This is a genomic window from Ruegeria sp. Alg231-54, from assembly GCF_900143525.1.
Taxonomy (GTDB): Bacteria; Pseudomonadota; Alphaproteobacteria; order Rhodobacterales; family Rhodobacteraceae; genus Ruegeria.
The window spans coordinates 57473-115143 of sequence record NZ_FREZ01000008.1 but is presented as its reverse complement, the minus strand read 5'-3'; the positions used below and the strand labels follow the sequence as shown (position 1 = coordinate 115143).

The 57671-nt window shown below is 58.1% G+C and carries 56 protein-coding genes and 1 riboswitch (2 of these 57 running past the window's edge); of the genes, 29 read left to right on the top strand and 27 right to left on the bottom strand.

Going from position 1 to position 57671, the window contains the following annotated elements:
* The 11 genes from cmk to miaB form a co-directional block, all read right to left on the bottom strand.
* A protein-coding gene (gene cmk / locus DHN12_RS15110) for a (d)CMP kinase (RefSeq protein ID WP_108860961.1) crosses the window boundary here: on the bottom strand, positions 1-148 show its 5' portion. 479 nt of this gene lie to the left of the window's left edge; the window shows 148 of its 627 coding nt (coding positions 1-148); its start codon is at positions 146-148; the stop codon falls past the left edge of the window.
* A gap of 5 nt (positions 149-153) precedes the next feature.
* The gene (gene aroA / locus DHN12_RS15105; protein ID WP_108860960.1) at positions 154-1506 is read right to left on the bottom strand and encodes a 3-phosphoshikimate 1-carboxyvinyltransferase; all 1353 of its coding nucleotides are present in this window, start codon (positions 1504-1506) and stop codon (positions 154-156) included.
* Between the two features lie 68 nt (positions 1507-1574).
* Complete coding sequence (locus tag DHN12_RS15100) at positions 1575-2276, bottom strand: tRNA (guanosine(46)-N(7))-methyltransferase TrmB (protein WP_108860959.1); 702 nt, start codon at positions 2274-2276, stop codon at positions 1575-1577.
* A gap of 35 nt (positions 2277-2311) precedes the next feature.
* Positions 2312-3118, bottom strand: a complete 807-nt coding sequence (locus DHN12_RS15095; RefSeq protein ID WP_234416652.1) for a sulfotransferase domain-containing protein — start codon at positions 3116-3118, stop codon at positions 2312-2314.
* A 25-nt stretch (positions 3119-3143) separates the two neighbouring features.
* The gene (metK, locus tag DHN12_RS15090; RefSeq protein WP_108860957.1) at positions 3144-4325 is read right to left on the bottom strand and encodes a methionine adenosyltransferase; all 1182 of its coding nucleotides are present in this window, start codon (positions 4323-4325) and stop codon (positions 3144-3146) included.
* Positions 4326-4330: 5 nt separating this feature from the next.
* Positions 4331-4379, bottom strand: a riboswitch (SAM-SAH riboswitch).
* Between the two features lie 45 nt (positions 4380-4424).
* Entirely contained in the window at positions 4425-5918 is a 1494-nt protein-coding gene (gene lnt / locus DHN12_RS15085; protein ID WP_108860956.1) for an apolipoprotein N-acyltransferase, read from the bottom strand.
* Positions 5915-6802 carry a hemolysin family protein gene (locus tag DHN12_RS15080; protein ID WP_108860955.1) on the bottom strand — a complete coding sequence of 296 codons (888 nt, stop codon included), beginning with the start codon at positions 6800-6802 and terminating at the stop codon, positions 5915-5917. Before DHN12_RS15080 ends, lnt begins: the two co-directional genes overlap by 4 nt.
* 36 nt (positions 6803-6838) lie before the next feature.
* Positions 6839-7333, bottom strand: coding sequence for an rRNA maturation RNase YbeY (gene ybeY, locus DHN12_RS15075; RefSeq protein WP_108860954.1), 495 nt, complete (start codon positions 7331-7333; stop codon positions 6839-6841).
* 39 nt (positions 7334-7372) lie between these two features.
* Positions 7373-8395 (bottom strand): PhoH family protein, encoded by a 1023-nt coding sequence (locus DHN12_RS15070; protein WP_108860953.1) that lies wholly within the window; start codon positions 8393-8395, stop codon positions 7373-7375.
* A 154-nt stretch (positions 8396-8549) separates the two neighbouring features.
* Positions 8550-9281 carry an outer membrane protein gene (locus tag DHN12_RS15065; RefSeq protein WP_234416651.1) on the bottom strand — a complete coding sequence of 244 codons (732 nt, stop codon included), beginning with the start codon at positions 9279-9281 and terminating at the stop codon, positions 8550-8552.
* A gap of 217 nt (positions 9282-9498) precedes the next feature.
* Entirely contained in the window at positions 9499-10818 is a 1320-nt protein-coding gene (gene miaB, locus DHN12_RS15060) for a tRNA (N6-isopentenyl adenosine(37)-C2)-methylthiotransferase MiaB (RefSeq protein WP_058273157.1), read from the bottom strand.
* Positions 10819-10878: 60 nt separating this feature from the next.
* Between miaB and DHN12_RS15055 the strand changes: the two genes are divergently transcribed.
* Positions 10879-11802 carry a hypothetical protein gene (locus DHN12_RS15055; protein WP_373455761.1) on the top strand — a complete coding sequence of 308 codons (924 nt, stop codon included), beginning with the start codon at positions 10879-10881 and terminating at the stop codon, positions 11800-11802.
* A 29-nt stretch (positions 11803-11831) separates the two neighbouring features.
* On the opposite strand, the gene DHN12_RS15050 is transcribed toward DHN12_RS15055, so the two are convergent.
* On the bottom strand, positions 11832-12629 hold the full coding sequence (locus tag DHN12_RS15050; protein ID WP_108860950.1) for a phytanoyl-CoA dioxygenase family protein: 798 nt from the start codon (positions 12627-12629) through the stop codon (positions 11832-11834).
* 86 nt (positions 12630-12715) lie between these two features.
* Between DHN12_RS15050 and DHN12_RS15045 the strand changes: the two genes are divergently transcribed.
* Complete coding sequence (locus DHN12_RS15045) at positions 12716-13606, top strand: LysR family transcriptional regulator (protein ID WP_108860949.1); 891 nt, start codon at positions 12716-12718, stop codon at positions 13604-13606.
* A 1-nt stretch (position 13607) separates the two neighbouring features.
* Here the strand turns inward: DHN12_RS15045 and irrA are convergent, their stop codons facing one another.
* Entirely contained in the window at positions 13608-14024 is a 417-nt protein-coding gene (irrA, locus tag DHN12_RS15040) for an iron response transcriptional regulator IrrA (protein ID WP_108861040.1), read from the bottom strand.
* Positions 14025-14212: 188 nt separating this feature from the next.
* Here irrA and fabA point away from each other — a divergent pair, with 188 nt between their 5' ends.
* The 4 genes from fabA to DHN12_RS15020 are packed head-to-tail and all read left to right on the top strand — an operon-like array spanning position 14213 to position 17028.
* Positions 14213-14722: a bifunctional 3-hydroxydecanoyl-ACP dehydratase/trans-2-decenoyl-ACP isomerase gene (gene fabA, locus DHN12_RS15035; RefSeq protein WP_108860948.1), complete on the top strand. Its 510-nt coding sequence runs from the start codon at positions 14213-14215 to the stop codon at positions 14720-14722.
* Positions 14723-14753: 31 nt separating this feature from the next.
* Complete coding sequence (gene fabB / locus DHN12_RS15030; protein WP_108860947.1) at positions 14754-15983, top strand: beta-ketoacyl-ACP synthase I; 1230 nt, start codon at positions 14754-14756, stop codon at positions 15981-15983.
* A gap of 5 nt (positions 15984-15988) precedes the next feature.
* On the top strand, positions 15989-16780 hold the full coding sequence (locus DHN12_RS15025) for an enoyl-ACP reductase (protein ID WP_108860946.1): 792 nt from the start codon (positions 15989-15991) through the stop codon (positions 16778-16780).
* A 59-nt stretch (positions 16781-16839) separates the two neighbouring features.
* Complete coding sequence (locus tag DHN12_RS15020; protein WP_058273151.1) at positions 16840-17028, top strand: hypothetical protein; 189 nt, start codon at positions 16840-16842, stop codon at positions 17026-17028.
* 18 nt (positions 17029-17046) lie between these two features.
* Here the strand turns inward: DHN12_RS15020 and DHN12_RS15015 are convergent, their stop codons facing one another.
* On the bottom strand, positions 17047-17475 hold the full coding sequence (locus DHN12_RS15015) for a peptidylprolyl isomerase (RefSeq protein WP_108860945.1): 429 nt from the start codon (positions 17473-17475) through the stop codon (positions 17047-17049).
* 128 nt (positions 17476-17603) lie between these two features.
* On the opposite strand from DHN12_RS15015, the gene DHN12_RS15010 reads away from it, so the two are divergent.
* The 9 genes from DHN12_RS15010 to DHN12_RS14970 all read left to right on the top strand — a co-directional run bounded on the left by DHN12_RS15010 (position 17604) and on the right by DHN12_RS14970 (position 25777).
* A complete protein-coding gene (locus DHN12_RS15010; RefSeq protein WP_108860944.1) occupies positions 17604-18290 on the top strand; it encodes a haloacid dehalogenase type II in 687 nt (228 codons plus the stop codon).
* Positions 18290-19117, top strand: a complete 828-nt coding sequence (locus tag DHN12_RS15005; protein ID WP_108860943.1) for an alpha/beta fold hydrolase — start codon at positions 18290-18292, stop codon at positions 19115-19117. Before DHN12_RS15010 ends, DHN12_RS15005 begins: the two co-directional genes overlap by 1 nt.
* A complete protein-coding gene (locus DHN12_RS15000; protein WP_108860942.1) occupies positions 19114-20088 on the top strand; it encodes a threonine/serine dehydratase in 975 nt (324 codons plus the stop codon). The genes DHN12_RS15005 and DHN12_RS15000 overlap by 4 nt, the downstream gene beginning before the upstream one ends.
* A gap of 59 nt (positions 20089-20147) precedes the next feature.
* Positions 20148-20936, top strand: a complete 789-nt coding sequence (gene pcaD / locus DHN12_RS14995; protein WP_108860941.1) for a 3-oxoadipate enol-lactonase — start codon at positions 20148-20150, stop codon at positions 20934-20936.
* A 12-nt stretch (positions 20937-20948) separates the two neighbouring features.
* Entirely contained in the window at positions 20949-21677 is a 729-nt protein-coding gene (locus tag DHN12_RS14990) for an alpha/beta fold hydrolase (protein ID WP_108860940.1), read from the top strand.
* Positions 21678-21744: 67 nt separating this feature from the next.
* Complete coding sequence (locus DHN12_RS14985; RefSeq protein ID WP_058273145.1) at positions 21745-22944, top strand: TCR/Tet family MFS transporter; 1200 nt, start codon at positions 21745-21747, stop codon at positions 22942-22944.
* A gap of 81 nt (positions 22945-23025) precedes the next feature.
* Entirely contained in the window at positions 23026-24120 is a 1095-nt protein-coding gene (locus DHN12_RS14980; protein ID WP_108860939.1) for a Zn-dependent alcohol dehydrogenase, read from the top strand.
* A 24-nt stretch (positions 24121-24144) separates the two neighbouring features.
* Positions 24145-25377 (top strand): mandelate racemase/muconate lactonizing enzyme family protein, encoded by a 1233-nt coding sequence (locus tag DHN12_RS14975; protein ID WP_108860938.1) that lies wholly within the window; start codon positions 24145-24147, stop codon positions 25375-25377.
* Between the two features lie 109 nt (positions 25378-25486).
* Positions 25487-25777 carry a helix-turn-helix transcriptional regulator gene (locus DHN12_RS14970; RefSeq protein ID WP_058273231.1) on the top strand — a complete coding sequence of 97 codons (291 nt, stop codon included), beginning with the start codon at positions 25487-25489 and terminating at the stop codon, positions 25775-25777.
* 3 nt (positions 25778-25780) lie between these two features.
* On the opposite strand, the gene DHN12_RS14965 is transcribed toward DHN12_RS14970, so the two are convergent.
* The gene (locus tag DHN12_RS14965; RefSeq protein ID WP_199913516.1) at positions 25781-28777 is read right to left on the bottom strand and encodes a cyclic nucleotide-binding domain-containing protein; all 2997 of its coding nucleotides are present in this window, start codon (positions 28775-28777) and stop codon (positions 25781-25783) included.
* A gap of 243 nt (positions 28778-29020) precedes the next feature.
* On the opposite strand from DHN12_RS14965, the gene DHN12_RS14960 reads away from it, so the two are divergent.
* On the top strand, positions 29021-29380 hold the full coding sequence (locus DHN12_RS14960; RefSeq protein ID WP_373455762.1) for a DUF3307 domain-containing protein: 360 nt from the start codon (positions 29021-29023) through the stop codon (positions 29378-29380).
* A 12-nt stretch (positions 29381-29392) separates the two neighbouring features.
* Here DHN12_RS14960 and DHN12_RS14955 read toward each other — a convergent pair whose 3' ends face one another.
* The 7 genes from DHN12_RS14955 to DHN12_RS14925 form a co-directional block, all read right to left on the bottom strand.
* On the bottom strand, positions 29393-30124 hold the full coding sequence (locus DHN12_RS14955) for a hypothetical protein (protein ID WP_108860935.1): 732 nt from the start codon (positions 30122-30124) through the stop codon (positions 29393-29395).
* Between the two features lie 56 nt (positions 30125-30180).
* Positions 30181-31485 carry an FAD-binding oxidoreductase gene (locus tag DHN12_RS14950; RefSeq protein ID WP_108860934.1) on the bottom strand — a complete coding sequence of 435 codons (1305 nt, stop codon included), beginning with the start codon at positions 31483-31485 and terminating at the stop codon, positions 30181-30183.
* Complete coding sequence (locus DHN12_RS14945) at positions 31482-32156, bottom strand: TetR/AcrR family transcriptional regulator (RefSeq protein ID WP_108860933.1); 675 nt, start codon at positions 32154-32156, stop codon at positions 31482-31484. The genes DHN12_RS14950 and DHN12_RS14945 overlap by 4 nt, the downstream gene beginning before the upstream one ends.
* On the bottom strand, positions 32157-33707 hold the full coding sequence (locus DHN12_RS14940) for a trimethylamine methyltransferase family protein (RefSeq protein ID WP_108860932.1): 1551 nt from the start codon (positions 33705-33707) through the stop codon (positions 32157-32159).
* Positions 33708-33709: 2 nt separating this feature from the next.
* Entirely contained in the window at positions 33710-36112 is a 2403-nt protein-coding gene (locus DHN12_RS14935; RefSeq protein WP_108860931.1) for an FAD-dependent oxidoreductase, read from the bottom strand.
* A gap of 112 nt (positions 36113-36224) precedes the next feature.
* Positions 36225-36854, bottom strand: a complete 630-nt coding sequence (locus DHN12_RS14930; RefSeq protein WP_108860930.1) for a glutathione S-transferase family protein — start codon at positions 36852-36854, stop codon at positions 36225-36227.
* A gap of 17 nt (positions 36855-36871) precedes the next feature.
* Complete coding sequence (locus DHN12_RS14925; RefSeq protein ID WP_108860929.1) at positions 36872-37369, bottom strand: class I SAM-dependent methyltransferase; 498 nt, start codon at positions 37367-37369, stop codon at positions 36872-36874.
* A 233-nt stretch (positions 37370-37602) separates the two neighbouring features.
* Here DHN12_RS14925 and DHN12_RS14920 point away from each other — a divergent pair, with 233 nt between their 5' ends.
* Genes DHN12_RS14920 through DHN12_RS14900 form a run of 5 tightly spaced genes read left to right on the top strand, consistent with a single transcriptional unit; the run spans position 37603 to position 44824 of the window.
* Positions 37603-39375: an ABC transporter ATP-binding protein gene (locus DHN12_RS14920; RefSeq protein ID WP_108860928.1), complete on the top strand. Its 1773-nt coding sequence runs from the start codon at positions 37603-37605 to the stop codon at positions 39373-39375.
* Entirely contained in the window at positions 39368-41278 is a 1911-nt protein-coding gene (locus DHN12_RS14915; protein ID WP_108860927.1) for an ABC transporter substrate-binding protein, read from the top strand. Before DHN12_RS14920 ends, DHN12_RS14915 begins: the two co-directional genes overlap by 8 nt.
* 14 nt (positions 41279-41292) lie before the next feature.
* Complete coding sequence (locus DHN12_RS14910; protein WP_108860926.1) at positions 41293-42321, top strand: ABC transporter permease; 1029 nt, start codon at positions 41293-41295, stop codon at positions 42319-42321.
* A complete protein-coding gene (locus DHN12_RS14905) occupies positions 42318-43472 on the top strand; it encodes an ABC transporter permease (RefSeq protein WP_058279438.1) in 1155 nt (384 codons plus the stop codon). Before DHN12_RS14910 ends, DHN12_RS14905 begins: the two co-directional genes overlap by 4 nt.
* Positions 43469-44824: a CoA transferase gene (locus DHN12_RS14900; RefSeq protein WP_108860925.1), complete on the top strand. Its 1356-nt coding sequence runs from the start codon at positions 43469-43471 to the stop codon at positions 44822-44824. Before DHN12_RS14905 ends, DHN12_RS14900 begins: the two co-directional genes overlap by 4 nt.
* A gap of 88 nt (positions 44825-44912) precedes the next feature.
* On the opposite strand, the gene DHN12_RS14895 is transcribed toward DHN12_RS14900, so the two are convergent.
* Positions 44913-47288, bottom strand: coding sequence for a mechanosensitive ion channel domain-containing protein (locus DHN12_RS14895; protein WP_108860924.1), 2376 nt, complete (start codon positions 47286-47288; stop codon positions 44913-44915).
* Positions 47289-47645: 357 nt separating this feature from the next.
* Between DHN12_RS14895 and DHN12_RS14890 the strand changes: the two genes are divergently transcribed.
* From DHN12_RS14890 to DHN12_RS14860, 7 genes are read left to right on the top strand one after another with little or no spacing between them, the layout of a single operon-like run.
* Positions 47646-48860 (top strand): glycosyltransferase family protein, encoded by a 1215-nt coding sequence (locus tag DHN12_RS14890; protein ID WP_108861039.1) that lies wholly within the window; start codon positions 47646-47648, stop codon positions 48858-48860.
* A complete protein-coding gene (locus DHN12_RS14885; protein ID WP_108860923.1) occupies positions 48857-50104 on the top strand; it encodes a glycosyltransferase family 4 protein in 1248 nt (415 codons plus the stop codon). Before DHN12_RS14890 ends, DHN12_RS14885 begins: the two co-directional genes overlap by 4 nt.
* Positions 50104-51180 (top strand): glycosyltransferase family 4 protein, encoded by a 1077-nt coding sequence (locus tag DHN12_RS14880; RefSeq protein ID WP_108860922.1) that lies wholly within the window; start codon positions 50104-50106, stop codon positions 51178-51180. The genes DHN12_RS14885 and DHN12_RS14880 overlap by 1 nt, the downstream gene beginning before the upstream one ends.
* Positions 51177-51761: a histidine phosphatase family protein gene (locus DHN12_RS14875; RefSeq protein ID WP_108860921.1), complete on the top strand. Its 585-nt coding sequence runs from the start codon at positions 51177-51179 to the stop codon at positions 51759-51761. The genes DHN12_RS14880 and DHN12_RS14875 overlap by 4 nt, the downstream gene beginning before the upstream one ends.
* Positions 51758-52900 (top strand): glycosyltransferase family protein, encoded by a 1143-nt coding sequence (locus tag DHN12_RS14870; protein ID WP_108860920.1) that lies wholly within the window; start codon positions 51758-51760, stop codon positions 52898-52900. Before DHN12_RS14875 ends, DHN12_RS14870 begins: the two co-directional genes overlap by 4 nt.
* Entirely contained in the window at positions 52897-53652 is a 756-nt protein-coding gene (locus DHN12_RS14865; RefSeq protein WP_108860919.1) for a polysaccharide deacetylase family protein, read from the top strand. Before DHN12_RS14870 ends, DHN12_RS14865 begins: the two co-directional genes overlap by 4 nt.
* Positions 53653-53666: 14 nt before the next feature.
* Positions 53667-54143 (top strand): class I SAM-dependent methyltransferase, encoded by a 477-nt coding sequence (locus DHN12_RS14860; RefSeq protein WP_108860918.1) that lies wholly within the window; start codon positions 53667-53669, stop codon positions 54141-54143.
* Here DHN12_RS14860 and DHN12_RS14855 read toward each other — a convergent pair whose 3' ends face one another.
* On the bottom strand, positions 54144-55283 hold the full coding sequence (locus DHN12_RS14855; RefSeq protein ID WP_108860917.1) for an alpha-D-ribose 1-methylphosphonate 5-triphosphate diphosphatase: 1140 nt from the start codon (positions 55281-55283) through the stop codon (positions 54144-54146).
* A 52-nt stretch (positions 55284-55335) separates the two neighbouring features.
* On the opposite strand from DHN12_RS14855, the gene DHN12_RS14850 reads away from it, so the two are divergent.
* The gene (locus tag DHN12_RS14850) at positions 55336-56019 is read left to right on the top strand and encodes a DUF1045 domain-containing protein (protein ID WP_108860916.1); all 684 of its coding nucleotides are present in this window, start codon (positions 55336-55338) and stop codon (positions 56017-56019) included.
* Here DHN12_RS14850 and DHN12_RS14845 read toward each other — a convergent pair.
* The 3 genes in view from DHN12_RS14845 to phnK are tightly spaced (at most 23 nt apart) and all read right to left on the bottom strand, a layout consistent with a single transcriptional unit that may run on beyond the window.
* On the bottom strand, positions 56001-56549 hold the full coding sequence (locus tag DHN12_RS14845; protein ID WP_108860915.1) for an AAA family ATPase: 549 nt from the start codon (positions 56547-56549) through the stop codon (positions 56001-56003). The two genes, DHN12_RS14850 and DHN12_RS14845, sit on opposite strands and share 19 nt — an antisense overlap.
* On the bottom strand, positions 56546-57229 hold the full coding sequence (gene phnL, locus DHN12_RS14840; protein WP_108860914.1) for a phosphonate C-P lyase system protein PhnL: 684 nt from the start codon (positions 57227-57229) through the stop codon (positions 56546-56548). The genes DHN12_RS14845 and phnL overlap by 4 nt, the downstream gene beginning before the upstream one ends.
* Before the next feature lie 23 nt (positions 57230-57252).
* Positions 57253-57671: the 3' portion of a phosphonate C-P lyase system protein PhnK gene (gene phnK, locus DHN12_RS14835; RefSeq protein WP_108860913.1), read on the bottom strand. Its footprint extends 352 nt past the window's final position; the window shows 419 of its 771 coding nt (coding positions 353-771); the start codon falls outside the window, past its right edge; it ends in the stop codon at positions 57253-57255.

Sequence of the window (57671 nt, the reverse complement as noted above, 5' to 3'; positions counted from 1 at the left end):
CCTGCAAAGTCCGCCTGCCGACCGCGCGGTACAAAAGCCCGGTGTCCAGATGCGCGAAGCCAAACCGGGCCGCGACCGCTTTTGAGATCGTGCCCTTGCCCGCCGCCGCAGGCCCGTCAATGGCGATTGTGAACTGCGAATCTGACATCAAACCTACCGATTATTACGCTGCAACTTCGCACCCAACGTGGCCATCAAAGGTTCAAAAACCGGGAACGAGGTGGCGATCGGGCCCGCATCGTCGACGGTTACACCCTTTTTGGCCCCCATCCCCAAAATCATGAACGACATGGCGATCCGGTGGTCCAGAAAGCTTTCGCAGGTGCCGCCACCGGGGACGTTGCCGATGCCCAGCCCTTCAACCGACCACCATTCATCACCTTCTTCGACAGTTACACCATTGGCGCGCAGGCCCCGGGCCATTGCGTCGATCCGGTCGCTTTCCTTTACGCGCAGTTCTTTTACCCCGCCCATCATCGTGACACCGGTGGCATTTGCCGCAATCACGGACAAAACCGGGTATTCATCAATCATCGAGGCCGCGCGTTCCGGTGGAACATCGATCCCCTTCATATCCGGCGAGTACTTTGCGCGCAGATCGGCGACAGGTTCGCCGCCCTCTTCGCGCTCATTCTCATAGGTCAGGTCTGCACCCATCTCGCGCAGCGTAGTGAACAACCCCGCACGGGTGGGGTTCAGACCGATGCCCGGCACCAAAACGTCCGACCCCGGCGTGAGCAGCGCCGCGCAGACCGGAAAGGCCGCGCTGGACGGGTCGCGTGGCACGGCGATGACCTGCGGTTTCAACTCGGGGCGACCGGTCAGAGTGATAACCCGGCCCTCATCAGTGTCCTCAACAGTGATTTCCGCACCAAAGCCCGCCAGCATCCGCTCGGAATGGTCGCGTGTGGCCTCTTTCTCGATCACCACAGTTTTGCCGGGGGCATTGAGGCCAGCCAGCAGCACCGCAGATTTTACCTGGGCGGAAGGCACGGGTACCTCGTAGCGCACCGGCGTGGAGTCAGCCGCGCCAACGATAGTCATCGGCAAGCGCCCCCCTGAACGGCCCACCGATTGCGTTCCAAACAGCGCCAGCGGATCTGTGACCCTCGCCATGGGGCGTTTGTTTAGGCTCGCGTCGCCCGTAAAAGTCGCCGAAATCGGACAGGTCGCCATGGCGCCCATGATCAGCCGAACGCCGGTGCCCGAGTTGCCGCAATCGATCACCTGATCGGGTTCAGCAAAGCCACCGACGCCCACGCCGTGCACGGTCCATTCGCCGCCACCGTGATCGGTGACTTCGGCCCCGAAGGCGCGCATGGCCTTGGCGGTGTCCAGAACATCTTCGCCTTCCAACAGGCCAGAGATCCGGGTCTCGCCCACGGCCATCGCGCCCAAGATCAGCGACCGGTGCGAAATAGATTTGTCACCGGGCACCTCTGCCGTTCCGGTCAGCGGGCCGCAGGGATGCGAGGTCATCGGGATGGGCGTGCCGTGTCCGGACATGGGGGCTCCTGTTTTCGCTATCAGTTCAAGGCGGATTAGCGAATTGGGGCCGGTTGGTCCAGCCGCAATCAGTCTTTGCGGCGGAAGGTCAGGTAGTGTGGCGTACGGCCTTCACGCAGGGCTTTCTGTTCATAGCGGGTGGAAATCCAGTCATCCCACGGCTCGCGCCAGTCGGCGGGGCGCTCGGCCAGCCATTCGAACCAGGCGCGTGGCACTTCTTCCAACGTCTGGCGCACATAGTCGGGAATGTCCGTAGCAACGCGGAAAATAGACCCCGGCTTAAGGGCACGGGCCAAAGGCTCCAGATGTTCCTGCGTCACAAAACGGCGCCGATGGTGCCGTGTTTTTGGCCAGGGATCAGGATAAAGTAGGAAAGCGCGTGAGATGCTGGCCTCCGGCAGAACATCGAACAGATCGCGCACATCGCCCGGATGCACCGCCAAATTTTCGACCCCGGCCTGACGAATCTTACCCAAGAGCATAGCGACGCCGTTGATATACGGTTCGGCCCCAATAATGCCGATATCGGGGTTGCTGGCAGCCTGGTGCACAAGATGCTCACCCCCACCAAAGCCGACCTCAAGCCAGACGTCCCTGCCATCGAACAGAGCGTTCAGATCCAGCGGATGGCGTTCGGGATTGGTTTCCCAATCCACCGCACCCGGTGACAGTGCATCAAGGTCTTCGTTCAGATACGTCTTTTGGCTGGGCTTCAGGGTTTTTCCCTTGAAGCGGCCATAGAAGTTTCTGCGCGGGCGATCGGGTATCATGAGCTGTTTTCCAAACTTGGCAGAGCGCACACCCCTTACGACAACGCGTATCCAAAGCCAATCAGTTGATCGCCTGCTCGATCTTCAAAACGTTTTGCATCATCAACGCTCATTTCATCCTGAAACGAACCCACTTTCCCGCGACGGAAGAACTGCTTGTCTTTTGGCCAATCTTTGTTCTCCAAACCATGTTTTTTCTCTTTGTCTTTGAGAACCGAAAAAGTCGTCTGAGCCGCAATTTCCGAAGCGCGCGTAGCGGTTGCGTCAGCACCGATGAAGTCAGCTATTCGCGCAATTTGATTTTCGGCATCGTCAAGCAGATCTTCATACCGCAGCAGCATTTTTTCGGCGTTGAACTTATTGTCGTTCCAAGCTGCTGCGTGGCCCCACCAGGTAGAGTAAACGTCACTGTTTTCATCCATCAATTCGTTCAGCGTACCTTTGAACCCCAGTGCCTTTCTGAAATGATAATATGACACCATCGCGTCGCGCCCGTCGCGAACAAGATGAATAACCTTTCTGAAATTTGGCTGAGGCAGATTGTGGGATTTCACAATCATCTGTTCGGAGTACCGCCTGACGAATCGAGACCTGTGAACATCCGGAACCAGATCTTGTACAATTTTGTCCGACGCGATCGAAGTGTCGACACCGTAGTATAGGTTTGCGACTATAAACTGGCACCAGCTGTTGCCAGATTTGGGCCATCCGACGAAGGCGACATCAATCGGCTGAACAGCCTCAGCACTACATCTGCGAAAGCCGTCCTCAGCGAGGATGGCTTCCACTTGTTTGTCTTTCCAGTTCTTGACGAGGCGTTTAAGGCCCATCGGTGCCTCCAACTGCCTCTGGGATAACGGTCGTATCTTAAACCGCTGATTTCAACGCGTCGACCAGATTCGTCCGCTCCCAGCTAAAGCCACCGTCGGCTTCGGGTTCACGCCCGAAGTGACCATAGGCCGCCGTGCGCTGATAGATAGGCTTGTTCATCTGCAGGTGCTGCCGGATACCGCGCGGGGTTAGATCCATGACCTGACCAACAGCCTTTTCGATTTCTGCGTCCGGGATTTCACCAGTGCCGTGAGTGTCGGCATAGATAGACAGCGGCTTGGACACACCAATCGCATAGCTTAGCTGGATCGTGCAGCGTTCTGCCATTCCGGCGGCCACAACATTCTTGGCTAGGTAACGCGCGGCATACGCGGCCGAACGGTCCACCTTGGTCGGGTCCTTACCCGAGAACGCGCCGCCGCCGTGCGGGGCTGCGCCACCATAAGTGTCTACGATGATCTTGCGCCCGGTCAGACCTGCGTCACCATCCGGGCCACCGATCACGAATTTGCCAGTGGGGTTCACGTGCCACTCGGTTTCGTCGCTCAACCACCCTTCGGGCAGTGTTTCACGGATGTAAGGCTCAACAATCGCGCGGATGTCGGCGGAACTCAGCGCTTCGTCCAGGTGTTGTGTCGACAATACGATCGAGCTGACACCCACAGGTTTGCCGTCACGGTAAACGACCGACAATTGCGACTTGGCATCAGGACCCAGCGCGGGTTCGCTGCCATTCTTGCGCACTTCGGCAAGTCGGCGCAGGATCGCGTGTGAATACTGGATCGGTGCCGGCATCAGCGCAGGCGTTTCCGTGGTCGCATAACCGAACATGATGCCTTGGTCACCGGCACCTTCGTCCTTGTCTGCGGCGGCATCCACACCTTGGGCGATATGTGCGGACTGTTCGTGCAGCAGGTTCGTTACCTCGACGGTTTCGTGGTGGAACTTGTCCTGCTCGTATCCGATGTCTTTGATGCAGGCGCGCGCAATCTCGTCGATGCGGCCCATGTAGTCGTGCAGCTTTTCCTGATCAGTCAGACCTACTTCGCCACCGATGACGACCCGGTCGGTCGTAGCAAAGGTTTCGCACGCCACGCGCGCTTCGGGTTCTTCATTCAGAAATGCGTCAAGTACGGCATCGGAAATCCGGTCGCAAACCTTATCCGGGTGCCCTTCGGAAACAGACTCCGAAGTAAATGTGTAGTTCTGTCGGGACATGAAAGTGCTCCATTAAGATTATCCCATCACGTCAGGAAGCCGTTGTAATGAGCATGCAACGGGATACGCATCAAGAAACACAGCGTCAATCCGAAAATACTATTGCTGTTTTCTAGCGTTGCGTGAAAGCAGCGCATAGAGCGCCAACAGCGCGACAAAGACCGGTGCATCACCCAGCCGGGCGTACACAGTCGGATCCAGCGCCTTGGGCAATGTCGCATCGACAAAACCGGCCTGCCCCAGAGGCAATGCCTCGGTCACCCGGCCCAGCGGGTCAATCATCGCCGACACTCCAGTATTGGCCGACCGCATCATCGGCAACCCTTGCTCGATGGCGCGCATTTGCGCCTGAGCCAGATGCTGATACGGCCCCGATCGCGTTCCGAACCACGCATCATTGGTGATCTGCAGCAGAAAGTCGGCACGACCAGGTGCAGACAAGACGTCCTGGGTAAATACCGCCTCATAGCAGATAAGGGGTAACGCCTTCCCCAGTTTGCCAGCGTCCATCAGTGCCGCACCCGATCCGGCACTAAAGCCATTGCCAGTGGTGGCAGCCATTCCGTAAACTCCGAACTGGGCCAAGATGTCACCAAATGGCACGTATTCCCCAAAGGGTGCCAGGTGATGCTTGTCATAAAGTCCCTGCTGCCGGCCATCTTCATCCAGATAGATCATCGAATTGTAAATGCGCGGGCCGTCCCCTCTCTGAATACCAAGAAATACGGGCGCCCTCTGCGCGGCATCGGCGATCGCGGTCAGATAAGGCTGCGCACTGCCCAGCCATGCAGGAACCGAGGTTTCCGGCCAGACAATCAGATCGGGTCGCGGGGCCGCCGCCGTGAACTCCAATTGACGGGCAAAAAACAGCGGGGCGTAATCCGGATCCCATTTCTGATGCTGGGGCGCATTTGGTTGAATGAGGCGAACAACATTGTCAGTGTCTGTAACAGCCGGGCGCGACGCGCCATAAATCAATGTTAAACACGTGGCTCCAACGGTCAGGCCGAACGGAACCACGTAGCCATCGCGCTGCGACAGCGCGGCCCCAAGCGGCAAAGTCGCCAGCAAAGTCGCCGCGCCCAGCCCATATGGCCCGAACAGAGACAAAAGCTGTGCGCCCTGTGTGTCCACCCAGACCTGCGCCAGCGCCGCCCAGGGAAACCCCGTCAGAACATAGCCTCGGGCAAATTCCAGCAGTGAGATTGAAATCGCCAGAAACACGGCCTGTGATACGCCATCGTTGTCGGGACGCCGCACCAGCCAAAAAGCTAGCGCCCAAAACAGCGCGAGGCCGCCTGCCATGAATGTTAGGGCAAAAGGCGCCATCCATCCGTGACGCTGGACATCAACAAGGAACGGTTCGACAATCCAACTGAGCGCATGCGCAAAATACCCAGTCGCAAAGGCCCAGCCCAACCACGCCGCCCTCGCCCGCGTCTCAGCCGTAAGAAACAGAGGCGACAGCAAGATCAGTGCGATCACTGTTGCCAGCCAAAAGCCGAACGGAGCAAGCCCAAACGCCGCGACCGCGCCCAGCAGAGCTGCGGATATTAACCGCAACCAAAACGGCCAGCCCTGTGCAGGGTTCATTCAACGCGATCCGGCAACATGACACGCAGACGTTTGATCCGGCGCGGGTCGGCGTCGATCACCTCGAACTCGGGACCTTCGGGATGCAATACGACCTCGCCCCGTGCTGGGACGCGACCAGACAGCATGAAGACCAATCCGCCCAATGTGTCGATCTCTTCCTCGTCCACGTCTTCGTGACTTGTCAGAGAACGCCCTATCTCGGCCTCGAATTCCTCCAAGGGGACGCGGGCTTGCACGACATAGTAGCCGGGCTTTTCCTGTATCCAAAGCTGGCCTTCGTCGGCATCGTGCTCATCCGCAATCTCACCGACCACCTGTTCGATCAGGTCCTCGATCGACACAAGACCGTCAACACCGCCGTATTCGTCAATCACCAGCGCCATATGGCGGCGTTCGGTCTGCATCTTCGTCAACAACACGCCAATCGGCATCGATGGCGGTACAAACAGCAAAGTGCGCAGCATCGAGACCAGATCGAACTCTGACCCTGTACCGTTAAATCCGTGCGTAAGCGCAAAATCCTTCAGGTGTACAAACCCCAAAGGCGTATCAAGCGTTCCCTCGTAGACGGGAATACGGGACAGGCCGCTGTCGCGGAAAACCTGGGCCAGCTCATCCTTGCTGATTGTCGAGGGCACGGACACGATTTCCGCCGTGGGAATAGCCACATCTTCGACCCGCATTCGCCGCAGGTTGATCATGCCGCGAGGCTGAACCATGTCGACCTCATGTCCATTGGTCGCGCTGACCTCTTCGTCGCTCTGCGGCGAGAACGCGTCCACTATTCGAGAAAAGAAGCCAGCATTTTTGCTGGCATTTTCACCGCTGTCCTTCGGTTGCGCGCTCTGCGCCGCCATAGAACTGCCGTCTGTATCGCCCATAATCCTGTTCCAAATGATCGGCCAATGCGGCCACTATTACATACTATATGGGTCATCTATACCCATTTTGCCAAGTATCTCGACCTCGACCCCTTCCATCAAAGTGGCGTCGGGGTCACGGATGTGGTCATAGCCCAGCAAGTGCAACACTCCGTGAATGATCAGATGCGTGACGTGATCGTCCATAGTTTTGCTGGCGTCGGCTGCTTCGCGGGCGCAAGTATCGAAAGATATCGCAATGTCGCCCAGCGCGATTTCGCCCGTAAAGTCTGGCGTGGGTCGGGCAGGTCTCTGCCCCGCTTCGTCAGCGGTCAGATCTTCGGCTGGCCAACTCAGCACATTGGTCGGCGTGGGCTTTTCCCTAAATTCCGCGTTCAGATCAGCAATTCGCGCATCATCGCAGGCCAGCAGGCTAACTTCGCACAGCTCGGCGTCCAGATCGCAAAAGTCCAAAACAGCCTTTATCGCGCGCGCAGCCAATGGTTCAAGCTGTTGCCAGCGCGCATCTTCGATCGTCACTTCCAGATTCATCTCACCGTGTCCAAAGCCCTGTGGCCGCAACCGGGACGACTATGCTTTCTCGCGGCCCGAGTCGGCCTCATACGCTTCGATAATGGCGGCCACAAGCGGGTGGCGCACAACATCCTTGGACGTGAAGTAGTTGAAGCTGATGTTTGGTATCGTATTCAACAAACGCTCGGCATCGGCCAGCCCTGACTGAACACCGCGCGGCAGGTCAACCTGAGAGCGGTCACCGGTGATCACCATTCGGCTTCCTTCACCCAGACGTGTCAGGAACATTTTCATCTGCATCGTCGTGGCGTTCTGAGCTTCGTCCAGCACAACAAACGCATTCGCCAGCGTACGCCCCCGCATGAAGGCCAGCGGCGCTATTTCGATTCGCTTTTCTTCGATCAGCTTGGCTAGCTGCTTTCCGGGAAGAAAGTCATTCAATGCGTCGTAAAGCGGCTGCATGTAAGGATCGACCTTGTCCTTCATGTCACCGGGCAGATAGCCCAGCTTTTCGCCAGCTTCGACTGCAGGGCGGCTGAGAATGATCCGATCTACATGGCCGCCGATAAACATCGATACGCCAGCGGCTACGGCAAGATAGGTCTTACCCGTACCGGCAGGGCCAATACCGAAGGCCAGCTCATTGTTGAACAAGGACTGGACGTATGCCTTTTGCGCATCTGTGCGCGGCTCGACCAGTTTCTTGCGCGTCTTGATTTCAACTGTACCGCCTCTGAACATTTCGAGCTGGTCACCGTCGCGGCTGCCGGTTCCCGTCTCCGAGCCACCCATTCGCAGCTCGCGGTCCACATCGGCCGCTTCGACGTCACGTCCGCCTTCCAAGCGCGTGTATAGCGCCTGCAAAACCTCGATGGCCTGCTTCTGGGCGTCTTCGTCACCCATCACGGCCAGCTGATTCCCGCGGCGCACGATCTGAACTGAGAGCTTTTGCTCAATATCTGTCAGATTGCGGTCATATTCCCCGCACAGGTCTATTAACAATCGGTTGTCTGGAAACTCAACAAACGCTTCGCGCTGAGGCATTTCATCTTGCGGTGGGTTTAGGGCACCGATGGCCAATCCGCTCTCCTGTCTTGGCGTTTCACCTTGAGCGTAGACAGGAAGTCTTGGTGGGCGCAAGCCACAGTTTCATTTTTTCCGCCCAAATGGCAAAACCGCCAATGCGCCCGGCCCGTGCGCGGTACCTGTTGGCGCCGCTGTTTTAGTCGGCGTGTCAGAACCGATAGTTCAAACCCAGCTTCAGACCACGATACTTCGGTGTCGATCTGGTTGAGGTTCCATTGCGGAAATCCACGTTTTCAGCGCTGAACTGAACGTATTCGAACTCACCCGTGATCGACCAGTGTTCGGTCAGGTTATGTTCGGCCCCGATGCTGGCGGTAAAGCCGCTGCGTCGGCCGCCACTTTCGAAGAATTGAGAGCCCCCCTGGACGGCCTGTCTGCTTGTTGTGTTGATGTCGCCATTCACATATCCAGCCGACACAAAATACAACACTGTACCGCTTTTATTGGTCAGGCCATTGCGCAGCCGAATCGAGAACACGTCCGATATTTCGGACCCGCCCGTGACCGTCTGGCCGTTGATCTGGTTGGAGGCGTCATCGCTAAGCGAGCCGAACTCGTACCCAAGCTCAAACCCGTAAACATAGTCGCGCCCGCCGCGCGCAGGCAAAACGCCGCGCCACCCGGCACGCACGCCACCCAACGAACCGCTCAGGTCCAGGTCGCCCACTTCCGAGGTTCCGCCGGGTCCAGTCAGTCCAAATCGATCGTCGCCCCCGAAAGCGTACGCGCCCGTAGCACCGAGGTAAAAGGCGCTGACGTCACTGCCGAACCGTTTTGGGTTGACGACAGGAGGGTCAGAAAGACCTTGATCCAGATTGCCTGCAGCGGTCACACCGGGAGGCACCGAAATAGTGATCGCGGTGGTAAGGACGGATTTCAACAGCCGCCCTGATAAACGTTTCAAAGTCTTCACTCGTACCCTTTCCATTCACCGACCTGCTCATCCCGCCAGCAAGAGATGAGGTTTCCCAAAGGCGCAAAACACTCGCCTCCTGAGCAACCTGATTTTTCTCGGAACATAATTCCGAGTAATAAATCAAGGGTAAATTTGGAATTAACAAAACCGTATGGTTTCCAAAATCCAAATAACGGACGCGTTACCGCAACGCGCCCGCCAATGAATTTGCACCCGAGGACATAATCCGAACATCGCGCAATTCGCCCACCGCAACATCAGCGTCAGACACGTGAACCGAATGAAGATACTCGGATTTTCCGACCATCTGACCTGGCAGACGACCCGGTTTTTCAAACAGCACTTTCACGTCCCGGCCAACCATCGCGTCCTGAATCTCGCGTTGGTGACGGGTAATCAGACCCTGAAGCCGCTGCAGACGGTCGTCCGCAGCCTTAGGATCAACCTGAGACCGCTCAGCCGCCGGTGTTCCGGGGCGGGTCGAGTATTTGAACGAATAGGCATATCCGTATTTGACCTCTTCCACCAAATCCATGGTGGCCTGAAAATCCTCTTCGGTCTCTTCAGGGAAGCCGACAATAAAATCGCCGGACATCACAATATCCGGACGCGCGGCACGTATACGCTCGATCAGGCGCAGATAGCTCTCGGCTGTGTGGCTGCGGTTCATTCGCTTGAGGATACGATCCGAACCCGACTGAACCGGCAGATGCAGATAAGGCATCAGCTTGTCGCACGTCCCGTGCGCCTCGATCAGGTCATCGGCCATGTCGTTGGGGTGTGAAGTGGTGAAACGGATCCGCTCCAGCCCGTCGACCTTGTTCAGCTCCCAGATCAGGCCGGCCAGCGTCATGTCCCCATTCGGACCAGCGCCGTGATAGGCGTTGACGTTCTGCCCCAGCAGAGTGATTTCGCGCACCCCGCGTTCGACCAGATCGTTCGCCTCGCGCAGGATACGATCGGCGGGACGGCTGACTTCGGCACCGCGCGTATACGGCACCACGCAGAAGGCACAGAACTTGTCGCAGCCTTCCTGCACCGTCAGAAATGCGGTCGGTCCGCGTTTTGCCTTGGGACGGTTTTTAAGTTTCTCGAATTTGTCTTCTTCGGGGAATTCCGTGTCCAGCGCCTTGGCACCGGTGCGCGTCTTCGCCTCCATCTCGGGCAGGCGGTGATAGCTTTGCGGACCGACAACAAGGTCAACAATTGGCTGGCGGCGCATAATCTCTTCGCCTTCTGCCTGTGCAACACATCCCGCAACGCCGATCTTGAGGTCGGGCTTTTCAGTCTTCAAACCTTTGAACCGGCCAAGCTCGGAATAGATTTTTTCCGCAGCTTTTTCCCGAATATGGCAGGTGTTCAGCAGGATCATATCCGCATCATCGGGGCTTTTGGTTTCCACGTAACCCTGACCGCCCAGTGTTTCCGCCATACGCTCGCTGTCGTATACGTTCATCTGGCAACCATAGGTCTTGATGTACAGCTTTTTGGGTTCTGACATGAAAACGGCCTTTGCATTCGCGGGATCGGCGTCGTCTATACCCTACGAACGCCGCTTGCAATGGCGACGCGATTACCCGATTTTGACCCGAAACTCCAGCAAGGCGGCAGCGGACGGGCAATGCAATACGAATCTCTCGACTCTTTCCTGCAAACGGGCAAGGCCGCTTTGGCAAAGGGACCCCTCGCATTGGTTTTTGTCGAAGATGACGTCGAAACTGATAGCACCATCCGTCACCATCTGAATCTGGGCTTCAAGTCCTTGATCGTGTTCATGCCGCAGGAATTTGCGCTGGACGCCGAACTTGAGGACCGAGTTCACCGCGTCTCTCTCAGCTGCGTCCCGCGCACCGTCGTGTTTGAGACGATCAACAAGATCATTCAGGCGGCGCCAAGTTTGTGGATGTATTACTGCTTCAACGCCGAGTACCTCTTTTTTCCCTTTTGTGAGACGCGCACAATCGGAGAGATGCTGGCGTTTCATACCGAAGAGCGCCGCGACTCGATGCTGAGTCATGTTGTCGATCTTTATGCCGAGGATCTGAACGAATTCCCGAACGGCGTCGCACCTGAACACGCAATGATGGATCGCACCGGATATTTCGCCCAGGCGCGGCTGGATTCAATAAAGCACCCGAAGGAACGCCAGCTGGATATGTCTGGTGGCTTGCGATGGCGGTTCGAAGAACACGTTCCCGCACAAAGCCGCCGAATTGATCGGATTGCCCTGTTCAAATCCAAACAAGGATTGTCATTGCGACCGGATCACACGTTTAACGACGAAGAATACAACACGTATTCCTGCCCGTGGCACCACAACCTAACGGCTGCGGTGTGCTCGTTCCGGGCGGCGAAAGCCTTAAAAACCAACGCAGGATCTACTTTTGACATTCCGACATTCCGCTGGCGCAATTCGATCCCGTTCGAATGGTCGTCAAATCAGTTGCTTGAGATGGGGTTGATCGAAACGGGCCAGTGGTTCTGACCCGCCACAATGGCCTGTCCGGTGTCTGATCACCGCCGCAGCAACATCGGAAACCAATCCTCGCGCAAGCGCTGGCCCGGAACCATGTCATGCCCCGGAAACGGCGGCGATGTCCGGCCGGGCCGCTCGACATATCGCGCATCGTCACCAACCAGACGCAGTGAAAACGCGCGGCGCCGGCTGTCGGATTGATTTCCTCGCGCACCGTGAAGCGTTCGGTAGTTGAAGGCAACCGCGTCGCCCGACTCCATCTCGAACTCGACAACCCGCATCCCTTCGGCATCCGGGTCCGGGGCCGGGATGTACTGGCCTCCGTCGGGAAAGAACCCATCTTCCGAAACCCAGCGGGTCGGCAAGACCTCTTTCTCCCACCGATGCGAGCCTGCCACACAGCGCAGTGTGGCTTGCGTGACCGGATCAAGCGGCGACCAAAAGCTGATCGTTTGCTGCCCTTCAACAAAGTAATAGGGCCCATCCTGATGCCACGGCGTCGCCATCGAGGTTCCGGGCTCTTTGACCAAAACGTGGTCGTGGAACATCTGAACAGTATCCGACTGCATCAATTCTGCCGCGACTTCTGCCGCCGGAGATTCGTGAATGACCGTCTGAAATTGTTCAATGCGCGACCAGTTGCAATAATCGTCGAAAAAACGACCCGTCTGGCCTTCTTTCTTGTTCTCGGATGCATAAGGTCCGGGATCCGCCATATTCGCTGCCACCCCTTCGCGGAGGGCCTCAACGTGATCGGCAAATAGCCCTTTAATCAGGACCACGCCGTCCCGTTGATAGGTGTCGATCATTTCGTGAGTAACCAAGGGGTGCGTCATGTCTGTCTCCGTGCCGGTGGTACGACGATCTGCACATGGATGACCCCTCTGTTCAAATAATATCTTTCTAAGGTAGGTTTAATTTCATGTTATATATTTCACTTCGCCAATACGAATATGTCTGTGCTATCGGCCGCTTCGGCAGCTTGTCTGCCGCCGCGCAACAGCTGAACGTGTCACAACCGGCGCTGTCCACCGCTCTGACGCGCGTCGAATCGCATCTTGGCCATCCGTTATTTTCGCGAAAACGCGGGGCCGCGCTGGCGCTGACCCCGCAAGGGCGCAGATTCATCGAAGACGCAGAAAACTTGCTGACCAATGCAGCCCGGCTTGAGAAAGCGGATCAGGTCAGTGCAACCAGAGCACAGTTGCGATTGGGGTGTTTCGTGGATTTGGCCCCTTTTTTGCTGGCCAAGGCGCTGCGCCCGCTGCGCGTGGCACTGCCGGATTTGACCGTTTCGTACAAGGTGGACGGGTTCGAAGGGCTGATAACCGGCCTGATCGACGGGCGCATAGATTTGGCGCTGACATACGGCCTGAGCATGGATGCCGGATTTCAACAGCAGACCCTTTTCCCCAGCAGGCCAAACGCCATCATGGCCCCGGATCACCCATTGGTACGCGCGCCGTCTGTTTCGCTGAGCGAGCTGGCCGCCTATCCGCTGATCCTGTCAAACGAAGGCCTCTCATCACAGCACGTGCTTGGACTGTTTCGGCAGATCGGATTGCGACCGTCAGTGGCACACCGGGCGGCAACGCTGGAAATCCAGCGCAGTCTTGCCGCTCATCACGAGGGGGTTGCGATCAGCTATGCCACCCCGCCCTCGGACCTCAGCTATGACGGAATGCCCCTGGTCAGTCGCCGAATCCTAGATGACATCGCTGCGGAACCTGTGGTTCTGGCTCGCCACGGCACCGGCCCTACAGAGCCGCACATCGCGCAGGCGGAACAGATTCTGATAGAGTTTTTAGTCTGAGTTACTTTTTCCGCAGACGGATCACCACGTCGACCGACGCGATCTCAACGCCCTCGGGCGCTTCGGGCAGGCGTTGAATTACCAACTGGTCCGACGGCGCATCGCTCAGGCGGCTTTCGTCTTCCCAGAAAAAATGCGGATGATCGTGCGTATTGGTATCGAAATAGCTTTTCGAACCATCAACCGTGATCTCCTGCAGAACTCCGGCCTCACAAAACGCGCGCAGCGTGTTGTAGACCGTCGCCAGAGATACGGTGTCCCCATTCTTTTTGGCCGCTTCGAACAGGCTTTCAGCCGTAACATGCCGGTGACGTCCGTCGCCGACCAGAAGTTCAGCCAGCGCCACGCGCTGACGCGTCGGGCGCAGCCCGGCGTCGACCAGCCAATCCGTGGCTCTGTTCTGGCTCTGAGGTGTCATCGGTGCGATACCCAATTGTTGCTGACCCATATATAAGTGCTCTGCTCGGGTAATTTCAAATGAAATTCATTCGCAAAGAATGTCGTCCGTACAACAGGATGTGACGTGCTGCTCTTGCAGGCCCTTGCATACGGGTGCTAGACGAGGCCAGATATAACGAACGGACCCCTGGCAGGAGAGGCGGCAGAATGGCCCAATTCCCGAGCAGCTTTGACAAGGACGATCTGCTGAAATGCGCGCGTGGCGAATTATTCGGCACGGGCAATGCGCAGTTGCCTGCCCCACCGATGCTGATGATGGATCGGATCACCGACGTCTCGGCCGATGGTGGCGCGCATGGCAAAGGCCACATATTGGCCGAATTCGACATCACCCCTGACCTGTGGTTCTTTGATTGCCACTTCCCCGGCAACCCGATCATGCCCGGTTGTCTGGGACTGGACGGCCTATGGCAGCTGACCGGTTTCAACCTGGGCTGGCGTGGCTGGCAGGGACGCGGCATGGCCGTAGGCGTCGGGGAGGTCAAGCTGACCGGCATGGTCCGCCCTGACCGCAAGATGCTGACCTACAAGATCGACTTCAAAAAAGCGATCCAGACCCGCCGTCTGACCATGGGTGTGGCGGATGGTATCGTCGAAGCGGACGGTGAAATGATTTACGATGTCAAAGACATGAAAGTCGTTCTGTCCGAAGCCTGAGCCTGACCGGCCCGAAATAAGGAGCACGCACATGCGTCGAGTAGTTGTCACCGGTTTGGGGGTCGTGTCCTCCATCGGGAACAATGCCCAGGAAGTAATGGCCTCTCTCAAGGCCGGAAAGTCCGGCATCGAGGCCAACGAGCAGATGGTCGAACACGGCTTTCGCAGCCAAATCGCCGGTACGCTCAAGATTGATCCGGCTGAGCATGTAGACAAGCGTACCCTTCGCTTCATGGGTCCTGGTGCAGCATACGCACATATCGCCATGAACCAGGCAATCGCCGACGCGGGCCTGACAGAAGACCAGGTCGTGAACCCGCGCACCGGATTGGTGGCCGGTTCCGGTGGTCCGTCGACCAGCGCAATGCTGACGGCGCATCAGACTGTTCTAAAAACCGGTGCGACCAAGCGCATCGGCCCCTTCGCCGTGCCAAAATGCATGTGTTCGACGATCTCGGCCAACCTTGCGACCGCGTTCAAGATCAAGGGCATCAATTACTCGATCACCTCGGCCTGCTCGACCTCGCTGCATTGCATTGGTAACGCGGCCGAACAGATCATGCTGGGCAAGCAGGACATCATGTTCGCTGGCGGCGGAGAAGAGCTGGACTGGACACTGTCCTGCCTGTTCGACGCAATGGGTGCGATGTCATCCAAATACAATGACACGCCGGACAAAGCGTCGCGTGCGTTTGACCGGGACCGTGATGGCTTCGTCATCTCGGGCGGCGGCGGGATCGTCGTTCTAGAGGATCTGGAGCACGCGCTGGCCCGCGGCGCAAAGATTTATGCCGAAGTGACCGGATATGCGGCCACATCGGATGGCCACGACATGGTGGCCCCGTCCGGTGAAGGTGGCGAGCGCGCGATGCGTCTGGCTCTGTCGACCATGCCCGAAGGGCGCAAAGTCGGCTATATCAACGCCCATGGCACCTCGACCCCGGTTGGAGACGTTGGCGAAGTTGAAGCCGTGCGCCGCATCTTTGGTAAAGGCAATGTGCCACCGATCTCATCGACCAAGTCGATGACCGGACACGCACAGGGTGCGGCAGGCGCGCTTGAGACGATCTTCTGCCTGCTGATGCTGGACAATGATTTTATTACGCCGTCGATCAATGTCGACACGCTTGCCGAAGGCATCTTGCCCGGTGAAATTGCAACTCAAGTAGTTGAAAACGCAGGATTGGACAGTGTGATGACCAACAGCTTCGGCTTTGGCGGCACCAACGGGTCCATGATCCTGTCGAAGTATAACGGGTGAATGTAATGTCGGATCTTCTAAAAGGTAAACGCGGCCTGATCATGGGCGTGGCCAATGACCGCTCGATCGCGTGGGGCATTGCCAAAGCCATGCATGAAGCCGGTGCTGAACTGGCATTCACATATCAGGGCGAAGCGTTCGGTAAACGTCTTGAGCCTTTGGCCCAAAGCCTGGGCAGTGATTTCATGGTGGACGCGGACGTCACGGATGACGCCTCGCTGGATCGCGCATTCGAAGAGCTTGGCGCGCGCTGGCCCACCATCGACTTCGTGGTTCATGCGATCGCCTATTCAGACAAATCCGAACTGACGGGACGCTTTCTGAACACCACGCGTGCCAACTTCAAGCACTCGCTGGACGTGTCGGCGTATTCCTTCATCGAGGTCGCGCGCCGCGCCTATCCCCTGATGCAAGAGAATGGCGGCACGCTGCTGACCCTGACGTATCAGGGATCGAACAAGGTTGTGCCGAACTATAACGTCATGGGTGTGGCCAAGGCTGCGCTGGAATCGGCGACCCGCTATCTGGCCAACGATCTGGGCCCGGAAGGCATTCGCGTCAATGCGATCTCGCCCGGCCCGATGAAGACGCTGGCAGGTGCCGCAATCGGCGGTGCCCGCAAGACTTACAAGTTCTGTGATCAGAACGCGCCCATGCGCTCAAACGCAACGCTCGAGGCTGTTGGCGGCACGGCCGTTTACCTCACTTCAGATGCGGGAGCATGCACGTCGGGTGAGATCATTCGCGTCGATGGCGGCTTCCACGTTCTGGGCATGCCGCAACCTGATCACATGTGACCCGATCTTTCCCTGCCGGTGCCAAGATTTCACCATCTTTCACGGGCAGGGATATCGGCATGAGCAAAGCCGAACATATCCTTTCCAGCAACACTCGCAGCATCCGGTCGCGCCGCAGATCCGGATTTCTGGGCACGCGTGGCATTGTCGCGTTATTGGCGCTGACCACCCTATTGTTGTTTGTGTTTTTCACACAGCCGCAGATGCGGGAAACCGTCAAAGCCTGGATCAGCCTCATAACAGGCTGATCCGACTCGTTTCCTAGGTCAGTTGATCGAAACGACCTCGATATCAAATATCAGATCCTGACCGGCCAATGGATGGTTGGCATCCAGCGTGACGGTTGCTTCGTCGACCTCTACCACCGTTACCGGAACGGCCTGTCCGTCCGGCGTTTGCATCTGCAATTGGGTGCCGGGATCCAGCGGAATATCGTCCGGAATGCCTTCGCGCGGGATTTGCTGGCGCGCCGCGGGGTTGATCGGGCCATAGGCTTCCACGCAGGCGATCTCGACCCGTTTTTTGTCGCCAATGTTCAAACCCGGCATCGCCGAATCCAAACCCGGGATAATCTGGCCCGTACCAACGACGAATTCCAGCGGGTCACGTCCTTCGGAACTGTCAAAGACGTTTCCGTCCAACTGCGTTCCTGTGTAGTGGATGCGAACCGTGTCGCCTTGTTTGATTTCGGTCATATTGGTCTCCGGCCTCTTTTGGGGTTTAGCGGCCAAGCCTAGGAGGTCACACGACATTGTAAACCCCACCCTCTTTCATGCCCGTTATTGTTGTGCAAACCTGCGCCGGACGATCAGGAGGGGACCGGATGCCAATCACAACCTGCATTTTCGATGCGTATGGAACGCTGTTTGATGTGGCCGCCGCCGCGCGGCAAGCAGCCGGAGAACCGGGCTTTGAGAAACTGCAACAAAAGTGGCCCGAACTAGCCAATCATTGGCGCCTGAAACAGCTGCAATACACTTGGCTGCGCGCGGTCACGGACGCGCACGCGGATTTCTGGGATGTCACTCAGGATGGACTCGACTGGGCGCTTGAGGCGACTGAGCTGCACGGCGACGCCACCCTGCGGCAGCGGTTGCTGGATCTCTACTGGGAATTGCAGGCTTACCCGGAAGTTCCGGAAATGCTGCGCGCATTGAAATCGGGTGGATTGCAAACAGCGATTTTGTCGAACGGCTCACCACCGATGCTGGACGGCGCGGTCCAGTCTGCGGGTATCGGAGAGGTTTTGGACAATGTGTTGTCGGTGGAAAGCGTCGGCGTGTTCAAACCGGACTCGCGTGTCTACGACCTTGTGCCAGAGCGTTTCCGCTGTGCCCGCGACGAGGTGCTGTTCGTCAGTTCAAACGGCTGGGACGCGGCTGGTGCCAGCGGGTATGGCTTTGTAACCGCCTGGGTCAATCGCGCCGGGGAACCGATGGACCGCTTGCCATGGAAGCCTGCGCATGTACTGTCCGACCTGACGACTATTCCGCAACTCGCTGGGCTTTAATGGCTTTTTTCACAACTTCTGATGACAGACGTCTTTACTTTGAGGATTCTGGATCTGGTACGCCTGTACTTTGCCTTGCCGGGTTAACCCGCAACAGCAAGGATTTTTCGTTCCTCGCGCCGCATCTGGGCGATATGCGGATGATCGCGATGGATTACCGCGGGCGCGGTCGCTCGGACCATGACCCGGATTTCTTGAACTACAACGTCCTTCGCGAATCTCAGGACGCGACCGAATTGTTGGACCATCTTGGCCTGGACCGCGTGAACGTCGTCGGGACGTCTCGTGGAGGGCTGATCGCCATGGCGCTTGCCGCTAGCCATCACGAACGGCTATTGAGTGTTGTCCTGAACGATGTCGGCCCGGTGCTGGAACCATCGGGCATCACCAAGATCATGGAATATGTCGGCAAACAGCCCGTGTCCAAGACTTACGATCTGGCGGCGCGCGCGCTGCAACACGTCATGGAACCTCAGTTTCCCGGTGAGCCACTTGAGCGTTGGCGGCAGCAGGCTGAATTCCAGTTCGATGAAACGGCTGATGGACTGACACTCAGCTATGACCCCACGCTGCGCACAGCGCTTCTGGAACAGGCCAGTGCTGGGCCTGCCCCCGACCTATGGCCGCTCTTTGACGCGCTGCAGGGCATTCCGACAGGCGTCCTGCGCGGCGAGAATTCGGACGTTCTGGGCAAAGACACGCTGATTGAAATGCACAATCGATATCCCGATCTTATATCGGCAGAAATACCTGACCGTGGTCACCCGCCATTTCTGGACGAACCACAGTCGATTGAACTCATTCGCAAGGTACTGGTCACCTCATGAGCACACTTGAAATGATCGAGGCCGCCGCCGAGCGACTCAAAGGGCATGTTCGCGAGACGCCGATTCTGACATCCCCGTTTCTGGATGACATCGCTGGCCGCCACGTGCTGGTGAAACCCGAGTGTCTGCAACACACCGGCAGCTTCAAGTTTCGCGGGGCCTGGTCGGCCATATCGGCCCTTGGTAACGCGGACCGGCAGCGCGGTGTCATCGCCTATTCCTCGGGCAATCATGCGCAGGGCGTGGCCTATGCGGCCGCACAGCACGGGATTTCGTCGGTCATCGTCATGCCCGCTGACGCACCGCAGCTAAAGATCAACAACACCCGCGCGCTGAGGGGTGAGGTAGTCTTGTACGACCGAGCGAACGAAAGCCGTGAAGAGATTGGCGAGGCGCTGGCGTCTCAACGTGGCCTAACACTGATCCGGCCTTACGACGAACCTTTGGTCATCGCAGGTCAAGGCACCGTCGGGCTGGAACTGGCGCGACAGACGGCCGATTTGGGTATCGAGAAGGCGGATGTTCTGGTGTGCTGCGGCGGCGGCGGGTTGACCTCAGGTATTGCGCTGGCGCTGGAAGGCCACGCACCGGGGCTGCGCGCCCGCCCGTGCGAGCCCCAGGGGTTCGACGACGTCAAACGGTCTTTGGCAACCGGGCATATTCAAAGCAACAACGCCGCATCGGGCAATATCTGCGATGCAATCCTGACGCCGCAACCGGGCCAGATTACCTTTCCGATCCTGAACCGGCTGTGCGGCCCAGGCCTGTCGGTGTCCGAGGAAGACGCGCTTCGCGCCATGGCGCAGGCGTTTTTGCGCCTCAAGATCGTGCTGGAACCGGGCGGAGCGGTGTCGCTTGCCTCGGCCCTGTATCGCGCGGACGAAATCGAAGGCGATGCAGTGATCGTGGTAGCATCGGGCGGCAACGCCGACCCCGAAGTCTTTGGAAAAGCGCTGGAATACCTGACCTGACAAGTCGTTTAGGCTGGGGCAACCTGACATTTGGGCGTATGACGCCAGGGGATTGAGTCGTGCAGATCGCAGACATTGGAAACGTTCAAATCCACTATCGGGTTGATGGTGATCCAGGCGGCGCGCCAATTGTGTTTGCCAATTCTCTGGGAACCGACCTGCGGCTGTGGGACGATTTGCTGCCGCACCTGCCTGCCGGGCTGCGCATCATCCGTTTTGATAAGCGAGGGCACGGCCTGTCCTCTCAACCCCCGGCGCCTTATTCGATGGGCGCCCTCGTGCGCGATACGGAAGATCTGCTTGACTTTCTGGAGGTGCGCGATTGCGTTTTTGTCGGCCTTTCGATCGGCGGGCTGATCGGACAAGGGCTGGCCGTCAAACGTCTGGAGCAGGTTCGTGCGCTGGTGCTGTCCAATACAGCGGCCAAAATCGGCATCCCTTCGATCTGGCAGGACCGTATGGACGCTGTACGAAAAGGTGGGATCGAGGCCCTGGCCGATGCGACCATGGAACGCTGGTTCTCAAAGGCGTTCCGCGCGTCGCCCGAACATCTGTTGTGGCGAAACATGATGGTGCGACAGCCGGTTGATGGCTATCTGGGCTGCTGCGCGGCAATCTCAGGTACGGACTTCTACACCCCCACCAGCGGCCTGCGTCTACCGACACTCGGCATCGCCGGCAGCGAAGACGGATCGACCCCACCGGATCTTGTGCGGGAAACCGTTGACCTGATCCCCGGCTCTCGGTTCGAGCTGATGCGACGCGCTGGGCACTTGCCTTGCGTGGAACAACCGGCAGAATACGCGGCATTGCTGCACAGCTTTCTGACCGAAATCGGACATGTTTGAAGGAGCCTTGGTTTGGCCGATCTTCTATTAGTCCATGGGTCCTGCCACGGTGCCTGGTGTTGGCGCGATCTTATCCCAGCGTTGGAAGCGCTGGGGCACGAGGTCCGCGCCATTGATCTGCCCAGCCACGGCTCGGATCCGACACCCGTTGCCGATGTGACGTTGGACAGCTGTCGCGACACAATTTTGGATGCGACCTCGCCCAATACGATCATTGTCGGTCATTCCTGGGGTGGCTACCCGATCAGTGCCGCAGCAGAGGCGGAGCCGGATGCTATGCGCGCCCTTGTTTTTCTTGCCGCCTATGTTCCCCAGGATGGCCTTTCGATGGTGGAAATGCGCAAACTATCGCCCCGGCAGACAATCCATGATGCGATCGAAAAATCAACGGACGGCCTCTCGTATACGGTTACACCAAGCAAGGTGCATGACCTGTTTTACCACGACTGCCCACCCGAAACCGTGCCATTCGCGTTTGCGCGCTTGTGCCCGCAAGCCATCGCACCACAGGACACCCCCCTGCCCCTGACCGGCAATTTCGACCGGGTTCCCAAGGCATATATCCGGACAACCGGTGACCGGACGATCCCGACCGAATACCAGGAACAAATGAGCCGCGACGCTCCTGAGGCGATGCGTCATACGATTGACACGTCGCATTCCCCGTTCTTTGCACAACCGCAAAAACTAGCTGAATTGTTGGACAAAATCGCAAGGGACCTGCCTAGATCACAAGTCTGAGCGTGTCCCTTCCAACCTTCATTTTCTGCGGGTAAGGTCCGCCCAAATCCTCATCCTCGCGGTTCAAATGCGTCTTCCCTTTTTCTTCGTCCTTCTCACGGTCATGATCGACGCCATGGGCATCGGCCTTGTCCTGCCTATCATGCCGGAACTGATCGTCGAGGTTCAGGGCGGCACGTTGGCGACAGCTGCGATCTGGGGTGGCATCCTCAGCACCGCGTTTGCCGCCATGCAGTTTGTGTTCGGACCAGTTCTGGGTAACCTTTCGGATGCTTACGGGCGACGGGTGGTATTGCTGGTCTCGCTTTTCGTCATGTCACTGGACTATGTTGTTATGGCGCTTGCGGGCAGCATCTGGTTACTGTTGGCCGGGCGCATCGTCGGAGGCATTACAGCGGCCACGCATGCAACGGCGGCGGCCTTCATGGCGGATGTGTCGAAACCCCACGAAAAGGCCGCAAACTTTGGTCTATTGGGCGCAGCGTTTGGCGTCGGGTTTGTCTTTGGCCCGGTACTAGGTGGGCTGCTGAGCGAATATGGCACACGTGCACCATTTTGGGCTGCGGCGGGTTTGTCTGCACTGGCCTTCGTCATCGGTGTATGTGTCATGCCCGAGACGGTCACCGACAAGACGCGCCGGGCCTTCAGCCTGAGGCGGGCAAACCCAGTGAACTCGTTGCGCGCGATTGCCGCGTTGCCCGGGATCCGGCCGATGCTGTGGGTCTATCTCCTGTACTCCATCTCGATCTATGTCTACCCGGCAATTTGGGCGTATTTCACAACCGAACGGTTCGGCTGGTCTCCACAAATGATCGGCCTGTCACTGGGCGTCTACGGGATTGGCATGGCGGCCGTTCAGGGCGGCCTGATCCGTCCCGCAACCAAGTATTTGGGGGAACGCGTCACAATCATCTACGGCATGGGGTTCGAACTGTTTAGCTTTTTTCTTCTGGCCTTTCTGACCAATGGGATCATTGCCCTGATGCTGATCCCGATCACCGCGATCGGAGCGGTTGTGACCCCTGCCCTGCAGGCCTTGATGTCGCGTAAGACGCCCGATTCGCAACAGGGTGAACTGCAGGGGGTGCTGACATCCTTGCACGCTTTGTCGATGGTCATCGCACCTTTGCTCATGACCAGCGTGTTCGCCCAGTTCATCAAACCCGACGCGGCGATCTACTTGCCGGGCGCACCATTCCTCTTGGCATTCGTCATGATGGTGATCTGTCTTCTTGTGTTTTCCCGTTCACGTGGGGTCATGGCATAACTACGACATCCCTTTGACGGATTCCGCCTTGCAGCGTCCCCATAAGCGCGCCACCGTAGCGCAAAGTGAGAGAGGGACAGCATGCAAACCATCAAAGCCGCCGTTTGCCGGGCGTTCGGTGAACCTCTGGTCATCGAAGATATTCAGATCGCACCGCCCAAGTCAGATGAGGTCGAAGTGACACTGGATGCAGTGGCAATTTGCCATTCGGACATTTCATTTTCCGGTGGTGCATGGGGCGGGCATCTTCCTGCCGTCTACGGGCACGAAGCAGCGGGCATTATCACTGCGGTCGGCGACTCGGCAGGTGAATTTCAGGTTGGGAACCCGGTTGTCGTTACCCTGATCCGGGCATGTGGCTCGTGCCCCTCTTGCGCGGGAGGGAATCCAACTGTCTGCGAAACGCCTTATGACAAAGTCAACGGGCCGTTGCGCACAGCAGATGGCGGACCACTGGAGCAGGCAATGGCCTGCGGAGCTTTTGCAGAGAAGGTTGTGGTCAGCCACCGGCAGATTGTCAAAATACCACAGTCGATGCCCAAAGACGTCGCCAGCCTGCTGTCCTGCGGCGTGATCACGGGCGTCGGCGCCGCCGTCAACGCCGCCGGGCTGCGGCCCGGACAGGATGTGGTGGTGATCGGTGCCGGAGGTGTCGGGCTGAACGCAATTCAGGGCGCCCGCATCGCCGGTGCACGTCGTATTGTGGCCGTGGACATGACCGAAGAAAAGCTGACCATTGCCAAGGAATTCGGCGCGACCCACGGCGTTTTGGCCGATCAGAAAGCCCCCTGGAAGGCCGCCTACAAGGCGCTTGGAGGTCGCGGTGCAGATGCCGTGTTGATCACCGTCGGCGCGATTCCTGCCTACGATCAGGCCCCTCGTTATTTGGGTCCGGGTGGTAAGGCGGTAATGATCGGGATGCCGCACTCCGGGGATATGGCAAGCTACGAGCCGGTGGTTCTGGCCGCGCTGGGTCAGGGTTTGATCGGATCAAAAATGGGCGATGTTGTCATTCAGCGGGATATTCCGTGGATGATCGACCTTTATGATCAGGGACGCCTGAAACTGGATGAACTGATTTCGGGCCGATGGTCGCTGTCGCAGATCAACGAAGCGATCGAGGACACCAAAACCGGATCCGCCAAGCGTAACGTGATCGTTTTCGACAGGGATTAACCCGGCAGGGTAGGAGACCACCTGATGAAACTGCAAGACCTCGATATCATTGTCACCGCCCCTCCTGCGCCCGGATGGGGCGGGCGGTATTGGATTCTGGTCAAAGTCACGACCGATACTGGGATCACGGGCTGGGGGGAATGCTATGCATCCTCGGTTGGCCCCGAGGCGATGCGCCATGTCATTCGGGACGTGTTTGAACGGCACATGCTGGGCGAGAACCCCGAAAACGTTGAGCTGATGTTCCGCCGAGCATACTCCAGCGGGTTTACTCAGCGGCCCGATCTGACGGTCATGGGCGCCTTTTCCGGACTGGAAATCGCGTGTTGGGATATTCTGGGTAAAGATCGCGATCGGCCGGTCTACGCCTTGCTGGGCGGATTGGTGAACGAACGCATAAGGGCCTACACCTATCTGTATCCCCTGCCCCAACATAATCTGAACGATTTCTGGACGTCGCCTGAACAAGCGGGCGAATGTGCCGCCGAAATGGTCCGGCGCGGGTTCACAGCCGTCAAGTTCGACCCCGCCGGGCCTTACACTGTTCGGGGCGGGCACATGCCTGCGATGTCCGATATCTCGATGTCTGTTGCGTTCTGCAAAGCAATCCGAGAGGCCGTGGGTGACAAAGCCGATCTGCTGTTTGGCACCCACGGGCAATTCAACACCGCGGGCGCAATCCGGTTGGGTCAGGCGCTTGAACCCTATTCACCGCTTTGGTTCGAAGAACCGACACCTCCGGACATGATCGAAGACATGGCCCGCGTCGCGCGAAACGTTCGGACCCCGGTCGCAACCGGTGAACGGATGACGACCAAGGCCGAATTCTCTGCCGTTTTGCGGGCTGGGGCGGCGGAGATCCTGCAACCCGCGCTGGGGCGTGCCGGCGGCATTTGGGAAATGAAGAAAGTGGCCGCCATCGCCGAGGTCTTCAACGCCCAGATGGCCCCGCACCTGTACGCCGGTCCGATTGAATGGGCCGCCAATATCCATTTGGCCGCATCCATCCCAAACCTGCTGCTGCTTGAGACCATAGACACGCCGTTTCACGATCAACTCATCAAAAGATCATTGCAGGTTGAGGCCGGATTTGTCCCTGCGCCGACCGCACCCGGCCTTGGCATCGAGGTGAACGAAGATCTTGCCCGGGCGCACCCCTTTAACGGTGATGGCCTGCATCTGCAGATGCAGGAAGAGCCCTGTGATTACGTGAACGGAAACGCCTTTCAAGGTGGTGCCCCTGCAACCGAGGGGTGACAACCCAATAGGTCTTGGGGCACATTGACCCAACCCATAGGTGTTAAACAGGCCACGCGTGACACTCGAAGACGACCAAACCGAACAAACCGAAGCTGCGCTATCTGAAATGAAAGAAAGCGCGGCTCGGGCCTCTGCGTTTCTGAAAACGCTCGCGCATGAGGGTCGGTTGATGATCTTGTGCCATCTGGCCGACGGCGAAAAATCCGTGGGTGAGTTGGAGGCCTTGTTGCGTATCCGTCAGGCTGCAGTCAGTCAGATGCTGGCGCGCCTACGCGCTGAAAACATTGTTGCAACGCGCAGGGACGGAAAGTCCATCTATTACTCGCTGAACAACGACGGCGCGGCGCAGGTGATCGCTGTTCTTTACGATATGTTCTGCAGCCCCGACAGCGAATAACGCTTAGTTCGATACATAGCCCGCGATCACTTGCAACAGTTTGAACGCGGTTGCGGCGTCGTTTTCGACCACGGCCAGGAATTCTTCTTCACCAATACGCAGGCACGACAGTTCCGTTTCGGCGATCATGCTCAGCGCCCGAGGTTCCTTGCGGATCAGGCCCAACTCTCCGACCAGGGCACCGGGGCCGACCGTGGCAATCAACTGATCCACTCCGTCGGTTTGCGGAAGGTACAACCCGGCTTCCCCGTCCAGCACCACATAGGCGCCATCGGTTGGCTGATCGTCTTTGAGGAACACGACCTCTCCTGCTTTGGCATCGAACCAGCGCGCACCAAAGGCCAGCAGGCGCAGCTGCCGGCGGTCCAGCCCGGAAAACAGCGGTGTCTGTTCCAGCGCGCGCAGCTTGCGCGAAAGGTCAGCCGAGGCAGCACTGTCTTCTTCCACGTCCGCAGGTCCTTCATCCGAGACAACCCGACCTTGCCTGATTTCCACATACATGTCGAACACGCTCGGGTTTTCGAACTGGTCGTTCAGGTAGATCACCGTGGTATCCGGCAGCAGAGCGCGTAGATTTTTGTACACGGCCACTTTCGAGGCCATGTCATAACTGGCCAATGCGTCCTCAAGGATCAGAATATCCGGTTTCTTGATCGTCGCGCGCGTAAAGGACAGAGGTTCAGCAAAAACCGCTGGCAGGTTTTGACCGCCAAGCGCCACCGGGACGTCATAGATCAGCTCGACCACCAGCGGGCGCGCACCGTTTTCGTTCAATACATCCACGATCAGTTTGCGCGCCTCGTCCGAACGGGCGCCGCCAATCTGACTGACCTTTCCAAACAGAGCGTTCTCCAGAACTGTCAATCCGGGCGCGAATTTTGATTTGTCCAAGGGCACAAATACATCCAGCAACCGCTCCAGCAGCTTTTCGGAATGGCTATGTCGCAGCTCAAGAATGCGGTCCTTGAGGTCGTCGGTGAAGGCTGGTCCGATCTGTTCCGCCGAAATCACAAACGGAACGGCCAGCAGGTTTGCCAACTGTTCATCTTTCAGCCCCGATACGCCCTCGTTCCGGGTCTTTTCGACAAGCTCGACCGCAGCCTCGTACGTTTGGGCCTCTAGTCCCAGTTTGCGAAACAGCGGGTGATCGGTGCCGTCCAGGCCAAAAATCTGGCGCAGCATTTCAATCACATCGCGTGTCAGGCTGACCAGAGTTTCGTCCAGACCAAATTCACGTAACTGTCCCAGAAACACCGTCTGCTGAGCCAAAAGCTCTTGTGTGACTGGCACCTTGGGCGTCGCGAACAACAGGTTCTCGGCAACAGGCAAAGCGGAGTTATAGCTGTCGCGATCAAAGATCAGCGCCTGCTGGTCCAGACCCGAGCTTTTCACTGCTTCCTGAACCAAAGGCCGCAACTCGACCAGTTTTTCGGCCAACTCTGGGTGTTCGGCCGCATCAAACACCTGCTCAGCCCCGCGCAGGAACAGCGCCGCGCCCGACCCCATCCCGTCAATCAGTTTCAACCACCAGTCGCGCACCTCTTCAGCGCTGTCTAATCCCGCAGTCGCCGGGTCCAGCCAGTTTGCCTTGAAGGGGTCCGGGCTATTGCCGGCCCGCAACGTCTCATCATATCCGGGGTCGTTTGTTTCGGATGTCTGTGGCTTGAACCGCATCGGCATCATGACGTTGTCGCCCAGCGTACCCTGGAACATTACGGGTCGTGACGAAGCATACCCAATACGGGCGGCCACAACGCTTTGATGCAGCTCTGACAAACGGATTTCACCGATCCGAACCCGGCCCGAGCTGGGCAGAATTTCCCGCGTCAGCAACTCTGCCATAGCGCGGCGATCTTCTTCGCTGGGGGCCGCGATCCCGATGATTTTCCCGCTGGGAAAGGACAGGTCCAAATCATCCAGAACCTGGTTACCGTCCATATCGCGGACCGAGACATGGTCGAGCACGATGTCACCGTTCAGCCTTGGCGTGGCCTCGGGTTCGCCATCGAACAGTTTTTCGTCATGCATTCCGGAAGGTGCAAACCGTTCCGTCACCACGTCCCAGCGCAGCGACATGTCCTGTGTCTGGTTATAATAGGTCAGCAGTTCCTTCCACGGTGAGCTGAGATCCTTATACGCAGCCAGGGCCGCAACCAGCGCACCAAGCGAAACCGACCCCTGCAGGACCAGAAGACCGCCAACCAAATAGAACAGGAACGGTGTCATCTGCGAGATGAAGTTGTTTATGAATTTCATAAAGAACTTCTTCTGGTAGATCTCGAACCGGATACCAAAAAGGCGCCCCAGCTGCTCAGACACCATCGCCCGGCGGTATCGCCACCCACCATTGGCACGCAACGTAGACGCGCCCGCCGCGTTCTCGCCGATTTGGGCGGCCAGCAGGCGAACCTCCTGAATGCGTTTTTTGTTCAGAAGGTTGATCTGACGCTGCAGTTTCGGAATCAGCCAGGCTTGCAGAGGGATCAGCGCGACTGCCGCCAGCCCAAACCAGAAGCTTTGCAGAAAAAGGAAGGACAGGATGGTGATCATCTGACCCGCCTGCAAAACCGGTTGGCTGATCGCGTCCCCCATGAGCCCGCCCATCGGCTCGCTTTCGGCGGTGACCATCGACACCAGCTCACCTTGGCTGACGCGTTCGAAATAGGGTTGCGGGAAACGCAACGCGCGGCTGATCAGCACGTACCGGAACCGGCGCAACATACGCTCGCTCAGCACGCCTTTCATTGTGTTGATGCGCATTTTCATCAGGCCATGCGCCAGCACCGCGATCAGAAACGCGATACACAGAATGATGAGGAATGTCGTCTGAGGTAGGCTATGACCCCAGACATCTACAACCGGGCTGGCCGCGCCAATCGCATCGTTGATGATGCGTTTGGGCAATTCGAGCGTCAGATAAAGTAGTGGAAACAACGTCGAGGTCACGGCCAGCAGAATCAACTGGTCGCGTTTCGAGTATTTCCAAATAAACTGGAAAATTGAACGTTCTATGGAACCTGCCCCTACTAAGGATCACTGAAACGATCTTGACGAAAGTGTCGTAAACCCAACACTCTGAATTTACCTTAGTCCAGCCAAAAGAGGCAAATAGTTTCCAATTTGATCAGTTAATTGCCGAGTGTGAACAAGTTCATTTGCGCAACCACAGATTAGTGCCTAGACTCTGTCTGGGACGATATCGGGAGGACTCATTTGACTGCCAGTATAGGCGCAGTGCTATTGATGCTCTGCTTGTTGCAGATCAAACATATGTTTGCGGATTTTTTTCTCCAGACTCCGAAAATGTTGGCAGGGCGCGGTGAGTATTTTCACGTGGGCCGTGCGCAGCATGCGGGCGTGCATGTCATCGGGTCAGTGATTGTCTTTTTGATTTTTGGCGCGCCGTGGTCGTTTATTTTGATCATTGCTGCACTGGAATGGGTTGTTCACTTCAATATTGATTTCGCCAAAGCCAGCTATTCGGACAAAAAACAACTGATGCCGACGCAAGCCGCGTTTTGGCGGGCTGCGGGTCTGGACCAGTGCCTGCACAACCTGACATACATCGCCATGGTTTGGGCCTGGGCTGAATTCGCGACCTGATCAGCGATTGCTTCAGGCGACATTTTCCAGGGATTGCGGACAATACGCGTCTAGCCACATTCGATCCAATTGGTCGATTCTAGCGGCGTCGAAACGTTCTTCTTCCTCCCAATAGCGACCAGACGAAACGAAGTAATTCAACTGTGCCTCTGCCTGCAGTGCCGCTTGCATACCCTTTGTCGAAAGCAGCCTGTCAGACATTAGGGTGTCAGTCGTCACCGAAGGAAAGACCAGCCGGCTTTCACCCTGCGACAGTCGAACCACGCGGCAGTTCTGCGCGGCACCGAACAAAGCCAACCGGGCGGATTTTGCCTCGAGCGATCGCAGCGTCACATCAGCGCGCAAAGGGTCGGCTGCTCCTTTGCCGTAAAAATGGGTCTTGCCGGAATTCGGGTAAATCATGTCACAGCCAAAAAAGGCCAAGACGGCCGGCTGAAGCGCGGCCAAGGCCCAGTAACCAGCCGTAAACGCCATCGTGCCACCGGCATAAACAAATCCGCCAAACTTGTTTTGATGCGGAACGTATTCATCCGCCTCGACGATGCTTTGGCTGCGGACCAGTTCGTCCGGACGATTGCAGATAGGGAAGTCCTCAGGATGGATGAGGAAATCCCAATCGTCGCGGATACGCCAGGCGTTGTTGATTGCAACGATGTGGTTAAACGGATCCCTCGACCACTCCCGAGCTGCAGCGGCGGCCGGTGCACTTCCAAGTATCAAAACGCGATGCGTCGGTTCGGCCATTCTGGGCCCTGCCCTTTTCCAGTTCCCCGCAAGGATAGGGCGATTTTTTTCTTTAACTACCCCAGTACAGAAAAACTGCTTTCTTCGTTGATCGGGCGCTTGCGGGAATAGAACCCGACATCAATGCTCCGCCCGATATAGGGAAGTTCATATCGCAGCGGCTGCGCATCGTGATCCGCGCCGCCTTCACAATACGCGATCAGGGCCGTCATCATCTTGCCTGCGATCGGCGCGTTCTTGTACTGGTTCCCACTGGTCCCGCAGGCCATGTAGAACCCCGGCAGGCTGGATTTGTCATATATCGGAATCCAGTCTGTGGATGCGTCATACAGGTCCACAACTCCGCGCGTTTTGGACGGGATGCCAAGACTTGGGACGCGCTGCGCGTATCGCATGGCCTGCGTTGTCCACTGGTCGGTGAAATCGTGGTTGTAATCCACATCATCCTCACACCACTGATGCGGGTCACATTCCGGATCTTCCGAGCCAATCAGAATGTGGTTGCCGTGCTCGGGTCGACAGTAGCAGGCAATATCGCTGTCCGAGACAATCGTTCCGTCGTTTTCGAAATCAAACCCCTCGGGTGCGGGGACGTGCACAACCTCTTGCCGCAACGGGCGGGTTTCGATCGTCATATCATCCAGGACACCCGCCATCTTGTTGATGATCGCTGAGCCGGGGCCCGCGACGTTCACGACGACTTTTGCGTGGATTTCTTCGCCCGAGACAAGTTTAACACCCGAAACCCGACCGTCGCTGGACAATATCTCGACCACTTCGGCACCAGTGCGCACTTCTGCGCCATGCAGCTTGGCAGCATCCATCAAGTTCTGCGCGGACAAAGCCGGGTCCGTGACATATCCCGCCTGCGGCCAGAACACGCCGCCCTGCATCTTGCGCCCGTTCGGGTGCCCGAATTCCGGATCATCCATCCGGCGCGCCGGCGCGAAACTGTCCTGCGAGTAGATCGGCAGGCGCTCACCGACTTTATCTGATGACCATTCTTCGAACGGGCAATCCAGATCGGCGCTGTTTTTCATGTGCTTTTCAAGCAAGCCATTGGCATCGGTCTTCATCACCAGACAGCCGGTCTCGCGGAATTGCGCCAGATTAGCATCCTCGGGCAGGCCGAGGTAGTCCGCCCAATCGCGCCAATAGTGGTAACCTTCCCACGCAAACGCCGTTCCATCGAAGGTCGAATAGTGCATCCGAATAATAGCACATGACCCCGCGGTCGAACCGTGGCCAACCTGACTGTTTCGGTCCAGCGACAAGGTTTTCCAGCCTGCTTTGGCCATTTCAAAGGCGATGGCTGCGCCGATCACACCTGTTCCGATGATGATTGCGTCAGGTTGACTCATGAGGCTTCTCCCTTCCAATAGCGCATTGAATAGGCGCTGAATTCTTCGACTTCTTCGGGCTTGGGCTCAACCCCGGTGAAGACATAAAGGTAATGCGGAACCATTGCGATCCGCGTGGACATTGGCTCGTTCAGCTGCGCCAGATCATAACCGATTTGCATATAATACAGCACGCGGGCACGCGTTTCGGCTTCGACCTCGGAATAGCCGTACCGCGCGAACATGGCGTGAAGCGCTTCGAGCCTGCGCGCATCCGATTGATCAAGCGCCCGGCGTACTTTCCCCGACTTGCGCGCCCAATCCCGGACGGCAAAATCCAACGCGGTATCGAACAGTTCAGTATTCACCACGCAACGATGCACGTTGCAAACGGCTGCGGTTATCGTATCCGCCGGGGCCTTGGCCTGCGCGACCAAAGCCGCTGTATTCGTCGCATGCCAGCGCGCCAGCAGGGCGTCCAAAAGCTCTTGCCGGGATTTGAAATACCAATAGAAGGACGACCGCGACACGGCCATTCGTTCAGCCAGGTTCAGGACCTTGATTTGGTCCACACCGTCCGAGATCAGGACATCCATAGCCACGTTCAGCCAGTCGTCACGCGTGACCTTGATATTGCCGACCAAAGGCTCGGCTTCGGGGTCGTCCCTGTGCAGGATGGGCTTGGTACTCATTCAACTCTCCGGCGGAGCGCCGCCCGCAGCGGTGCGGCGCGCAACAAACTCGTGCAAGGCACCCATGCGGTCGCTGTCACATGAAGGCGCTTTGAAGTCAGACAGAATACTCTTCCAAACCGCGGTCGCGCGACGATTTGCATCCATCGATCCGCGCTCTGTCCAGGTTCCGAAATTTGCATAATCGTGCAAATGCGGTTCATAGAATTCGGTGTTGTACCGCTCCATCGTCTGGCTTGAGGCAAAGAAGTGCCCGCTGGGTTCAACTTCACTCAGGGCGGTGTCGAAACCGATCTCGGCTGTACCTGCCTGCGCCCCTGCACAAAGCTCGGCCACCATGTTCAGGACCTCGGCGTCACAGATCATTTTCTCAAAAGAAACGGTCAAGCCACCCTCCAGCCAACCGGCCGAGTGAATGATTACTGTCGCTCCTGCCATCAGACAGCCCCAAAGACCAAACTGGTTTTCATTCGCTGCTTGAACATCGTTGATGTTCGACGCTGATCCGGCAGCCGACCGCCAAGGTAGGCCCAGATGCCGGGCCAATTGACCTGCGGCAAGCGAAGCCTGGAAATGTGAGGGTGTTCCAAATGCGGGCGCACCCGATTTCATATCCACGTTGCTGGTGAACGTGCCATAACACACCGGCGCACCCGGCTTGGTCAGCTGTGTCAGCGTCAGCGCCGCCAGCGCCTCGGCATGCGACAGCGTAATCGCCCCGGCCACAGTAATAGGGGCCATCGCGCCCATCAGAGTAAACGGCGTGATGATCGACATCTGTCCATTGCGGGCGAAATCTATCAGCCCTTGCGCCATCGGTATGTCCAGCGTGCGCGGGCTGTTCGTATTGATGATCGTGTAGCAATGTGCGCCCGCCTGAAACTCATCGTCCGACAGCCCCCGTGCGATGGATAGCATTTCAAAGCAATCCATCACCTGCGGCGTTCCGCGAGAGAAGAAAAACGGGAACTTGTCGGTCAGCTCCATCTGCGCCTTCGTCGTGAAATAGTGGCGCAGATGGGTCGGCACGTCCTGAGGCTCGACCTGAGGCGAGATCATCTGGAACACATCAAAATGATGCGTCAGCTTTAGGAACTCCAGATAATCCTGCCCTGTGGCGGGACGGCGGCCGCGTTCAAGATCTGTCGCGTTCGGTGCCCCTGCCCCCGGTTGAAACACCAGACTACCTAGCTCAAGGGTGAAGTCTCTGTGTCGCGCGCCTGCATGGCACGCTATCGACTTTGGTGCTGATGCGACGGCGGCTTCAACAATGTCGCGGCCGATGAAGACCATCTCGGTATCTTCATCCACCCGCGCGCCCGCTTTCGCAAAGAGACGCCGGGCTTCCGGAAGCAGGCATTTGACGCCCAACTCCTGAAGTGTTCGCAAGGCCGTTTCGTGCATATTTGCAATCTGGTCAGCCGGGAACACCTCCATCAATGGGAAGGGATTCTTCAACTGGCGATAATTCACGTCCCGACTGGGCGCAGGAGCGGCCTCGGCGCTTCGCCCGCGCCGTCGTCGCCCGCGTTCGGATGTTTGTCCGATCATGCTTAGCCCCTCATCGCTTTGCCCTGCGGGTCGTAAGGTGAAGGCGCGACTACCCGCGCGGGCCTCTCAACACCAACCACGTGGACCGAAAGCTCTGTTCCGGGCGCGGCCTTGTCGCGGTTGACCAACGCCATTGCCAGTGACTTCCCAGTGTAGTGCCCGTACCCTCCCGACGTTACAAAGCCCACGCGCTCACCGCCCGCCCAAACGGGTTCGTAACCGCTTGCGTCCGCGTCATCGGCGTCCACTTCCAGTGTCACCTGTATCTGCGCCGGACCGTTTCCGTCGCGCTCGGCCACAGCGGCCTCTTTGCCGACAAAATTCTTGTCCCAATCGATCCATCGATCCATGCCTGACATTCCCGGCGTGTAAAGCTGCGTGAACTCTGCCGACCAGATGCCAAAACTCTTTTCAAGCCGCGTTGACAGCATCGCGTTGAAACCGCACTCGCGAATGCCCTCTTCGGCACCGGCCTCCAGCAACATACGGCGCAGCTTGATGTGGTCACCGTAGCGGCAGTTGATCTCATACCCTTTCTCGCCGGTCACCGACATGCGGGCGACGCGCGCGCGGACCAACCCGATGTCAAAATCTCCACAGCCCATGAATTTCAGACCCGAGATGTCCTGTTCAGCCAACTTTTCGACCACGGCTTGCGACTTGGGACCAACCACCGCAAACCCGCAATATTCCTCGCCCAGATCCCGGACATTAACGCCGTCGATCATGTGATCGTCAAACCAGCGCATGTGCCACGCCCGCAAGTAGTAGCTGCCCATGATCCACCAGGTTCCGTCGCCCCAGTTGAGCACCGTAAGATCTCCTTTGAGCCGCCCGTTCTCACCCAACATCGGCGCCAGCTTCGCCCGACCTGGCGCGGGCAGTTTTGAGGCCATGACTTTGTCCAGCCAAACCTCAGCATTTGGGCCACTCACCTCAAACCGGGAGAATCCCGAGATATCCATCAAGCCGACGCCTTCGCGGATTACCTTGCATTCGTCAGCTACGATATCGTGCGCATTCGACCGCTTGAGCGTCGGTGTTTCCTCGAACCCTTTCCGTGCAAAATACAGCGGCACTTCAAGATCCCAGCTGATGCCCCATTTGCAACCCGCATCCGTCATCGCGTCATGCGCTGGGGCCATTTTTAGCGGCCGCCCCGCGGGCAGTTGCTCGTTCGGGTAGGTCATTACAAATCGGCGGGAATAAAACTGGCCCGTGGTTTCACGGATATACCGCTTGTTCTGCGCAAAATCGCCAAAGCGCGCCACGTCCATCGGCCAGGCATCCGCCTCGGGCTCGCCATGGATCATCCATTCAGCCAGCGTCTTGCCGACGCCTCCGCCCTGCAGAAAGCCTGCCATGACCGCGCAGGCCGACCAATAGCCACGCTTGCCGGGAACCGGGCCGACCAGCGGGTTTCCGTCAGGCGCGAAGGTGAAAGCACCGTTTACCCATGTCTTGATGCCTACGTTCTGGATCGACGGATAGCGCTCAAAGCCAAGCGTCAGCTCATTCTCGATCCGGTCGAGTTGTTCCTGAAACAGCTCCTCACCATAATTCCATGGCGCACCGTCCATGGCCCAGTGTTCGTGATCGATTTCATAAATTCCGACCAGAACGCCTTTCTGATCTTGCCGCATATAGGTGAACCCCTCGAGGTCCACCGTCATCGGCATTTCGAATTCGGCTTCAGCGACCTCGGGGACTGTGTCGGTGATCAGGTAGTGGTGTTTCAGAGGAGACACTGGCAACTCTACCCCCGCCATACGCCCTACTTGCTTGGCCCAAAGGCCAGCGGCGTTAACCACGTGTTCACAAGTGATCGTGCCCTTGTCGGTGATGACCTGCCAGCCATCATCGGTCTGGATTAGCTCCTCGACCTTGGTTTCCTCATAATACTCAGCACCGCGTTTTTTGGCAGCCGTCGCATAAGCCTGCACCGTGCCGGTTGTATCGATATAGCCCTCGCGGTCCGCCCACATGGCCCCCAAAACGCCGTCGGTGGACATGATTGGGCAACGCCTCTGCGCCTCCTCCGGGCTCAGCAATTCGCAGTCATCAATGCCGATAGACTGGAAGATGCGGTAATTCGCCTGCAGCCATTCCCACCGTTCGGGCGTTCCGGCCAACGTCAGGCCACCGGTCATGTGCAAGCCGATATTCTGACCCGATTCCTTTTCGATCTCGCTGAGCAGGTCGATTGTATACGCCTGCAAGGACGCCATGTTTGGGTCCGCATTCAGAGCGTGAATGCCGCCAGCCGCATGCCAGGACGAGCCGGACGCCAGCCGCCGCCGTTCCAGCATAACCACATCTGTCCAGCCAAACTTGGCCAGATGATACAGAACCGAGGCGCCCACGACGCCGCCCCCGATGACCACAACGCGATACTGAGAATTCATCCTGCGCTCCCCTGCATGTCTCACGAGGGACGCTAGAGGCACTGTTCACATCTGTCTAGACATTTCTGTACAGTTCTGCGCCTACCAAGAAACCGCCTTGGTGCGGCAGTTTTCAAAGTTGTGCGCTGGGACGGGAAGCGATCTTATCAAACCACGCTAAAGTGGCTGTGTTTTCTTGCGGAATTCGCTTTTTGATCACGCGGGCAAAGTCAACGAAGACAAAGGTGGAAATGTCAGCCAGAGTGAAATCTGAACCTGCGATAAACGCGCTTTCGCTCAGTCGCTGTTCCAGAAGCGAAAAGAAATGGTCAACGCGAGTTGAACCGCGCTGCGCCAGTTCCGGGATTTGCGCGTGATTCACCGGACCCGGAATTGCCCTGTCAGCAAAGGCTGGATGTGTATTCCGCAACGCCTCGGCTACAGGCGCGCCGCCCCGCTGTTCGACAATGCTGTTCCACATCAGAACCTGCCCCTTTTCATCCGGAGTTCGGCCCATCAAAGGTGGCTCAGGAAACCGCGCCTCAAGATAGGCGGCGATCCCTAGATTCTCAGTTAGCGCGCTGCCCTCATCCGTCACCAGCACCGGAACCGTTGTATTGGGGTTCACCGCGCGAAAGTCGTCACTGAGTTGTTCACCTTTGCCGATCGAGATTTCTCGGGTTTCGATATCCAAACCCTTTTCGGCAATGAACATGCGCGCGCGCCGTGGGTTGGGGGCCGTGGAACAATCATAAAAAAGCATCAGGTTCTCCCACCCTGTCAGCGGCGATAAATGAAACAGCGCCCCTCGACGGCCCCTTCAGGAAGGGACACTTCGGTCAAGGTATCGAAATACATCCGGTCGCTGGACACCATCAAACCACCCTCGGCTAATAGCGGCTCGATCAATGGTGAGACAAATCTGGCGAAGTCGTCGTTCTTTTTGCGGTTGTGGCCACCCAGATCCGCGTGGATCAGACTGGCTGTGGCTCCGAACCGATCCACCGAGGCCGGTAGTGTTTCACGCACATCCCCCAAGATCACCCGATCTTCGGGCGGCGTGGAATCCGGATGCGACGCCACGGCGCGCTCGAATACATAGACAGGTCGACCTGAAATATACTGCACCATGTGATGATAGGTGCGCCCATTGCCCAACCCCAGTTCGAACACCGGTCCTGGCATCCCTTTGGTCTGAGCGATGGCAAAATCCAGACAGGTCCGTTGGGACACCATGCGGTCGATGAACAGATCCAAGCGGCTTTGGTTGTCGGTCACGGGGAAATCTCTCCTTGATATCAGTCAGCTCGTGATTTGGGGCCGACACCGCATGTGATGACAAATCCTCAAGGATTTGTGTAGGTAAATTGGCCTAAGTTTCACATTTTCGCGACAATTCGGCCCAAGAACGGGTTTGACTACACAGGCACAACCGCGCGAGACTAAGTCAAAAAACACAGGGAGTTGAATACGCCGATGTCGAACCACGGACGAACGGGTGGAAAACCCGCATGACTGCGTTGTTGTCCGTCAGAGACCTCAGCATCGGTTTTGGTGCGGGCGACTCAGTTGTCAAAGGTGTCAACTTTGATGTCGAGGCCGGGCAGACATTGGCTCTTGTTGGCGAATCCGGGTCGGGAAAAACCATCTCGTGCCGGGCGGCATTGCGCATTCTTCCACGTGCCGCGCAAATCCGCAGTGGCACGATTACCCTGAACGATTCGAAAGGCTTCGAGGATCTGACCAAGATCAGCGAGCGACAGATGCGTGACATTCGCGGCAATCGGATTTCGATGATTTTTCAGGAACCGATGCGATCGCTGTCCCCGTTGCACAAGATCGGCAATCAGGTCAGCGAGGTCTTGTGGCTGCATCGGAGCGCGTCCGAGGCGCAGGCCCGCAAAGAGGTCCTGACCCAGTTCGAACGCGTGGGCTTTCCTGATCCGCAGCGCGCCTATGATTCTTACCCGTTCGAGTTGTCGGGCGGCATGCGCCAGCGCGCCATGATTGCGATGGCCATGGTTTCCAGGCCAGAACTGCTGATCGCGGACGAGCCGACGACCGCGCTGGACGTAACGACACAAGCGCAAGTGCTTGGTCTGATCAAAGAACTACAGCGCGAGACAGGAATGGCCCTGATCCTTGTGACGCACGATCTTGGTGTGGTTGCCAATATGGCAGAACAGGTCGTTGTCATGCACAAGGGTCGCGTGATGGAGGCAGGGGCAGCCGCCCCGATCCTAAGCGCCCCGGCGCACCCCTACACACAACAATTGTTCAACGCGGCCCCTGCAATTCCCGACGAGGATTCGGTCGGGCTGCCTATGCCGGATGATGACCTCATTCTACAGATGAAGGGGGTGTCCAAGACCTACACTATGCGGTCCAGCAGGGGCTGGCAGGGGGACAAGCTGATCCATGCCTGCCGAGGTGTAGATCTGAAATTGGCCCGCGGCAAAACACTGGCAATCGTCGGCGAAAGTGGCTCGGGCAAAACAACGGCCGCTCGGATCGCCCTTGGCGCGGAACTGCCCGATCCGGGTGGCGAGGTTCTGTTTCGTACCGCTCCGGGCGAAGACCCGATCACTGTGCACCACATGAACCGCTCTCAGCGCACGGCCTTTCAACGAAAGGCGCAGATGGTGTTTCAGGACCCGTACAGCTCTCTCAGTCCGCGGATGCGCATTCAAGACGCGCTGACCGAGCCTTTGGAAATCCACTCCATTGGTTCGACCGCCGAACAGCGGGACAAAGCAGTCGAGATGCTGCAGCGTGTGGGACTGAATGGTGATATGCTCAAACGCTATCCACACGCCTTTTCCGGCGGGCAACGGCAACGCCTGTCGATTGCGCGGGCGATGATGCTGGACCCACAGCTGATTGTCTGTGACGAGCCAACATCGGCACTGGATGTATCGGTTCAGGAACAGATCCTGACCTTGCTGGAAAACCTGCAGGACCGGTTGAACCTGTCCTACCTGTTCATCTCTCACGACCTTGCGGTTGTGGCGCGCATTGCCGACGAAGTGGCCGTGATGCGCCGGGGTCTTGTCGTCGAACAGGCCCCGCCCGAGACGCTGTTTTATAACCCCCGACACCCTTACACCAAGGCGCTGATTGCCGCCCAACCAGAACCCGACATCAATCGGCCCATCGACCTTAAACTGGTTGCGTTGGGCGCTGGTTCACCAGACAGTTGGGATGACACCTTCCGATTTACGGACTCCGTGATACCCTCACTGGTAGAGATGGAGCCCGGCCATAAGGTACGATGCCATGTTTAAAACCACTCGCCCGCTTATTCTGGCTGCCACGTTGGTCGCCACTTTGGTCCTGCCCGCCACGGCAGGAACACCGACCCCTCAAGAAAGCGAATTCTGGAAAGCCGAGGTCAGCGCCGGGAACCTGCCGCCGGTCGCAGAGCGCCTGCCAGGCGAACCTCTAATCGTGGATCTGGCAGCCAAAGGCCGCGAGTTTGGTGCCCCTGGCGGCACGCTTCGCACAATGGTGACCCGGTCAAAAGACATCCGCCAGATGGTCGTCTACGGTTATGCGCGACTGGTTGGGTTTGACGGAAACTACGAAATCGTCCCTGATCTGCTGGAGTCCTATGAAAACGAAGGTAATCGAAAGTTCACACTGCATCTGCGTGACGGGCACAAGTGGTCCGATGGATCGCCGTTCACATCCGAAGACTTTCGTTATTGGTGGGAAGACGTTGCCAACAATGAAATGCTCAGCCCTTCTGGCCCACCTGACTTCCTGATTGTTGAAGGTAAAACGCCAACCGTGACCTTCCCGGATGAGACAACTATTGTCTTTGAGTGGGAAAACCCAAATCCTGATTTTCTGCAATCGCTGGCCCAAGCGCGCCCGCCATTCATCTACCGGCCGTCTGAATTCCTCAAACAGTATCACGAGAAATTCGCAGATGCTGAAGACCTCGCCTTTCAGGTCGAAGACGCACGGGTCAAAAGCTGGGCGGCGCTGCACAACAAGCTGGACAACCTCTACAAGTTCGACAACCACGAACTCCCGACGCTGCAGCCTTGGCTGAATGCAAGTTCGGGCAAAAAGATCCGCCACAATTTCGTTCGCAACCCATATTATCACCGCATCGATTCCAACGGCGTTCAGTTGCCCTATATCGACGTCGTCGAGATGGAAATCGTCGCTGCTGGCTTGGTCGCGGCCAAGACCAATGCTGGCGAAACTGATCTGCAGGGGCGCGGTCTGGCGTTTCGCGATGCATCTATCCTGAAAAAGGGCGAAGCCGGCGGAGACTACAAAACCTTGCTGTGGAAGACCGGTGTCGCATCGCAAATCGCGATCTACCCGAACCTGAACTACTCGGATGAAGTTTGGCGCGACGTTCTGCGCGATGTTCGTGTTCGGCGGGCGCTGTCCCTGGCCATCGACCGCAAAACCATCAATCAAGCGCTCTATTTCAAGCTGGCCCATCCCGGTGCGATGTCCGTTTTACCCGCGTCTCCGTTCTATGACGAGAAAAACGCAAAAGCCTGGGCGCAGTATGACGTTGAGATGGCCAACGCCCTCCTGGACGAAGCTGGCCTGGCCGAACGCGATAAAAACGGCATTCGCCTGCTGCCGGATGGCCGCCCGATGGAACTGATCATCGAAACCGCAGGAGAACGGCAAGAGGTTGAGAACGCGCTTCAGATCGTCACGGATACGTGGCGCGAAATCGGTGTGGACCTGATCATGCGCCCGTTGGACCGGGACATTCTGCGCAACCGCGTATTTTCAGGCAACACCATGGCCTCGGTATGGTTTGGCTGGGATGACGGTATCCCGCAGGCGCACACATCCCCCGCATATTTGGCCCCTACGGATCAGGTGTTTCTGGCCTGGCCCAAATGGGGACAATTTTATCAGACCAGCGGCGATGTTGGTGAAGCGCCTGACATGCCCGAAGCCGAGCGTCTGATGCAACTGGCCCATGATTGGGAGGTTGCCACCACCGACGAAGAGCGCAAGGCAGTCTGGACCGAGATGTTGAAAATCCACGCTGACCAGCTTTTTGCCATCGGAATTCTGAACGGCGCGCCGCAACCTATCGTAGTGTCCAACCGTCTGCGCAACGTGCCCGAGCAGGGCATGTGGGCATGGGAGCCCGGCGCACATTTTGGCATTCACCGCCCCGACGAATTCTTTTTCGCCGATTAATCAGGAGCAGCTAAATGGTAATGCTGCGCTATGCGGTGTATCGCTTTTTCACGATGCTGCTGACTTTGCTGGTGGTGTCGGTTCTGATCTTCGTGATCATCAACCTGCCCCCCGGCGATTATCTGAGCAATCAGATCGCGGAATTGCAGGCCTCGGGCCAATCCGCCGGGGTTGCCAAGGCTGAATTCCTGCGCGCGGAATATGCTCTGGATCGCCCCATATGGGAACAGTACCTGGTCTGGATGGGCTTCTGGCCCGGACCGCACGGGTTTGAGGGTCTTCTTCAGGGCAATTACGGCTGGTCTTTTGAATTCGACCGCCCCGTGGCCGAGATCGTTGGCGATACCCTATGGCTAACCGTTGTGGTCAATCTGGCCGCTATCCTGTTCGTTTATGCCGTTGCCCTGCCGCTGGGCGTCCTCGCCGCAGCAAAATCGCGAACCTGGATTGACTATACGTCGGCCTTTGTTGGCTATCTTGGTTTGGCGACGCCCAACTTCTTGCTGGCACTGATCCTGTTCTATTACGGGCACCGCTACTTCAACCTGCCCATCGGCGGCCTGATGGACCCATCCTTCGAAGGTCAGCCGATGAGCTGGGAAAAGCTGAAGTCCATTCTTGTCCACCTAATCGTACCGACTTTCGTCATTGGCACATCTGGCGCCTCTGCCATGATGCAGCGCCTGCGTGCGAACATGCTGGATGAACTGGGCAAACCTTATGTGGAAACGGCCATTGCCAAGGGTATGGCACCATCGCGAATGCTGACAAAGTACCCGCTGCGCGTGGCGTTCAACCCATTTGTTGCAGATATCGGGAACTTGCTGCCGTCGATGGTATCCGGGTCGGTACTGGTCTCAGTCGTGCTTGGTCTGCAAACCATTGGCCCGACCTTGCTGACCGCACTCAAAACCCAAGACCAATTTCTGTCTGCCTTCATTCTGATGTTTGTGGCCTTGCTGACCCTGATCGGCACCATGATCTCTGATATCTTGCTGGTCATGTTGGACCCGCGCATTCGGTACGAGGGGCGTGAAGCGTGACCAAACACACCGACGGTCGCTTTGTCGACGATGCACCTTTCGACGCAGATGCCGCCCTGCAACAGTTAGAGCGCGCAGATCTGGACGCACCCAACTGGGTTCTGGTCTGGCGCAAGTTCAAAACCCATAAGCTGGGTTTGATTTCAGGCGTCTTCCTGCTGTTCTGCTACCTGATGCTGCCCTTCGCTGGATTCATCGCCCCCTATGGCCCGAATGAACGAAACGGCGAACACCTTTACGCCCCACCACAAAGCATCAATTGGTTCCACGATGGCTCCTTCATTGGCCCGTATGTCTATCCGATCGTGGCCGAAGCTGATCTTGAGACCTTTCAGTGGAAGTTTGTGCCCGACACGGAAGACCCTCGCCCGATCCGCTTTTTCTGCGAGGGGACCGAGTACAGGCTTGCAGGTCTTGTGAAATCAGACACCCACCTGTTCTGCGCGCCAGAGGGCGCAACGCTGTTCCTTTGGGGATCCGATCGTCTGGGCCGCGATGTGTTCAGCCGCATTCTATATGGAGCGCAGCTGTCGCTGACTGTCGGCCTGATCGGCATTTCGGTATCGTTCACCCTTGGCATCTTTTTTGGATCAATCGCCGGGTATTTCGGCGGCAAGATCGATTGGGTCATCAACCGCGTGATCGAGGTCTTGCGCTCGCTACCTGAACTGCCGCTCTGGCTTGCCCTATCGGCGGCGGTGCCTTCAAACTGGAGCCCGGTTGCTGTTTTCTTCATCATCTCGATCATCCTCGGGATTCTCGATTGGCCCGGCCTCGCACGGTCAGTGCGCGCGAAATTCCTGTCCCTCAGGGAAGAAGAATACGTCCGCGCCGCCGAGATGATGGGCGCAAGCTCAGGTCGTGTCATCCGCAAGCACCTGCTGCCGAACTTCATGTCTCACCTGATCGCCTCGGCCACGTTGTCGATACCGGCCATGATCCTCGGGGAAACCGCGCTCAGCTTCCTGGGCCTTGGCTTGCGGGCCCCGGCCGTCAGCTGGGGTGTAATGCTGAACGACGCGCAAAACCTGGCCTCGATCGAGATCTATCCCTGGACGGCAATCCCGATGCTGCCGATTATCGTTATCGTGCTGGCCTTCAATTTCCTGGGTGACGGGCTGCGTGACAGTCTGGATCCATACCAGCAATGAGTTTGATTTCAGCCCTTCCTGCAACCGACGGATACAGCAAAACGGGCACCGGGGCTTGGTCCAGTGTCTATGCGGTATCTGAACTGGCGACGGCAACTTTTGGCGCGGTGGGTCAGGAACTGGCACGTCTGACGACGGCGCTGAACCTGTCGCCCAGCGCGCCGGACGTGTCTGTGGATCACCGGTTGGCCTCGCTTTGGTATCAATACTCCTTCAAGCCCAATGGTTGGGAGATGCCTAGTCTCTGGGATGCGATAGCAGGCGACTACCAGACTGCGGATGGCTGGATCAGGCTGCACACCAACCTGCCCCGCCACCGAGCGTCGGCACTTAAGGTTCTTGAGGTCAAAACAGATCGGGACGCGGTCTCTCAAGCGGTCCGGCGATGGTCCGCCAGCGAGCTGGAATCGGCAATCGTGGCCCAGGGTGGCGTTTCCGCAGCCATGCGCAGCCGGGCAGTGTGGTTAGAGCATCCGCAAGGTCGGGCCGTGTCCCGCGATCCACTGATCGGTTGGCACAGCCCGCGACAGATCAAACTGCGAGATCGATCCCAAGCCACGGCACAGCGCCCTTTGGCAGGGTTGCGCGTCCTCGACCTGACGCGCGTGCTGGCTGGGCCGGTTTCAACGCGAACCCTCGCCGGTTTTGGTGCTGAGGTTCTGCGTGTCGACCCGCCCGATTGGGACGAGCCCGGTGTCATACCCGACATCTCTTTGGGTAAATCCTGCACTTACCTCGATCTGAAATCGCCCTCAGGTTTGGAAAAGCTGCAAGAGTTGCTGTCACAGGCCGATGTGTTCGTCCACGGGTATCGCCCCGGTGCTTTGGATGCGCTCGGCCTGACCAGGGCCAAGCGCGATGAATTGGCCCCAAACCGGGTCGAAGTCACATTAGACGCTTATGGCTGGCAAGGCCCATGGGCCGGGCGGCGCGGGTTCGACAGCCTCGTTCAGATGAGCGCGGGTATAGCGGATGCAGGCCGTGACTGGGCAAATGCGGATAAACCAACACCATTGCCGGTTCAGGCGCTGGATCATGCAACCGGCTATCTGATGGCCGCCGCTGTGCTATCCGCCTTGGCTGAGGCTGCCTCGGGGAACGCTATCATGCTGGGTCAGCTCTCTCTCGCACGCACGGCCGAGTTGTTGGCCATTCTCGGCAAGTCCGACACGAAAGAGGTCATTACCGGTGCCAACCCGTCAGACTACAGCCAAGCTCTCGAAGACTCTGGCTGGGGCTCCGGTCACCGCCTGAAACCTGCTCTGACTGTTGGCGACGCCAAGATGTTCTGGAACAAGCCTGCACCTAAACTAGGCACGTCGGCTCCGGTCTGGGCCACGGCCATCACCTGAGCCAACCGCCGCGCGGAACGCGCGGCCCGGCCCAACGCTTTGGGTCTCGTCTTGCCAGAGGCGTCACCCAAAGGGGCGGGAGACCCCCTCAGCGATCGTCCCCACCCGGACCGATATCGTCCAGATAATCCTCGTCAATCGCCGCCTGCACCGCACCCGTCACAGCTTCGCGCTGCTTGGGTGTCAAATCCTCGGGGTCCTTGCCCTCGGCCAGGCGCACAGTGACCTCACGGTGTGCGAACTTGATGCCTTCGCGGGCGAACAATTCCCGGATGTCCTGATAGACTTTCTTGCGCACCAGCCATTGATCGCCCGGCTTGGTCATGAACTTGACCCGAATGATCATCGCAGAGTCCTGCATTTCGATCACGCCCTGCGACTTCAGCGGTTGGATAAAGTTGTCGCCAATCACCGGGTCGCTCAACAACTCTTGACCCAACTTTTTGATCAGCTTGCGCACCTTCTCGACATCGGTGTCATACGTCACCCGCAACGGCAGTTTCATGATCACCCAGTCGCGGGAATAGTTGGTCAGAACCTTGATCTCACCAAAGGGGATGGTGTTCAGTGCGCCGAGATGGTGACGCAGTTGGAACGACCGGACCGAGATCTTTTCGACCGTTCCCTTCACGTCACCGATGTCGATGTATTCACCCTTGCGGAACGCGTCATCCATAAGGAAGAACGCCCCCGAAAAGATATCGCGGACCAATGTCTGCGATCCAAAGCCCACGGCCAGACCCACGACACCAGCACCCGCGAATAGCGGACTAACATTGATACCCAATTCCATCAGGGCAATCAGCGCTATGGTCACAACAACTACGGCCAGAATGGCCCCGCGGAACAAAGGCAACAATGTTGCTAGGCGGCTTTGCCCACCTTCTCCGCCTTCATCGCCCAGCTCAGCCTCACCACCGCCGTCGTCAATCTCCTGCGCGATCTTCGAGTCGATCCCGATGCGGAAAAAATGGAACAGGATATAGCCCATGAAGAGGATCACCATCACATCCAGCGCCCGCTCGATCGGCAGGTCCTCGCTCCAGCTGGCATCCGGATTCCAGATGACCACCAGCGCATATAGACCGACAACAAAAGCCAGAATACCGGCAACCCGCCGCGCCAGATCTTCGTAGGTCAGGATCGAGTGCTTGCGCATCTCGGCCTGCGGCGTTTCGATCGCTTCAACCTCGGCATCCGCCTCATCACCATCGGCATTCATCGCGTCCAGCTGGCTGTTGCGATTGAAATACCGTTCCAGAAGATAGTTCATGGCCCCGTAGGCAACCACGACCGACATGAAGATGGCGTAGCTGCTGGCCACGATTGGGATCGAGTTTTGATTTTCCAGCACCAGGTCGACGGCCAGTTTGAACCAGCTGAACACCATGTACAGGATCAGCACCGGCGCCCATGCAAACGAGATTAGGCGCAGAATCCACGACACCTGATCCGGTGACCGCCCGCCGCGAATAGCGTTTGAGATGGCGCGGGCATTGAACAGGATCATCAGGACATTGCCGATCGCGCCAAACATCGTCAGGCCGCCATAGACCAAGGCGTAGACGTTATAGTTCAACCCAAAATCAGCTACCCAAGTGGCAAAAAGCACGACGGTAATGTCGTAGGTCGCCAGCGCCGAAGCCCAGATATACAGGCGTTTTGCGTCACGATCCGAGAAAGGCGGCAAGCGATATTGGCTTAGATACGGGGATAGAACCATGCGCCACAGATCAGACACGGTACGCGACAGGAAGAAGGCGGTAAAAATTGCTGTGACCGTGAACTGGATCGAGATGTCCTCAGCTTCGCCGAAAAACACGAAACCGACGATAAGCGCCATCACCATCGCAAAAATCGTGGCGCCTATCCCCATAAGGAACCGGAACACCAAAAACGGCATCTTCTCGCGATAGCCTTGTGGATCTTCCTTGGATCGCGCGACGACGATTCGCTTTGCGATACGCTTGCCGTAGATTTCAATCGACAACCATCGTCCGATCAAAAGGAAGAGAACGTTCCAGAACAGGACCTCGACATAGGTCTGTATTCGGCCATCCGGGCTGGTCTGACGCAGGATGTATTGCACCTCGAAGATCGAATAAGGCAGCGCCTGAAGCCGTGAATTCATCGAGTCACGAAATCTCGAAAACCGCTCCTGCGCTTTCATAAGCTGCGATCCGTCGCCCATCGGATCCCCGGGCGCAATCTCGGGAGTGACACTGTTTTTCTGGCCGGAAGACACGATTTGCCCGGCGCTGTCGATGACGATCACACTGGCCCCCGCTTCGGTCGCAGAGCGGATCGCCGTAGCCAGATCGCTTTCACTGGCTGTGTCCGAGTTGCTGCCCCCGGCTGAGGGATACCCCGGTATCAGAGAGGTCTGCGCAACTGCACCGGTGACCAGCGCCAGAGTAAGGGACCAGATTACAAACGTTAATCCAGCCAGCAATGTTCGTGTCATCGGATATTTTTCCAATTCGCCATTCGTAACACAGGTTATCGAAGCCCGGTGAAGGGTTCAAATATTCAACCCCCGCAGCCTCAACATCGTATCAAGCCGTGTTCCCCGCACCATGCTATGAACAGAAGTGTTTGCAACCCGGAAAAAACTGAATATGACCAACCAGACGCTGTCATCATGACGGGTGGGCAGGAAATTTGATGTAGAACAGGGCGCAGATGCGAAACCCGCGGCTAAAATCGATACAAGCCGGTAACGACTGGTGGGATCAGTGATTTTGCACGAGGCTGAAAAAAATATATACCATACGGGTGCAAGTGCGCGGAGTTGCACCAGAACACTGAATTGGGCAAAGGCATGAGCCTAGGAAGACAAAACGATACAACCGGCCGTGCGCCGCGCATCTTGTTCTACAGCCACGATACGTTCGGGTTGGGTCACCTGCGCCGATCCCGTGCACTGGCTGGTGCGATGACGCAGGCCGACCCATCGGCATCGGCGCTGATCCTGACCGGGTCACCCGTGGCCGGGCGGTTCACCTTTCCGCGCCGCGTGGATCACGTGCGTTTGCCGGGTGTGACTAAACGCGCCGATGGGTCTTATGCATCCCAAACGATTGGCATGGGCATCGAGGAAGTGACCGAGCTGCGTGCGGGTCTGATCCAGACGGCGGTTCAGCAATTCGATCCCGACGTTCTTATCGTCGACAAGGAACCGACCGGTTTCCGCAGCGAGCTGTTGCCCACCTTGGAAAATTTGCTGCGGTCCCGCCGCACCAAAATGGTCCTGGGCTTGCGTGACGTTTTGGATGAACCCGAAGTGCTGGCCGCCGAGTGGGAGCGGAAAGAAGCCATTGCGGCGACCGAAAGGTTCTACGACGAAATCTGGGTGTACGGGCTGCGCTCGATCTATGATCCGACCGAGGGCCTGCCGCTCAGCGCTGCCGCGCAGTCGCGTATCCATTGGACTGGTTATTTGCGCCGCGATCTTGGGCCGATAGGCGATCCGCCGGAACAGCCCTACATCCTGATTACGCCGGGTGGCGGCGGCGACGGCAAAGCCATGGTGAACCAGGTTTTGTGCGCCTATGAAAAAGACCCCAACCTGTCACCGCGCGCTGTCCTTGTCTACGGCCCCTTCCTGTCGGGCGAGTTGCGAGACGATTTCGAAACCCGCGTTGCTGCGCTGAAAGGTCGGGTCACGGCTGTTGGCTTTGAATCGCAGATCGAAACGCTGTTTGCCGGCGCTGCAGGTGTGGTCTGCATGGGCGGCTACAATACGTTCTGCGAGGTGCTCTCGTTCGACAAACGCGCCGTCATCGTTCCGCGCACGACACCGCGGCTGGAACAGTGGATCCGCGCCTCACGCGCCGAGGGTCTGGGTCTTGTCAGAATGCTGGACGAAAACCGTGACGGGTTGACTGCGGACGCGATGATTGAGGCCATTCGCAATCTGCCCGATCAGCCCTTGCCTTCTCAGGCAATCCGCGACGGCCTGCTGGATGGTCTGGACTATGTCACAAGCCGCGTAGATGCGCTGCTTGGTGGGGAACGGGAACGAGCCACCGGATGACTTCAGGAAAACCCAAGCTCGCGGTGCTGGTCAAAGGATGGCCGCGCCTTTCCGAGACGTTTATCGCACAGGAACTGGTCGCCTTGCAGGACGCGGGCCACAGCTTTGACATCTGGTCCCTGCGCCACCCGACCGACATCAAACGCCACCCGCTGCATGACCGGTTTAAGGGACAGGTGCACTACCTGCCCGAGTACCTGTACGAAGAACCTGATCGCGTCTGGGCCGCGCGCCACCTCGCGCAGACCCTGCCCGGCTATGCCGAAGCCTACAGGGTCTGGCGTTCTGACCTGCGTCGTGACCCCACGCATAACCGCATCCGTCGGTTCGGGCAGGCCTGTGTTCTGGCCGCTGAGTTGCCCGAGGAAACGCAGGTGATGTATGCGCATTTCATGCATACACCGTCGTCAGTCGCACGCTATGCCGCCATCATGCGCGGCCTGCCCTGGAGCTTTTCGGCACACGCCAAGGACATCTGGACGTCACCCGACTGGGAGAAAGCCGAGAAACTGCAGGCCAGCACGCATGGGGCCGCTTTTGGCGCAACCTGTACTGCCATCGGGGCCGAACACTTGCGCAGTTTGGCCGATGATCCGGCGCGGGTCGATCTGATCTATCATGGCTTGGACCTGAACCGTTTTCCCGACCCACCGACCCGCGCAGCTCGGGCACCGGATGGGCGGTTTCACATGCTCTCAGTCGGTCGTCTGGTCGAGAAAAAGGGCTTTGATCGCCTGATCGATGCGTTCGCCATGCTACCCAATTCGCTGGACTGGCACTGGACACATATTGGCGGCGGTACGCTTGGTGATGCTCTGCGCGAACGGGCTGAGGCCCAAGGTATCGCGGACCGGATCACCTGGAAGGGGGCCTGTGACCAGCCCGAAGTGATCGAGGCAATGCGCAGCTCTGATCTGTTCGTGTTGCCCAGCCGGATCGCGGCTGACGGAGATCGCGACGGGTTGCCAAATGTTCTGATGGAGGCTGCGTCGCAGCTGTTGCCGATCCTGTCGACACCGGTTTCCGCCATTCCGGAATTCATAGAAACCGGGACGCATGGCGTTTTGTCCGACGACAACCCGTCCGCAATTGCCAGCGCGATCACCGAAATGGCCGCCGCTCCTGAGCGTACTGCATCCATGGCCAACGCTGCCTATTCCCGCCTGATTGCCGAGTTCAGCATGGACCCCGGCATTGCCCTGTTGTCCAAACGGCTCAGCGCATTGGGCGCGGGCAAAGACTGATGGCCCGCGTCGCCTTTTTCTCACCGATGAAATCTCCGGACAGCCCGGTGCCATCGGGTGACAGGGAAATGGCGCGCAATCTGATCAGGGCGATCGGGGCGCAGGGCGATGAGGTCGATCTCGTATCGGACTTGCGCATTTACGACAAAACGGGCGATCCGGCGGTTCAACAACGTCTCTGCTCTGACGCCGATGCCGAAGCCCGGCGACTGATCGCGGACATGACCCACGACACGGATTTGTGGGTGACGTATCACAACTACTACAAGGCCCCCGATCTGCTGGGCCCTAAAGTGTGCGCCGCTCGGGGCATCCCCTATGTGCAATTGGAAAGTACCCGTGCGACCAGCAGGTTACGCGGCCCATGGTCCGGCTTTGCGCAAGCCGCACATGATGCCTGCGACGCGGCGAACGTCATTTTTTACCACACGGCCAACGATCTGATCACGCTGGAACGTGAAAAGTTCAAGGATCAGCGTCTGGTCGAATTGCCGCCCTTTTTGCCAATCTCGAACCTGCCGCCCGCTTCCTCTTGTGACGGGCAGATGCTGGCGGTGGGAATGATGCGGCACGGCGACAAACTGGCGTCGTACCAGCTGCTGGCGCAGGCCCTGTCGCATTTGAACGGGGATTGGGCTTTGGATATTGCAGGGGATGGACCTGCGCGGGCTGAGATCGAAGACCTTATGACACCGTTTGGCTCTAAGGTCCGGTTTCTTGGGCAACTGGATCGTGACGCCTTGCAAAACATATACGCAAATGCGTCCATCTTAGTGTGGCCCGGCGTGAATGAGGCATATGGCATGATTTACCTTGAAGCGCAGGCAAGCGGAGTTCCGGTTGTTGCGCAGAACAGGCCCGGTGTCCGCGATGTTCTGGCGCCGGCCAACTACCCCGAGGTCGAAGCAGGACCCGAAGCGCTTGCCACCAGGCTACAGACGCTGATTGGCGACCCTGCCCTGCGTCGTTCGCTTGGTACGATAGCCCGGGGATACGTGTCCAACCGCCACCTTATGCCCGCAGCAACCGAACGGTTCTGGCAGGCTGCGCGGCCTTTGATCGGAGGCACTGCATGAGCCAACTTGCTCTTTTACGCCACGGCCACACCCATTGGAACCGCGCTGGCCGTATTCAGGGCCGCAGTGACATTCCGCTGGACGATGACGCGCGCACCGAACTGGCCGGATATGAATTGCCCGAGTCGTGGAACAAGGCAGCGCTCTGGTCCAGCCCCCTGCAGCGCGCCAGCGAAACCGCCGCATTGGTCGCGGGGCGAGAGCCTAAGGTGTCCGAAGCCCTGACCGAGATGAACTGGGGCGATTGGGAAGGCAAGCGCGGCGTTGACCTGATTGCAGACGCAGATAGCGGATATCGCCATATCGAGGATTGGGGCTGGGACTATTGCCCGCCGAACGGCGAAAGTCCGGCGGAAGTGCGGGCGCGATTGCAACCCTGGCTGGGCGGTTTGCAAGGTGACACTGTCGCCGTGTGTCACATTGGGATCATGCGCGTCATTCTCGCCTCGGCCTGGGGATGGAACTTTGACGGCACTGCCCCGTTCAAGATCAAGCGCAACCGACTTTATGTCATTGATCTGGATGGCTTTCAGCCGCAACCCGAACCGGTTCGACTGCTGCAACAAGGCCCCTGCGAATGAAGGTCATGATTGTTGTCACCCACCTGTTGGGCACCGGGCACCTGAGCCGCGCGTTGACGCTGGGCCGGGCCTTTGTCGCGGATGGGCATGATACCTTCGTGGTCTCTGGTGGGATGCCTGCTCCTCAATTGGCCACGACCGGAATGACGTTGTTGGGACTGCCCCCTTTGCGCTCGGATGGTACTGATTTCACCCGTCTTTTGACACAAGCCGGAACGGTGGCGGATGAGGGGTACTTCGCGGCGCGCAAGACTGCTCTGGTTGAAGCAACTCGCAGCTTTGCACCGGATGTTCTGATCACCGAGCTTTATCCGTTTGGCCGCCGGTCTCTGGCAGGTGAATTTTCAGCCGCGCTTGAGACCGCTCGTGAAATACGCCCGCGCCCGGTAATTCTGGGATCGATCCGTGACATTCTGGCACCGCCCTCGAAACCCTCAAAGGCAGAGCGAGCGGATGAGATCATCGCAAAATACTACGACGGCATCCTTGTCCATTCGGACCAGAGCGTTGTGCCGTTGAACGTCAGCTGGCCTGTGTCTGAGCAGCTGGAGGGCCGCCTGTTTTACACGGGTTTCGTGGCTCCACTGGCCCCAACACCGCACAAGGACGCAACCGGCAAAGGCGAAGTGCTTGTCAGCGCAGGCGGCGGTTCGGTTGGGCAACCGATATTTCGCGCGACCATCGAGGCCGCCGGAAAGATGCCGAACAGGCGCTGGCGCCTGTTGGTCGGCGGGCAAGACGCAAAGGCGCGCATTACAGAATTGCGGAAGCATTTGGAGGGTGCCCCTGTCACTTTGGAACCGGTGCGGCCCGATTTTCGCCAGATGCTGCACCACGCGGCGGCTTCGGTCAGCATGTGTGGCTACAATACAGCATTGGATATTCTGCAGGCAGGAACCCCTGCCGTGTTTATCCCATTTGATGATGGCAATGAGGTCGAACAGAGCCTGCGCGCCCGCACCCTTGCGGAAATGCCCGCCATTGATGTCATCCCAAGCAAAGATTTGAACGGAGATCTGTTGGCCGAGGCCGTGGGCCGTGTGATTTCATCGGAACGTCGTCCGGTCTCAGATCAGGGGTTCGATGGCGCAGCGCAATCGGTAAGCATCGCCAAGGGACTTTTGGAGCGCCGCAGATGAGTGTTGACTGGCGCAGCTTGACGGATGAACTGGATATCTGGCGTCAACAAGGACTGGCGCTGCCTTTGTGGTGGCGTGACGATGACGCGGTTTCCACAACGCCGCAACTCGACCGGTTGTCCACGATGTCAGACCTCCTTGGGGTGCCCGTTCATCTGGCCATCATCCCCCGTGATATCCAAGACGTGCTGATCGAATATGTAACTGCCCATCCAATCCTAATCCCGGTCGTGCACGGATGGGCCCATCAGAACCACGCACCACCGGATGAAAAGAAATCCGAATTCCGCCTGCACCGGCCCATGGACGATATCACTCAGGACGCCCGCATGGGGATATCGCGGTTGCGCGCCCTGTTTGCGGACCAATTGTGCCCGATGTTCGTGCCGCCCTGGAACCGCATCGCGCCAGAGGTAGTTCAGGAATTGCCCGCCGCGGGGTATCGCATCTTATCGACCGCCACGCCACGGTCCAGCCCGCAGGCGGCGCCCGGATTGGCCCAGATCAACACGCATCTGGATCCAATCGACTGGCGCGGATCACGCGGATTAGCCGATCCGGACACGTTGATCGCCAAAACCACTCAGCTGCTGCAAGATCGCCGCGAGGGTCGCGCAGACAACACCGAGCCCTTTGGTATCTTGACCCACCATCTGGTTCATGATGAGGACATCTGGGCCTTTACCCACGACCTGCTGAACCGGCTGCTGAACGGGCCGGGCTTTGTCTGGTCCGCCCCCCAAGCCGACTGAAAACGGAGATCTGAATGAGCCGACTGGATTCCATGCTGCGCCGCCTGACCGCACAACGTGACGGTTTGAATTGGGCGGTCGATCAGATCTCAGACACTGCGGGCGACGTGCTGGATATGGGCCTTGGAAACGGGCGCACTTATGATCACTTGCGGGAAATTCTGCCGGATCGGAGGATCTGGGTCATGGACCGCGTGCTTCAGTGCCATCCGTCCAGCACACCGCCAGCAGAGGATTTTTTGCAGGGTGAGGCCGAGCCGATGCTGCAGAAGCTGGCAGAAGCTGGACCCAGGATCGCTTTCGGTCACTACGATTTCGGGCGGGGTGTCAAGGAAGACGATGTCGCCGAAGCGGCGCGTCTCAGCCCCTTTATCGCAAAGGTGATGTTGCCCGGCGGGTTGTTGATCTCGGGCCAACCGCTTGTCGGCTTTCAGCAGATCAGCGGCCCTGACACCATCGCGCCGGACCGCTACTTGTTCTACAGGGCCTGATCAGGCCACGCGCCGTCCGCGCGACCAAACGCCATTCAACGCAGGGGTGCCTTCGCGCATCCGGAACCGGATGACGTCCGCCCGCGCACCCGCCCGCAACTCACCACGATCATCCAGTCCAACGACCTCTGCCGGTGTCTTTGTCACGGTTTTCAGACCACGGGCAAAATCACCCCACATCTCGCCCAGTTTCACAGCAGACAGCAACAATGCGGATGGCACATAGTCCGAGGACAGTATGTCGAGATGACCCAGTTGCGCCAATTCATGCGCAGCGACATTGCCGGAATGCGACCCGCCCCGGATCACGTTGGGTGCGCCCATCATCACCTTGATACCGTGGTCTTGGCAGGATCGCGCGGCTTCGACCGTGGTCGGGAACTCCGCAAGGGTGATCCCGTGACCGGCCGATACGCGCACCTGTTCGTCCGTCGTGTCATCATGGCTGGCCAGCATCGCACCAAACCGTTTGGCCGCCTTTACCGTCTCAACTTCGTGCAGATCACCATAGCGGTCGCGCATCGCTTTAAGGTCGGCCACGTGTTGCAGAAATCCATCTCCCTCAAGCCCCAGTTTGCCTTTCAGATAAGCTTCCAGTTTCGACAAATCGCGGAACTGCCGTTGTCCGGGCGTGTGGTCCATGAGTGAGACCAGACCAACACGGTCTTCGGGCCCAAATTCGTTTAATTCTTCGGCCAGTGTTTCCGAGCAGACCTCGGCCCGCAAATGCAGAAAATGGCTGATCTTCAATGCATCCTGTTCCCGCAACTGCCACAACTCACGCGACAGACCGCGCGCGTATTTGACATAGCGTTGCCCGGATGGGATCGAGCCTATCCGCATCGCGTCGAAAACGGTCGTGATCCCGGTACTGGCCAGTTCGGCATCATGGGCCAGAATAGCAGCGGCATGAGGCCAGTCGACCTTGGGCCGCGGCTGAATGTGACGCTCAAGATTATCGGTGTGCAGTTCGACCAGACCGGGGCAGACATAATCGCCATCGCAGTCAATTGCACCAGCGGGAACAGTTGCGCCGGTCGCGACCTCAGCAATCGCATCTCCTACAATCCGAATGCTGCCCGCAACCGTCTCATCGGGAAGAACTAGCGTGGCATTGGCAAGTATCATTTCTTCTGTCATCTGAACTTCACAAGGTTTGAGCTATTGGGAAGGCCACGCATAGGAGGCCAATGTGACATTCACGCGATACGCGATCTATTTTGCGCCACCGGCTCAGGCCGAATGGACAAGCTTTGCGATCCAATGGTTGGGCTGGGACATGGAAACCGGAACTGAAGTTGCGCATCCTGTCATTGATGGCGTGGAGGTCGCAGCCGCGACCGATGTTCCGCGAAAATATGGGCTGCACGCGACGTTGAAGCCGCCGTTTCGCCTGAACAAGGGGCAATCTCTGACCGACTTGCAAGATGCCTGCAATCGGTTGGCCGGAACACAACCGCCCGTCACGCTGGACGGGTTCGAAATCGCCCGGCTGGGTCGTTTTCTGGCCCTGCGGCCCTTGGGCGATACCGACGCGCTGAACGCGCTGGCGGCGGCTTGCGTCCGCGAACTTGACGGCTTTCGCGCCCCGACGTCCGCCGCGGAACTGGACCGCCGACGTGCCTCGGGCCTGACGCCGGAACAGGACGCCAACTTGCTGCGTTGGGGTTATCCTTACGTGATGGACACGTTCCGCTTTCACATCACCCTCAGCAGAAAACTGGACAAACCCACGCTGAAAACCGTTCAGGCCGCATTGGAGGACCATCTGGTGCCCCTGCTGCCCGCCCCCTGTCAGATCAGGGATTTGGCGCTTATGGGCGAAGCCGAAGATGGGAGGTTTCATCTGATCCATCGCTACGCCCTTTCCGGTTGAAGCCCGGCAAGGATCGCATCAATCGTGACTTCCAGCGGCCCGGAATTATCAACTTCGATCACACGGTTCAGCCCGTCGGGCAAAGGCATGCTAGCGCGTCCCATACGACGCGCCTGATCAGAGGCGCTTTCCCGCCCGCGTACAGAGAGGCGTTGCGCCAGCACCTCAGGGTCCGCTGTCAGCGAAATCACGATCAGGTCGCCAAAAACCGCTTGCGCGTTCAACAGAACCGAACGGGACAGATTGACCAACAGCGCATTCGCCGATTGCCGTTGGTCATCGATTTCAATCGGAATGCCATAGTGCAGCCCGTGCGCGCTCCAGTGCAACGCAAAGGCTCCGTCCAGCACCATCTTCTCGAAGACTTCAATCGACGCCCGATCAAAATCTTCACCTTCTTCGCCCTCGGGACGAGTAATCACCCGGCGAACCCGTCTGATACCCGACGACTGCGTGACCAACGCCTCCATGACGCTGTCTTTGCCGACACCTGACGGACCAACAAAGGCTATGACCGGCGCAAAGCTCATGCCGCCATTCCCGGAGTGAATTCGGACACGTTGATCTCACGATCACAGACCCGGCTGCGCGCTTCGATATCATGGAAGATGCCAACAATCGCCGCGCCGCGCGCTTTGGCCTCTTCGATCAAAGACAGCACCGTTTCGCGATTTTGCGCATCCAGTGAGGCAGTCGGTTCGTCCAACAGCATCGCAGGGTAATCGTGCGCAAATCCACGTGCGATGTTCACCCGCTGCTGCTCACCACCCGAAAAAGTGGTCGGGCTCAGGCTCCACAGTCTTTCGGGAATGTTCAACCGCCCCAACAACCCCGTCGCCTTATCCAGCGCCGCTTGCTTGTCGCACCCAACGGCCAACAGCGGCTCGGCCACCACCTCAAGCGTCGGCACTCTGGGGACCACACGTAGGAACTGACTGACATAGCCGAGCGTCTCGCGCCGTAGCGCCAGAATTTCGCGCGGTTCGGCCTTGGCGACGTCCAGATCACCGACAAAAACCTGGCCTGATGCGGCCAGGTAATTCCCATATATCACCCGCATCAGCGTTGATTTCCCTGCCCCCGAGGCCCCGGTCAGGGCGACGCATTCACCTGCGGCGGCCTTCAGCGATGCACCCTGCATCACCGGAATTACGGCACTACCCTGATTATGAAGGGTAAAGCTTTTGCTGACATTGATAAGCTCAATCATAGCACTTCATCTTTTCCAAATACTCAAACCTGCAGAACGCTGGACACGAGCAACTGCGTGTAGGCATGTTGCGGATCGTCGAGAACCTGATCGGTCAACCCGGCCTCGACCACATGACCGCTTTTCATCACCATCAGTCGATCCGCCAGCAGGCGCACGACGGCGAGGTCATGGGTGACGATGATCGCGCTCAACCCCATCTCACGCACCAAACCGCGCAGCAGATCCAGCAGACGCGCCTGAACGGAAACATCCAGCCCGCCCGTTGGTTCATCCATGAACACCAGGCGCGGCCCCGTGACTAGATTGCGGGCGATCTGCAATCGCTGCTGCATCCCGCCAGAAAAGGCCGACGGACGGTCATCCACACGAGATTCCTCAATCTCAACCCGGCCCAACCAGTCGATCGCGCGGTCCCGGATGGCGCCATAGTGGCGATCTC

What these genes read in the sequence shown, in the direction of transcription:
- aroA (WP_108860960.1), bottom strand. Translation starts at nt 1,506, where the DNA reads ATGTCCGGACACGGCACGCCCATCCCGATGACCTCGCATCCCTGCGGC.
- DHN12_RS15100 (WP_108860959.1), bottom strand. Translation starts at nt 2,276, where the DNA reads ATGATACCCGATCGCCCGCGCAGAAACTTCTATGGCCGCTTCAAGGGA.
- metK (WP_108860957.1), bottom strand. Translation starts at nt 4,325, where the DNA reads ATGTCCCGACAGAACTACACATTTACTTCGGAGTCTGTTTCCGAAGGG.
- lnt (WP_108860956.1), bottom strand. Translation starts at nt 5,918, where the DNA reads ATGAACCCTGCACAGGGCTGGCCGTTTTGGTTGCGGTTAATATCCGCA.
- DHN12_RS15080 (WP_108860955.1), bottom strand. Translation starts at nt 6,802, where the DNA reads ATGGGCGATACAGACGGCAGTTCTATGGCGGCGCAGAGCGCGCAACCG.
- ybeY (WP_108860954.1), bottom strand. Translation starts at nt 7,333, where the DNA reads ATGAATCTGGAAGTGACGATCGAAGATGCGCGCTGGCAACAGCTTGAA.
- miaB (WP_058273157.1), bottom strand. Translation starts at nt 10,818, where the DNA reads ATGTCAGAACCCAAAAAGCTGTACATCAAGACCTATGGTTGCCAGATG.
- DHN12_RS15055 (WP_373455761.1), top strand. Translation starts at nt 10,879, where the DNA reads ATGGCGACGCGATTACCCGATTTTGACCCGAAACTCCAGCAAGGCGGC.
- DHN12_RS15050 (WP_108860950.1), bottom strand. Translation starts at nt 12,629, where the DNA reads ATGACGCACCCCTTGGTTACTCACGAAATGATCGACACCTATCAACGG.
- DHN12_RS15045 (WP_108860949.1), top strand. Translation starts at nt 12,716, where the DNA reads ATGTTATATATTTCACTTCGCCAATACGAATATGTCTGTGCTATCGGC.
- irrA (WP_108861040.1), bottom strand. Translation starts at nt 14,024, where the DNA reads ATGACACCTCAGAGCCAGAACAGAGCCACGGATTGGCTGGTCGACGCC.
- fabA (WP_108860948.1), top strand. Translation starts at nt 14,213, where the DNA reads ATGGCCCAATTCCCGAGCAGCTTTGACAAGGACGATCTGCTGAAATGC.
- fabB (WP_108860947.1), top strand. Translation starts at nt 14,754, where the DNA reads ATGCGTCGAGTAGTTGTCACCGGTTTGGGGGTCGTGTCCTCCATCGGG.
- DHN12_RS15025 (WP_108860946.1), top strand. Translation starts at nt 15,989, where the DNA reads ATGTCGGATCTTCTAAAAGGTAAACGCGGCCTGATCATGGGCGTGGCC.
- DHN12_RS15020 (WP_058273151.1), top strand. Translation starts at nt 16,840, where the DNA reads ATGAGCAAAGCCGAACATATCCTTTCCAGCAACACTCGCAGCATCCGG.
- DHN12_RS15015 (WP_108860945.1), bottom strand. Translation starts at nt 17,475, where the DNA reads ATGACCGAAATCAAACAAGGCGACACGGTTCGCATCCACTACACAGGA.
- DHN12_RS15010 (WP_108860944.1), top strand. Translation starts at nt 17,604, where the DNA reads ATGCCAATCACAACCTGCATTTTCGATGCGTATGGAACGCTGTTTGAT.
- DHN12_RS15005 (WP_108860943.1), top strand. Translation starts at nt 18,290, where the DNA reads ATGGCTTTTTTCACAACTTCTGATGACAGACGTCTTTACTTTGAGGAT.
- DHN12_RS15000 (WP_108860942.1), top strand. Translation starts at nt 19,114, where the DNA reads ATGAGCACACTTGAAATGATCGAGGCCGCCGCCGAGCGACTCAAAGGG.
- DHN12_RS14985 (WP_058273145.1), top strand. Translation starts at nt 21,745, where the DNA reads ATGCGTCTTCCCTTTTTCTTCGTCCTTCTCACGGTCATGATCGACGCC.
- DHN12_RS14980 (WP_108860939.1), top strand. Translation starts at nt 23,026, where the DNA reads ATGCAAACCATCAAAGCCGCCGTTTGCCGGGCGTTCGGTGAACCTCTG.
- DHN12_RS14975 (WP_108860938.1), top strand. Translation starts at nt 24,145, where the DNA reads ATGAAACTGCAAGACCTCGATATCATTGTCACCGCCCCTCCTGCGCCC.
- DHN12_RS14970 (WP_058273231.1), top strand. Translation starts at nt 25,487, where the DNA reads ATGAAAGAAAGCGCGGCTCGGGCCTCTGCGTTTCTGAAAACGCTCGCG.
- DHN12_RS14960 (WP_373455762.1), top strand. Translation starts at nt 29,021, where the DNA reads ATGCTCTGCTTGTTGCAGATCAAACATATGTTTGCGGATTTTTTTCTC.
- DHN12_RS14955 (WP_108860935.1), bottom strand. Translation starts at nt 30,124, where the DNA reads ATGGCCGAACCGACGCATCGCGTTTTGATACTTGGAAGTGCACCGGCC.
- DHN12_RS14950 (WP_108860934.1), bottom strand. Translation starts at nt 31,485, where the DNA reads ATGAGTCAACCTGACGCAATCATCATCGGAACAGGTGTGATCGGCGCA.
- DHN12_RS14945 (WP_108860933.1), bottom strand. Translation starts at nt 32,156, where the DNA reads ATGAGTACCAAGCCCATCCTGCACAGGGACGACCCCGAAGCCGAGCCT.
- DHN12_RS14940 (WP_108860932.1), bottom strand. Translation starts at nt 33,707, where the DNA reads ATGATCGGACAAACATCCGAACGCGGGCGACGACGGCGCGGGCGAAGC.
- DHN12_RS14935 (WP_108860931.1), bottom strand. Translation starts at nt 36,112, where the DNA reads ATGAATTCTCAGTATCGCGTTGTGGTCATCGGGGGCGGCGTCGTGGGC.
- DHN12_RS14930 (WP_108860930.1), bottom strand. Translation starts at nt 36,854, where the DNA reads ATGCTTTTTTATGATTGTTCCACGGCCCCCAACCCACGGCGCGCGCGC.
- DHN12_RS14920 (WP_108860928.1), top strand. Translation starts at nt 37,603, where the DNA reads ATGACTGCGTTGTTGTCCGTCAGAGACCTCAGCATCGGTTTTGGTGCG.
- DHN12_RS14915 (WP_108860927.1), top strand. Translation starts at nt 39,368, where the DNA reads ATGTTTAAAACCACTCGCCCGCTTATTCTGGCTGCCACGTTGGTCGCC.
- DHN12_RS14910 (WP_108860926.1), top strand. Translation starts at nt 41,293, where the DNA reads ATGGTAATGCTGCGCTATGCGGTGTATCGCTTTTTCACGATGCTGCTG.
- DHN12_RS14900 (WP_108860925.1), top strand. Translation starts at nt 43,469, where the DNA reads ATGAGTTTGATTTCAGCCCTTCCTGCAACCGACGGATACAGCAAAACG.
- DHN12_RS14895 (WP_108860924.1), bottom strand. Translation starts at nt 47,288, where the DNA reads ATGACACGAACATTGCTGGCTGGATTAACGTTTGTAATCTGGTCCCTT.
- DHN12_RS14890 (WP_108861039.1), top strand. Translation starts at nt 47,646, where the DNA reads ATGAGCCTAGGAAGACAAAACGATACAACCGGCCGTGCGCCGCGCATC.
- DHN12_RS14885 (WP_108860923.1), top strand. Translation starts at nt 48,857, where the DNA reads ATGACTTCAGGAAAACCCAAGCTCGCGGTGCTGGTCAAAGGATGGCCG.
- DHN12_RS14880 (WP_108860922.1), top strand. Translation starts at nt 50,104, where the DNA reads ATGGCCCGCGTCGCCTTTTTCTCACCGATGAAATCTCCGGACAGCCCG.
- DHN12_RS14875 (WP_108860921.1), top strand. Translation starts at nt 51,177, where the DNA reads ATGAGCCAACTTGCTCTTTTACGCCACGGCCACACCCATTGGAACCGC.
- DHN12_RS14870 (WP_108860920.1), top strand. Translation starts at nt 51,758, where the DNA reads ATGAAGGTCATGATTGTTGTCACCCACCTGTTGGGCACCGGGCACCTG.
- DHN12_RS14865 (WP_108860919.1), top strand. Translation starts at nt 52,897, where the DNA reads ATGAGTGTTGACTGGCGCAGCTTGACGGATGAACTGGATATCTGGCGT.
- DHN12_RS14860 (WP_108860918.1), top strand. Translation starts at nt 53,667, where the DNA reads ATGAGCCGACTGGATTCCATGCTGCGCCGCCTGACCGCACAACGTGAC.
- DHN12_RS14855 (WP_108860917.1), bottom strand. Translation starts at nt 55,283, where the DNA reads ATGACAGAAGAAATGATACTTGCCAATGCCACGCTAGTTCTTCCCGAT.
- DHN12_RS14845 (WP_108860915.1), bottom strand. Translation starts at nt 56,549, where the DNA reads ATGAGCTTTGCGCCGGTCATAGCCTTTGTTGGTCCGTCAGGTGTCGGC.
- phnL (WP_108860914.1), bottom strand. Translation starts at nt 57,229, where the DNA reads ATGATTGAGCTTATCAATGTCAGCAAAAGCTTTACCCTTCATAATCAG.